50 protein-coding genes and 1 other annotated feature (2 of these 51 cut by a window edge) are annotated in these 57671 nt (G+C 30.6%); of the genes, 6 read left to right on the forward strand and 44 right to left on the reverse strand.

Annotated elements, in window-relative coordinates; genetic code table 11:
• The 4 genes from murI to BN2409_RS01750 form a co-directional block, all read right to left on the reverse strand.
• Window positions 1-690: the 5' portion of a glutamate racemase gene (gene murI, locus BN2409_RS01735; RefSeq protein WP_278320167.1), read on the reverse strand. The gene continues 75 nt to the left of window position 1, outside the view; only the first 690 of its 765 coding nucleotides appear in the window; it begins with the start codon at window positions 688-690; the stop codon falls past the left edge of the window.
• 52 nt (window positions 691-742) lie between these two features.
• A complete protein-coding gene (locus BN2409_RS01740) occupies window positions 743-1393 on the reverse strand; it encodes a response regulator transcription factor (RefSeq protein ID WP_053954944.1) in 651 nt (216 codons plus the stop codon).
• Window positions 1394-1701: 308 nt separating this feature from the next.
• Window positions 1702-2748, reverse strand: coding sequence for a hypothetical protein (locus BN2409_RS01745; RefSeq protein WP_053954945.1), 1047 nt, complete (start codon window positions 2746-2748; stop codon window positions 1702-1704).
• A 94-nt stretch (window positions 2749-2842) separates the two neighbouring features.
• Window positions 2843-4249, reverse strand: coding sequence for a sensor histidine kinase (locus BN2409_RS01750; protein ID WP_053954946.1), 1407 nt, complete (start codon window positions 4247-4249; stop codon window positions 2843-2845).
• Window positions 4250-4523: 274 nt separating this feature from the next.
• Between BN2409_RS01750 and glsA the strand changes: the two genes are divergently transcribed.
• Both glsA and BN2409_RS01760 read left to right on the forward strand, forming a co-directional pair.
• On the forward strand, window positions 4524-5441 hold the full coding sequence (glsA, locus tag BN2409_RS01755) for a glutaminase A (protein WP_053954947.1): 918 nt from the start codon (window positions 4524-4526) through the stop codon (window positions 5439-5441).
• Window positions 5442-5466: 25 nt separating this feature from the next.
• Window positions 5467-6885, forward strand: a complete 1419-nt coding sequence (locus BN2409_RS01760) for an alanine/glycine:cation symporter family protein (RefSeq protein WP_053954948.1) — start codon at window positions 5467-5469, stop codon at window positions 6883-6885.
• A gap of 184 nt (window positions 6886-7069) precedes the next feature.
• On the opposite strand, the gene BN2409_RS01765 is transcribed toward BN2409_RS01760, so the two are convergent.
• From BN2409_RS01765 to pdxR, 7 genes are all read right to left on the reverse strand, one after another.
• Complete coding sequence (locus BN2409_RS01765) at window positions 7070-8173, reverse strand: alanine racemase (RefSeq protein ID WP_053954949.1); 1104 nt, start codon at window positions 8171-8173, stop codon at window positions 7070-7072.
• Window positions 8174-8344: 171 nt separating this feature from the next.
• Window positions 8345-9793 (reverse strand): aminotransferase-like domain-containing protein, encoded by a 1449-nt coding sequence (locus BN2409_RS01770; protein ID WP_053954950.1) that lies wholly within the window; start codon window positions 9791-9793, stop codon window positions 8345-8347.
• Between the two features lie 10 nt (window positions 9794-9803).
• Entirely contained in the window at window positions 9804-10394 is a 591-nt protein-coding gene (locus BN2409_RS01775; protein WP_053954951.1) for a DNA-3-methyladenine glycosylase, read from the reverse strand.
• An 11-nt stretch (window positions 10395-10405) separates the two neighbouring features.
• Window positions 10406-10864 (reverse strand): methylated-DNA--[protein]-cysteine S-methyltransferase, encoded by a 459-nt coding sequence (locus BN2409_RS01780; RefSeq protein WP_053954952.1) that lies wholly within the window; start codon window positions 10862-10864, stop codon window positions 10406-10408.
• A gap of 78 nt (window positions 10865-10942) precedes the next feature.
• On the reverse strand, window positions 10943-11812 hold the full coding sequence (locus BN2409_RS01785; RefSeq protein WP_053954953.1) for a PhzF family phenazine biosynthesis protein: 870 nt from the start codon (window positions 11810-11812) through the stop codon (window positions 10943-10945).
• Between the two features lie 30 nt (window positions 11813-11842).
• Window positions 11843-12457, reverse strand: a complete 615-nt coding sequence (locus BN2409_RS01790; protein WP_053954954.1) for a LysE/ArgO family amino acid transporter — start codon at window positions 12455-12457, stop codon at window positions 11843-11845.
• 94 nt (window positions 12458-12551) lie between these two features.
• On the reverse strand, window positions 12552-13997 hold the full coding sequence (gene pdxR / locus BN2409_RS01795) for a MocR-like pyridoxine biosynthesis transcription factor PdxR (RefSeq protein ID WP_053954955.1): 1446 nt from the start codon (window positions 13995-13997) through the stop codon (window positions 12552-12554).
• A gap of 178 nt (window positions 13998-14175) precedes the next feature.
• Between pdxR and BN2409_RS01800 the strand changes: the two genes are divergently transcribed.
• Complete coding sequence (locus BN2409_RS01800) at window positions 14176-14817, forward strand: lactate utilization protein (RefSeq protein ID WP_053954956.1); 642 nt, start codon at window positions 14176-14178, stop codon at window positions 14815-14817.
• A 327-nt stretch (window positions 14818-15144) separates the two neighbouring features.
• On the opposite strand, the gene BN2409_RS17085 is transcribed toward BN2409_RS01800, so the two are convergent.
• From BN2409_RS17085 to BN2409_RS01820, 5 genes are all read right to left on the reverse strand, one after another.
• Entirely contained in the window at window positions 15145-15306 is a 162-nt protein-coding gene (locus BN2409_RS17085; RefSeq protein ID WP_199872894.1) for a hypothetical protein, read from the reverse strand.
• A gap of 327 nt (window positions 15307-15633) precedes the next feature.
• The gene (locus BN2409_RS01805) at window positions 15634-16977 is read right to left on the reverse strand and encodes a DUF3298 and DUF4163 domain-containing protein (RefSeq protein ID WP_053954957.1); all 1344 of its coding nucleotides are present in this window, start codon (window positions 16975-16977) and stop codon (window positions 15634-15636) included.
• Window positions 16978-17087: 110 nt separating this feature from the next.
• On the reverse strand, window positions 17088-18494 hold the full coding sequence (locus tag BN2409_RS01810) for an NAD(P)/FAD-dependent oxidoreductase (RefSeq protein WP_053954958.1): 1407 nt from the start codon (window positions 18492-18494) through the stop codon (window positions 17088-17090).
• 137 nt (window positions 18495-18631) lie between these two features.
• On the reverse strand, window positions 18632-20140 hold the full coding sequence (locus tag BN2409_RS01815) for a SulP family inorganic anion transporter (protein WP_053954959.1): 1509 nt from the start codon (window positions 20138-20140) through the stop codon (window positions 18632-18634).
• Window positions 20141-20431: 291 nt separating this feature from the next.
• A complete protein-coding gene (locus BN2409_RS01820; RefSeq protein WP_053954960.1) occupies window positions 20432-21658 on the reverse strand; it encodes an IS110 family RNA-guided transposase in 1227 nt (408 codons plus the stop codon).
• 349 nt (window positions 21659-22007) lie between these two features.
• Between BN2409_RS01820 and BN2409_RS01825 the strand changes: the two genes are divergently transcribed.
• Window positions 22008-22646, forward strand: coding sequence for a FlxA-like family protein (locus BN2409_RS01825; protein WP_053954961.1), 639 nt, complete (start codon window positions 22008-22010; stop codon window positions 22644-22646).
• A gap of 39 nt (window positions 22647-22685) precedes the next feature.
• Here the strand turns inward: BN2409_RS01825 and BN2409_RS01830 are convergent, their stop codons facing one another.
• The 9 genes from BN2409_RS01830 to BN2409_RS01865 all read right to left on the reverse strand — a co-directional run bounded on the left by BN2409_RS01830 (window position 22686) and on the right by BN2409_RS01865 (window position 32697).
• The gene (locus tag BN2409_RS01830; RefSeq protein WP_053954962.1) at window positions 22686-23462 is read right to left on the reverse strand and encodes a heme ABC transporter ATP-binding protein; all 777 of its coding nucleotides are present in this window, start codon (window positions 23460-23462) and stop codon (window positions 22686-22688) included.
• A gap of 14 nt (window positions 23463-23476) precedes the next feature.
• The gene (locus BN2409_RS01835; protein ID WP_053954963.1) at window positions 23477-24529 is read right to left on the reverse strand and encodes a FecCD family ABC transporter permease; all 1053 of its coding nucleotides are present in this window, start codon (window positions 24527-24529) and stop codon (window positions 23477-23479) included.
• 33 nt (window positions 24530-24562) lie between these two features.
• Window positions 24563-25510: an ABC transporter substrate-binding protein gene (locus tag BN2409_RS01840; RefSeq protein ID WP_053954964.1), complete on the reverse strand. Its 948-nt coding sequence runs from the start codon at window positions 25508-25510 to the stop codon at window positions 24563-24565.
• A 143-nt stretch (window positions 25511-25653) separates the two neighbouring features.
• The gene (gene hpdA, locus BN2409_RS01845) at window positions 25654-26586 is read right to left on the reverse strand and encodes a 4-hydroxyphenylacetate decarboxylase activase (protein WP_053954965.1); all 933 of its coding nucleotides are present in this window, start codon (window positions 26584-26586) and stop codon (window positions 25654-25656) included.
• An 18-nt stretch (window positions 26587-26604) separates the two neighbouring features.
• Entirely contained in the window at window positions 26605-27891 is a 1287-nt protein-coding gene (locus BN2409_RS01850) for an MFS transporter (RefSeq protein WP_053954966.1), read from the reverse strand.
• 73 nt (window positions 27892-27964) lie between these two features.
• On the reverse strand, window positions 27965-28228 hold the full coding sequence (hpdC, locus tag BN2409_RS01855; RefSeq protein ID WP_242847897.1) for a 4-hydroxyphenylacetate decarboxylase small subunit: 264 nt from the start codon (window positions 28226-28228) through the stop codon (window positions 27965-27967).
• 5 nt (window positions 28229-28233) lie between these two features.
• Window positions 28234-30957 carry a 4-hydroxyphenylacetate decarboxylase large subunit gene (gene hpdB / locus BN2409_RS01860; protein ID WP_053954968.1) on the reverse strand — a complete coding sequence of 908 codons (2724 nt, stop codon included), beginning with the start codon at window positions 30955-30957 and terminating at the stop codon, window positions 28234-28236.
• A 132-nt stretch (window positions 30958-31089) separates the two neighbouring features.
• Entirely contained in the window at window positions 31090-31188 is a 99-nt protein-coding gene (locus BN2409_RS16680; protein ID WP_110942893.1) for a MetS family NSS transporter small subunit, read from the reverse strand.
• A complete protein-coding gene (locus BN2409_RS01865; RefSeq protein WP_053954969.1) occupies window positions 31189-32697 on the reverse strand; it encodes a sodium-dependent transporter in 1509 nt (502 codons plus the stop codon). It lies immediately after the preceding gene.
• A gap of 158 nt (window positions 32698-32855) precedes the next feature.
• Window positions 32856-33123, reverse strand: a binding site (T-box leader).
• Between the two features lie 200 nt (window positions 33124-33323).
• Here BN2409_RS01865 and BN2409_RS01870 point away from each other — a divergent pair.
• Window positions 33324-34880 carry an ABC-F family ATP-binding cassette domain-containing protein gene (locus tag BN2409_RS01870; protein ID WP_053954970.1) on the forward strand — a complete coding sequence of 519 codons (1557 nt, stop codon included), beginning with the start codon at window positions 33324-33326 and terminating at the stop codon, window positions 34878-34880.
• Between the two features lie 238 nt (window positions 34881-35118).
• On the opposite strand, the gene BN2409_RS01875 is transcribed toward BN2409_RS01870, so the two are convergent.
• The 6 genes from BN2409_RS01875 to BN2409_RS01900 form a co-directional block, all read right to left on the reverse strand.
• Window positions 35119-36420 carry an APC family permease gene (locus BN2409_RS01875; RefSeq protein WP_053954971.1) on the reverse strand — a complete coding sequence of 434 codons (1302 nt, stop codon included), beginning with the start codon at window positions 36418-36420 and terminating at the stop codon, window positions 35119-35121.
• 161 nt (window positions 36421-36581) lie between these two features.
• Window positions 36582-37955, reverse strand: a complete 1374-nt coding sequence (locus tag BN2409_RS01880) for a serine protease (RefSeq protein WP_053954972.1) — start codon at window positions 37953-37955, stop codon at window positions 36582-36584.
• Window positions 37956-38119: 164 nt separating this feature from the next.
• On the reverse strand, window positions 38120-39025 hold the full coding sequence (locus BN2409_RS01885; protein ID WP_053954973.1) for a transposase: 906 nt from the start codon (window positions 39023-39025) through the stop codon (window positions 38120-38122).
• A 36-nt stretch (window positions 39026-39061) separates the two neighbouring features.
• The gene (locus BN2409_RS01890) at window positions 39062-39910 is read right to left on the reverse strand and encodes a MerR family transcriptional regulator (protein ID WP_053954974.1); all 849 of its coding nucleotides are present in this window, start codon (window positions 39908-39910) and stop codon (window positions 39062-39064) included.
• 99 nt (window positions 39911-40009) lie between these two features.
• Window positions 40010-40906 carry an arginase gene (gene rocF, locus BN2409_RS01895; RefSeq protein WP_053954975.1) on the reverse strand — a complete coding sequence of 299 codons (897 nt, stop codon included), beginning with the start codon at window positions 40904-40906 and terminating at the stop codon, window positions 40010-40012.
• A gap of 209 nt (window positions 40907-41115) precedes the next feature.
• The gene (locus tag BN2409_RS01900; protein WP_053954976.1) at window positions 41116-41877 is read right to left on the reverse strand and encodes a DUF4367 domain-containing protein; all 762 of its coding nucleotides are present in this window, start codon (window positions 41875-41877) and stop codon (window positions 41116-41118) included.
• Window positions 41878-42226: 349 nt separating this feature from the next.
• Between BN2409_RS01900 and BN2409_RS01905 the strand changes: the two genes are divergently transcribed.
• Window positions 42227-43453, forward strand: a complete 1227-nt coding sequence (locus BN2409_RS01905; protein WP_053954977.1) for an IS110 family RNA-guided transposase — start codon at window positions 42227-42229, stop codon at window positions 43451-43453.
• A 130-nt stretch (window positions 43454-43583) separates the two neighbouring features.
• On the opposite strand, the gene BN2409_RS01910 is transcribed toward BN2409_RS01905, so the two are convergent.
• The 13 genes from BN2409_RS01910 to BN2409_RS01970 all read right to left on the reverse strand — a co-directional run.
• Window positions 43584-43796: a hypothetical protein gene (locus BN2409_RS01910; RefSeq protein WP_053954978.1), complete on the reverse strand. Its 213-nt coding sequence runs from the start codon at window positions 43794-43796 to the stop codon at window positions 43584-43586.
• Entirely contained in the window at window positions 43793-44350 is a 558-nt protein-coding gene (locus BN2409_RS01915; RefSeq protein ID WP_053954979.1) for a sigma-70 family RNA polymerase sigma factor, read from the reverse strand. The genes BN2409_RS01910 and BN2409_RS01915 overlap by 4 nt, the downstream gene beginning before the upstream one ends.
• A gap of 373 nt (window positions 44351-44723) precedes the next feature.
• Window positions 44724-45086: a response regulator gene (locus BN2409_RS01920; protein WP_053954980.1), complete on the reverse strand. Its 363-nt coding sequence runs from the start codon at window positions 45084-45086 to the stop codon at window positions 44724-44726.
• Window positions 45087-45098: 12 nt separating this feature from the next.
• On the reverse strand, window positions 45099-47069 hold the full coding sequence (locus BN2409_RS01925; RefSeq protein ID WP_053954981.1) for a chemotaxis protein CheA: 1971 nt from the start codon (window positions 47067-47069) through the stop codon (window positions 45099-45101).
• A gap of 29 nt (window positions 47070-47098) precedes the next feature.
• Window positions 47099-47524 (reverse strand): chemotaxis protein CheW, encoded by a 426-nt coding sequence (locus BN2409_RS01930; RefSeq protein WP_053954982.1) that lies wholly within the window; start codon window positions 47522-47524, stop codon window positions 47099-47101.
• Window positions 47525-47542: 18 nt separating this feature from the next.
• Window positions 47543-49831: a methyl-accepting chemotaxis protein gene (locus BN2409_RS01935; protein ID WP_053954983.1), complete on the reverse strand. Its 2289-nt coding sequence runs from the start codon at window positions 49829-49831 to the stop codon at window positions 47543-47545.
• Between the two features lie 334 nt (window positions 49832-50165).
• Entirely contained in the window at window positions 50166-51923 is a 1758-nt protein-coding gene (locus BN2409_RS01940; protein ID WP_199872895.1) for a methyl-accepting chemotaxis protein, read from the reverse strand.
• A 436-nt stretch (window positions 51924-52359) separates the two neighbouring features.
• Window positions 52360-53766, reverse strand: a complete 1407-nt coding sequence (locus tag BN2409_RS01945) for a HAMP domain-containing sensor histidine kinase (RefSeq protein WP_053954985.1) — start codon at window positions 53764-53766, stop codon at window positions 52360-52362.
• Window positions 53767-53771: 5 nt separating this feature from the next.
• Window positions 53772-54476: a response regulator transcription factor gene (locus BN2409_RS01950; protein WP_053954986.1), complete on the reverse strand. Its 705-nt coding sequence runs from the start codon at window positions 54474-54476 to the stop codon at window positions 53772-53774.
• 134 nt (window positions 54477-54610) lie between these two features.
• Window positions 54611-55381 carry an ABC transporter permease gene (locus tag BN2409_RS01955; RefSeq protein ID WP_053954987.1) on the reverse strand — a complete coding sequence of 257 codons (771 nt, stop codon included), beginning with the start codon at window positions 55379-55381 and terminating at the stop codon, window positions 54611-54613.
• A 2-nt stretch (window positions 55382-55383) separates the two neighbouring features.
• Window positions 55384-56274, reverse strand: coding sequence for an ABC transporter ATP-binding protein (locus tag BN2409_RS01960; RefSeq protein ID WP_330375357.1), 891 nt, complete (start codon window positions 56272-56274; stop codon window positions 55384-55386).
• Window positions 56275-56288: 14 nt separating this feature from the next.
• Window positions 56289-57308, reverse strand: coding sequence for a hypothetical protein (locus BN2409_RS01965; protein ID WP_053954988.1), 1020 nt, complete (start codon window positions 57306-57308; stop codon window positions 56289-56291).
• A gap of 13 nt (window positions 57309-57321) precedes the next feature.
• Window positions 57322-57671, reverse strand: partial view of a TraX family protein gene (locus BN2409_RS01970; protein ID WP_053954989.1) — the end only. The gene runs 448 nt beyond the window's last position; 350 of the gene's 798 nt are visible here — the last part of the coding sequence; the start codon falls outside the window, past its right edge; the stop codon is at window positions 57322-57324.

Raw genomic sequence — 57671 nt, forward strand, 5'->3', positions numbered from 1 at the left:
TTCTTTTTCTTCATCCTTTAACCAACCTTTTTCCGAAAGAACGTTTTTTAAATGAATAGCAGTTCCTTCTCCCCCATCAATAAGCTCAATTTCATCTCCTAATATTTTTTTCATAGTGTCTTTTAAAAATATATAGTGGGTACACCCTAGTACAACAGATGATACTTCCTTTATATCTATTCCTTCAAAAGTTTCTAAAATAGCTCTTTGTGCTTCTTCTCCCTTTGTAATTCCATTTTCCACAACCGTTACAAGTTTAGGTGCAGGAAGCTTTATAATATCTGCTTCATCTTTATATTGATCCATAAGTTTTGCAAACTTTTTTTCCTTTAAAGTTACATTTGTGGCTAAAACAATAATTTTCCCTCCATGATGTCTTTCGATAGCAGGCTTTAGGGCTGGCTCAACTCCAATAATAGGAATATCATATCTTTCTCTAAACAAGTCTACAGAAGCACTTGTAGCTGTATTACAAGCAATCACAATAGACTTAACCCCTCTATTTATAAAATAATCTCCAATCTGTATACAAAGCTTTTGTAATTCTTCTTTTGTTTTAATTCCATAGGGTATGTTTTTAGAATCTCCATAGTAAATATAATCTTCATAAGGCATTAATTTTTTCATTTCTTTTAAGACACTAATTCCACCCATTCCTGAATCAAATATACCTATTGGCAACTCCCTCAATGTATATTCCTCCTCATTTTATAATAAATTATTATACCACTTTTTTCCGTTATTATGTTTCTAATCTATATCCTACTTTATATACAGTACTTATTTCTTCAAATAGATCTAATTTTTTTCTAAGCTTTTGAATATGCATATCAACAGTCCTAGTTTCTCCTATATAATCATATCCCCAAACTTTCTCTAGTATTTTTTCTCTTGATAGAGCAATCCCTCTATTTTCTACTAATAATATTAAAAGTTCATATTCCTTTAACGTAAGATCTATATCGGCTTCATCCTTTTTTACAACTCTCTCTTTTAAATAGATATTAATATTTTTAAAAGTAAGTTCTTCTTTTTTTGTACATCTTCTTAAAACTGCTTCTACTCTTGCTAAAAGCTCTATAGATTGGAAGGGCTTTACAATATAATCATCAGCTCCCATTTTTAGTCCTTTCACTCGATCTGATAAATTATCCTTTGCAGTCAAAAAAATAACTGGAATATCCAAATGATTGATATTTTCCATAATGGTATATCCATCTAATATAGGGAGCATTACATCTAATAAAATCAAGTTGAATTTTTCATCTTTTATAATTTTTAAAGCCTTCTGTCCATCATATACTTGTTTCGTTTTATATCCTACCATTTCTAGATTTAATTTTATTAAATCAGAAATAGCCTCATCATCCTCTACAATTAAAATTGTTCCCATTTTTTACACTCCTAAAAATAACTTTTAATTTATTATATAACTTTTTTTAAAAAAAGAAAAAGTATAAGGAATATCCTTATACTCAGTCTGTTGACAAAATACATTGTAGCAAGGTCATAAAATTCGGAACAATTATTGAGAATTTGTGAAAATATAGAATAAGGAAGAAAATGATTAGCATTACACTGTTTGAGCATAGCGAGTTTGTAATGCTATTTTCGACCGTTTCTATATATTTTCCAAATTTGAAAATCAGTGAAGAATTTTATGACTTTATCTATAAGCTCAGTATAAAGAATATCCTTATACTATCTAAAAACTATTACATGTACTTTTTTTTCTGTAGGATCTATATATAACTCAATTTTTTTATTTTCATAGGAAAAAGTAATATATTCTGCATATTCATTCACAGTTTTTCCTTCATACTTTGCACCTTTTATCCCTACTTTTTCTAAATATTTCATAGCAATTTCTTTTTCTTCTTCTTCATTTATTTTTTGAGTCGGTTTTTTTAGGTCTTTATTTAACCCTTCTACCAATACTAATTTTCCACTTTCAGCATCTACTTGAGCACCATATGTAATATCTTTATAATCAAGCTCACCTTCTACATCCTGCCAATATATAAACCATGTATTTTTATTTTTTCCATCTACTAAATTAATGTTTTCTACAAAATCATTTCTATTTATTTTTTTATCAAAATATTTTTCTACCCCATCTATAGCAATAGATACAGCTTCTTCTTTCTTTACTTTTACATCTTGGTTATTAAAATTTTTCCTTTTGGTATGATAAAGATCTACTACCTTTTCATGATCTAATTCAATAGATATATGGTTATTTTCTCCATAGCAAAATCCGAAGTCAGAAATTTTTCCATTTTCTTTTGCATGGGACAACTCTAAATTTTTTGTATCTTCTACTATATTATTTTCTTTTATAAAAGCTAGTGCTTTTTCTTTTTCTTCTCTTAAATTGATTTCTCTGTTTTTTTGTTCATTAACGGATTTTGTATCTACCATTTCTACAATTTGACCTGTTTTTGTATCTAACCCTACTCTATATTTTTGCTTATCCTTTTCATCTACCCAAACAACTCTCCAATAATCATTTGGCCAGACATAATCATCTTTCTCCATTAAAATAGTTTTTATAGTTAATCCATCTGTATCCATATCTCTTTTAAAGTATTTTTTGTAACTGTCCCTAGCATTCTTTATCAGTTCTTCTTGATTCATATTTTCTTCTTGTTGTACTTTTTCTGTCATTACTTTATTTTTAGGAATTTCTTGACCCACACACCCTGTCAGTAATGCTCCTACTAATAATGTAATCCATATTTTTTTCATTTTTCATACCTCTCCTTCATAGTAATGTCTACAATGAAAGAATAACAAATGAGTTTATACAAACCTTATACAAATTGTAAAGAAGTTGTAAATTTTAATCAAATATTATTTTTATAGTAGTTCCTTTATTTATATTACTTTCAATTTTTAAATTTCCTTTATGAAGCTTTACAATTTCATCACATATAGAAAGACCTAAGCCTGCTCCATTATTTTTTTTACTTCTTGATTGATCACCCATAAAAAATGGTTCAAATATTTTTTTTATATCTTCTTCTTTTATTCCACTTCCCTCATCTATTACTTCAATTACTATTTTTTCTTTTTCTTCATAAAGATTTATATAGATATAACTTCCTTCAAAAGAAGCTTTTATTCCATTATCAACTAAATTTATAATCAAATTTTTAATCAAGTCCTTCTCTACTTCTTTATATAATTCCTTTGCATCAATTATCATTTTTATATCTTTCTCTTTAAGTCTATATTTAAAAATTTCTTCTATTTCTAAGACAACTTCTTTTAAATTTTCTTTTTTCATAACAAAATTTTGTTTCTTTAACAAAATCAAATTCATCATTTTTGAAGAAAGCTTCTCGAGTCTTTTTCCTTCTTGATAAATATAATTGAGTCCCTTTATATGAACTTCTTCATTATATTGTGTAGACCTTAAAAAATCTGCATACCCTATAATAGAGGTAAGGGGTGTTTTTAATTCATGAGTTAAATTGTCTATAAATCTTTGTTTTTCTTTTGTATTTTTTTCTAATTCCTTTATTTTTTCATCTAAAGCATCTGTCATCTCATTAAATTTTTTTGCAAGCTTTCCTATTTCATCTTCTCCATAAATCTCTACTCTATTTGAATAATTTCCTCTTGTAATATCCTCTATAGCATCTATTAGTTTATAAATGGGTTTTGTAATATGTTTGCTTATAACATACATCCCCACACTTAACAAAACAAGGATTAAAAGTTCTAATTGAAACAAAAATTTGTATTGCTTATTTCTTTCTTCATAAATCTCTGTAATGTCTCTAATATAAGTTAGTTTAAAAGATTCTTTCTTGATCTTTACCCTATTGGTAACAAATAAATAAGTTCGATCCTGTAGATCTCTTATAATATATTTTCTTCTATTCTCAAGAGGATTTTTTAATTCCTTTCTTTCTATATCTATTTTAAAATCTACACTTGTAAAAAACACCTTATTCTTTTGATCTAAAAGCTCTACGTATACTTTTTTATCATGAAATTTTTCTAAGAAGCTTTTGATATGATCATATAAAAAACTTTGTCCGAACCTTTCATCTGCATACATCCTATTTTCTACAATCATATTCATTCCAGAATAAATACTTAAATGTTCACTAAGACCTCTTTGTACTTCTCTTTTTAGACTGCTTTGATGACTATTTTCTATTAAAACAAATCCACCTATATTAAATACAATAAAAAATAAAATAAAAGAATACATAAAAATTCTCTTCCAAAATTTCATTGTGATCATCCTTTACAAAAAGTCTCCTTTAATATATCATAAATTGATTATAAAAATCTTCATATACTCCTTTCATTTTATCAAATACATAATTTCTTATATATTCCAATAAACTACTTTATATAGGTAGAATCATTTGACCTTAATTTATTCTCCAAAGTTGCTAAAATAATTTGACATATGCACTTTATTTATTTTAAAATTGTATTATCTGAATATTTAATTGCACTCATTATTTTTTATCTTATTATTTTAAGAATTGAGGTGAATATAAATGAGAGAATTATTAAATCAAGTTATTGAACATAATAAAATTTGGACAAAAGAAGGAAAAGTTGCAACTTATATTCCTGAACTTGCAAAAGCAGACCAAAATGCTTTAGGAATCTGTATATTTGATTTAGAATGTAACGAATTTTTTGCAGGTGACTTCAAAACAAAATTTACCATGCAAAGTGTTTCTAAGGTAATCATTCTAGCTTGTGCACTTATGGACAAGGGAAAAGAAGCTGTCTTTTCAAAAGTAGGGTGCGAGCCCTCTGCCGATCCTTTTAATTCTATTATTAGACTAGAAACAAGAGATTCTCACAAACCGCTAAATCCTTTTATTAATGCAGGAGCAATTGTTTGTACCTCTCTAGTCTCTGGTGACAATGGAATTGAAAAATTTGATCGGGTACTTCAAATGATTAAAACCATGTCAGATAATCCAAACATTGATATTAATTACCCTGTATATCAATCTGAAAAACGTACAGGAAATACAAATCGTGCTATTGCCTATTATTTAAAAGGAGCAAATATTATTGAAAGAGATGTGGAAGATGTATTAGATGCTTATTTTAAGCTATGCTCTATAGAAGTTACTGTGAAAGATGTAGCTAAAATTGCATCAGTCATTGCCAATGGTGGTATCCTCCCTTGGTCTTCTGAACAATTTCTTCCTAAATGGGTATGTCAAATTGTACAAACGATTATGTTGACATGTGGACTTTATAATGCATCTGGCGAATTTGCAGTTAATGTAGGTACTCCTTCAAAAAGTGGTGTGGGTGGATGTATCTTATCTGTTGTTCCAAAGAAAATGGGTATTGCTGTAGTAGGCCCTTCTCTTGATGAAAATGGAAATAGTATTGGCGGTTTGAAAGTTTTAGAAGAGCTTTCAAAAAGAATTCATTTAAGTATCTTTTAAAAAAAATAAAAAGGAGAGTGTGTATATGCTAGATTTTTTAAACCAAATAATAGGTACACTAAACACATGGCTGTGGTCGTATATCCTTATTGTCCTACTCATTTCTTTAGGTCTTTATTTTACTGTTCGGTCTAATTTTGTTCAATTTCGATTTTTTGGAGAAATGTTTAAACTTTTAACTGAAGGTGCTACAGATGCATTAGGACAAAAAAAGAAAGATGGAGTCTCATCTTTTCAAGCCTTTTGTATTAGTACTGCTTCTCGTGTTGGAACGGGTAACTTAGCAGGAGTTGCTATTGCAGTGTCTTTAGGAGGTCCTGGGGCTGTATTCTGGATGTGGATTATAGCACTTATTGGAGCAGGCTCTAGTTTTGTAGAAAGTACCCTTGCTCAAATTTATAAAGTACCTGATAAACATGGTTACCGTGGTGGTCCTGCTTATTATATGGAAAAAGCTTTGAATATGAGATGGATGGGAATCATCTTTTCTATATTAATTTCTATCTCCTTTGGACTCGTATTTAATTCTGTGCAAGCAAATACCATTACTTTTGCTTTTGAACAGGCTTTTAGTATTAATAGATTATATATAGGAATCATTATCGCAGTATGTACTGCTTTAATCATATTTGGAGGAATCAAGAGAATTGCAACAGTTGTAGAGATGATTGTTCCTGTAATGGCAATCGCTTATGTATTGGTTGCTGTATTTGTTTTGATTAAAAATGTTACCCTTATTCCGTCCTTATTTTCTTTAATTATCGGTAGTGCTTTTGGAGTCAAACAAGCTGTAGCAGGAGGAGTAGGAGCAGCTCTTATGCAAGGAATTAGAAGAGGACTTTTCTCTAATGAAGCTGGAATGGGAAGTGCACCAAATGCTGCTGCAACTGCTGAAGTAAGCCATCCTGTAAAACAAGGATTGATCCAAACATTAGGAGTATTTACAGATACTCTTTTAATCTGTAGTGCAACTGCATTTATAGTAATTTTATCAGGAGCATATAAGCTTACAGATGTAGAAGGTATTCAGCTTACTCAAATGGCTTTAAGCTCAGAGGTAGGAGCTTGGGCAAATACTTTTGTAGCTGTCTGTATTTTATTATTTGCATTTAGTTCTATTGTTGGAAACTATTATTACGGAGAATCTAATATTGAATTTATAAATGGAAACAAAGCTTGGTTATTTGGATATAGAGTTTTGGTAGTTCTTATGGTTCTTTTTGGATCTGTTTCAAAAATAGCAATTGTTTGGGATATGGCCGATTTATTTATGGGACTTATGGCAATCATAAACTTAATTGCTATATCTATGCTTGGAAAAATTGCTTTTGCAGCTTTAAAAGATTATACAAAGCAGAAAAAAGAAGGAAAAGATCCCGTATTTCATGTAAGTCATATTCCTGGCCTTAAAAACGTTGAATGCTGGGGAAAAATAGAAGATTAAAAAATTCCCATGTTGCTAGCAACATGGGAATTTTTTAATCTTTAGGAAATTATATCAATGAATAGATTGTGGATAACTTTAGAAAGTTAAATTTTCATCAAATTTTAAGCAACGGAAATTCTAAATGAAATGAAAGAATTTCGTTGGCGCCATGAGCAGTTCCGATAGGAACATGCGAATTTTTTTATCTATATACTTTACTTACAGAATTAGAACCACTTAAATATAACATAGGTGGATAATACATATGAAAATCTATTACATCTCCAATTTTTATATCTTCTTTACAATCATGAATATCTACAATTAAATGATCACTACTACTTCCTACAATTTTAACTCCCTCCATTTGAGGAATCAATTTATCATCAAGAGCAAAATCTTGTTTTCCTACGGCAAGTAATGCTCTTTTTCTTATTCCATGATCTTCATAAGTAGGAGCTCTTCCAAAAGCATCAATGAAAATTTCTCCAATAGGATGAGTAGGTTTATTTTTCACTTCTACAACTTGCGCTTTTAAAACAAACGTGTCTTGGTGAAATGGACTCATATCATAGCCCCAAAATTCATCTAAATCTTTAGCAAGTAATATTCCTTCTCCTAATCTTAGATTGTTTATTTTTTTAGGCATATGTCCATCTAATAAAAGAGGAATAGAACTTGTTGCTCCTCCAGATATGATCTCTAAAGGTCTATTGATTTTTTCTTCAATTTTTTCAGCCAACATACAAAGCTTGCCTAAATTATCTTTTGTAGGCTTAATAGATCCATAACAGCCTAAATTTGTTCCTATACCTCCTAATTCTACATGTTGAAGTTTTTCCTCTATATATGTTGCCAATTCTATTAATTCTTCTTCTTCAAAAACTCCTTCTCTTAAATCTCCTAAATCAAACATCAACACGACTTTGTGATTTTTGTTTTGTTTTTTACATTCTTCTTCTATTCGATCTATAGTTTCTTTTTCTGAATTCAAACTAATATCCACATATTGTACTAATTCCTCAATTTCACTCATCATAGGAATTCTGATAAGCATCATAGGAATTTTAATTCCATATTCTTTTAAACTTATAATTTGATCCATACGGGAATCTGCTATATACTTGCATCCTGCCTCTACAAATTGATCTACTACTTTTGGAAGTCCATTAAATCCTTTTACAACTCCTGCTACTTCTATACCTTTTTCATTGCAAAGGTCTACCATGTATTTTACATTGTCATAAATCTTTTTTGTGTGTATTTCAAGCATAGGATATTTTACAGTTTCTACTATCGCTTGCATATTGCTACATCCCCCTTTATAAAATCTTGCTTTAGGAAACAAAACGTTTTCCTTCTTATTTCTTTAAATTTTGTTTTTTCTTAATATTATTATAATACATGTTTATTTATTCCCCTCCATCCATATTGGACAATTGATACCCAACCAAAAGTATAAAAAAAGCAACCATATTTAAATATGATTGCTTTTCATTCTATGAATTAATTGAGAAAGCTTTACAAGACCTGTCTTTAGCTCTTCAATAGATGCATAGGAGTAAGATATTCTCAAATAAGGATTTTGTTCTACATCATATATATATCCTGGATACAGTAAAATTCCAATTTTGCATGATTCATCAAATAGTTTATACATATTGATTGGATCTTTTAAACGAAGCCAAACATAATAACCTCCCTTAGGAATTTCCCATGTAGCCAAAGAATAAAAATGTTTTTTTAAAATTTCCAAGGCAATATCTCTTCTTATGGCTAGTTCTTTTCTCAAAAACAAAAGATGTTCCTTATAAAGTCCTGTCTCAAGCCACTTTCCTACTGTAAATTGGGCTAAAGAGCTTGATCCATAATCTGATTGCATCTTCATATCTGCCAAATGATCAATCACAGGTTCTGGTCCTACAATCCATCCAATCCTAAGTCCAGGACTTAAAGTTTTGGATACACTTCCTACATAAAGAACCAGTCCATGTGTATCTAAGCTCTTTAATGGGATAGGCGGCTTTTCATCAATCCACAATTCTCGATACACATCATCTTCAATGATTGGAATTTTTTCCTTCTGACAAACCTCCATAAGTTGTTTTCTTCTTCTTTGAGACATAACAATTCCTGTTGGATTTTGAAAATTAGGGATCGTATATAAAATGGATGATTTATGCTTTCTTATATATTTAGGAATAAGACTGGCTTTGATTCCTTCTTCATCCATAGGTATTCCAAACCTCTTCATTCCTACAGATTGTAAAATTTGAAGAGAGTAAAGATAAGAGGGTTTCTCTAAAAATACACTAGATCCTGGTTGCAAAATTCCCATGGCAATCAATTGAATCGCCTGAAGTGCTCCTGAAACAATAAGTATACAAGAAGGAGATACACAGATTCCATAGGTTTTTAAATACTTACTAATTTGTTCTCTTAAATAATACATTCCTTTTGGTTCTTCATATCCAAGATTTTTCATTCCTTTAGCTACTTCATTTAAAATAATAGACATTTTATTTGTTGGAAACAAACTTGGTGATGCCTCTCCAGTACTAAGTCGAATCATATTGTTTTCAAATTCCAGCTCATTAATTTGTTTGATGGTCTTAAAATTTGGAATATAAATTCCTTCTTCAATATATGCTTGCCAATTGGGTTGAATGATAGAAGGAAGTCCATCTCTTATAATTTTCGTTCCACCTTTTCCCCGTCCCTCTATAATACCTTCTGCTTTTAATTCATCCATAGCTGCAACAATGGTACTTCTATTGACTTCAAATAGATCTGCAAGTTCTCTTTGAGAAGGAAGAACCATTCCGATGACCCATTCCCCCTCTCGAATCTTTCCTTTTACATAATCTACAATTTGCATATATAAAGGTTGTGTATCTTTTCTATGGGGTTTCCAATCAATGTCCATAAAATCCTCCTTATTTTTTAGATACAAATGGATTTTCCTTTATATAAAATCTCCAAAGCTTGTCCTTATATTCCTCTGCATAATCTATATTGATTCTCTTTGCAGAAACTATTTCTACTTTTTCATGATTATCTTTTATATAAAGCTCATCTTTCGCTACCATATCGTATCCATTGAGTTCTTTTGTAATATTTAAAGCATCACAAAGCTTTCCTGGTCCATTTGTTAGATCCTTTAAATGTTTAGACTTTATTTTTCTATTTTCTTTTAATATTTCAAATTCATTTAAAGGCTCTACCCCTCTTATGAGCACTGCTTGAGGTTCATCTTTATTGGCAGCTACAATATTTAAACAATAATACATTCCATAAATCATATAGATATAAGCATGTCCACCCCTCCAAAACATCACTTCTGTTCTTTTTGTTCTTTTGTTGTTATATGCATGACATCCTTTATCTAGTGGTCCTATATAGCTTTCCGTCTCTACAATTTTGCATTCAATGAAATGGTTGTCAATTTTTCTTACTAATATTTTTCCTAAAAGATCTTTTGCCAAAATCAATGCATCTTTTCTATAAAAGCTTTCATCTAACTTCAAAGTACTACCTCCTAAAATCTTTTTTCATGTTCAATCAACCATTTTTTTCTCCAAAGGCCCCCTCCATATCCAGTAAGCTTTCCATCCTTTCCAATCACTCTATGACAAGGAATCATAATGCTTATATTATTTTTATGATTTGCTCCTCCTACAGCTCTTACGGCTTTTTCATTTCCTATATTTTTTGCCAATTCTTGATAAGATATAGTCTTTCCATAGGGTATTTCTAATAATTCATTCCATACTCTTTTTTGAAAATCCGTACCTTCTAAATAAAAATTGATATGAAAATCTTTTCTTACCCCATTAAAATATTCATCTAATTGCATATATGCATTCTCTACTATTTCAATACCCTCTTTGGACTCTTTCTTCTCCTCTACAAAATGAACAGATAGGATATATTCTTCTGTTCCTATAATCTCTATGATTCCAATAGGAGAATCATAATATTTTATATATCTTTTCAAATCACATTCACCCTTTTTGCTTTATTGTATCATAAGGATTTCATGTGAAACAATAAAAGAGCAACCTAAAGTCGCTCTTTATATTTCATATATTTTCTTTTGAATTTTTTCTGCACTTCCCCCTACTTTTACCTCTGTAATCTCTTGATTCTCCGTCATAAGACTTCCCCTTATTTCTGATGGTTGATTCATAGAGTAGCCTTGTTCAAATATCATATCTTGTGCCTTTTCTTCATTTACCTTTTTATATTTGAAAAGATAAGCACTCAAAGCTCCATTGGAAGTACCTGTAGCAGATTCTTCTAAAATATCATATAAAGGTGCAAAGTTTCTACAATGGGCAGTGCTATCTAATTTTGTTTCTAATGTAAATACATGATATCCTACCACATTATATTTTTTACTTACTTCTGTTATTTTATCAAAATCAGGTTTCATATGAGTGAGAGTATTTAAATTCTTTACTGGAATTAAAATATCCTTAAGTCCTGTAGATACAATTTGTATAGGAAGATCCTCTACAATATCCTCTTCTTTTATATTTAAAGAATCTACAATTTCTTTTTTATCAATAATCTCTAAAAACTGTGGAAGAGCTTGATTCATCAAAATATTATTATTTTCTTTTATTTCAATATCTAGTACCCCTGCCTTTGTCTCTTGTTTATATTTTCCTAAACTTACAATACCTTCTTTTAATAATACAAAGAAAGTTGCAATGGTAGCATGACCACATAAATCTACTTCTTCACTAGGAGTGAAAAATCTTACCTTAAAATCTGCTTGATCAGATTTTTGAACAAAAGCAGTTTCAGAAAATCCAACCTTCTTAGCAATCTTTTGCATCATCTCTTCTGATAGATCATCTGCATCTATTACTACTCCGGCAGGATTTCCTCCATTCTCTGTCTTTCCAAAAGCATTTAATGTATATACCTCTACTTTCATTTTTTTCCTCCTTTATATAGAATATAAAAACTATATAACCATTTGAATAAAAGTATACAAAAGTTTTCCTCCATAGTAAATGATTACTGCTCCACAAATTATATTGATCCAATGAAGAACTTTAGCATTGATAGCATTTCTAAACATAGATACTATGGTAGTAATTCCCATAAACCATGAAAAGGATGCCAAACATACTCCAATAATAAACATACTTGATGCATCAGTAGGTAAAGATGCTCTAAATCCTCCAAATAATAAAGATCCATCTATTAATGCTTGGGGATTCATCCAAGTCACTGTAAAACAAGCAATTACTACTTGCATCAGTGTTTTATTTACATTTACTTCTTCTAGTTCTTCAGGCTTACTTTTGATTAATCCAATTCCTATATAAATAACTACTAAACTTCCAATCAAAAGAATGGCACCTCTTAAAATTTGAGATTTTTCCATTATAAGCCCCATACCAAAGAAACAAGTAAGCGCTAAAGAGATATCAAAAAAGATAGTAATCAAAGCTACTTGATAAGCCTTTATTCTTTCTTGACTAATGGCACTATTAATCACATAAAGATTTTGCATTCCTATAGGTGCCACATAAGCAAGACCCAGCATAAATCCTTGTAATACATAACGTAGCATATTTTTCTCCCCCTTTATTATTGTCTACCCTTATTGTAAACAAAATAAAGGGAAATGTCTCCAACCAACTACACTTAAATTGTAACCAACCAAGTTACATTTTATCAATCAAATAAGCTAACTTCTCAATTCCCTTTTCTAAATCCTCTAAAGATGCATAGCTATATGAAATACGTATACTTTGATTGATAGAAAAATCATATACATAACCTGGATTAATCAATAGATTTTCTTTTGCAGCCAAGTCAAATAGCTTACTCATAGAAATTTTTTTCTTAAGCCTTAACCATATGTAAAATCCTCCTTTAGGAGTATTCCAATCAGCAATATGAGAAAAATTCTTTTTTAAAGCACAAATGGCTACGTCTCTTCTTTTTTTTAAGTTTTGTCTTATTTCATAAACATGTTCTTGGTAAAGTCCACTACTAATCCATTCTGCTAATGCCCATTGGGATAAAGAACTGGATCCATAGTCTGTTTGCATCTTTATATCTCCCAACCTTTCCACTACAGGCTCAGGCCCTACTAACCAACCAATTCTAAGCCCTGGTGCCAAAGATTTTGAGATACTTCCTAAATATAAAACACTTCCATCCTTATCCATTGATTTTAAAGGTATAGGAGGCATTTCATCTAACCAAAGCTCTCTATAGACATCATCTTCAATAATAGGAAGCCTCTCTTTTTTACATAACTCAAGTAGCTTCTCTCTTCTATGCATAGGCATTACAATTCCTGTAGGATTGTGAAAAGTAGGAATGGTATACAATAAAGTAGTCGTTTTATGATTCCTATTTTTTTGAATCTCATTTGGTTCAATTCCATATTGATCCATAGATAATCCTGTAAGCTTCATTCCTGCCGATTGAAAAACATGTAAAGATTTAATATAAGATGGTTTTTCTACAAATATAGTAGATCCTTCATGTAATATTCCAATAGATATAAGCTGTAAGGCTTGTAATGCACCAGAGGTAATTAAAATACAAGAAGGGCTGACATGAATATTATATTTTTTTAAATGTTCACTAATAACTTTTCTCAGTTCAAAAAGACCCTTTGGTCCTAAATATCCTAAAGAAGGAATAGTATCTGGAATATTTGTTAATACTTTTTTCATCTTATCTTTTGGAAATAGCTCTGGTGCTAATTCTCCTGTTCCAAGTCTGATCATATCCGGATCAAATTCTAATTTATTAATCATCTGAATAGTTTGTTGATTTGGTCTATGGGTTCCTCCTTCAATATAATTCTTCCAATTTGGAGGAGATATGGATGCTAATAAAGACCAGGTATTATTTACAATTTCAGTTCCTCTTCCACTTTTTCCTTCAATAAGGCCCTCTGCCTTTAATTCATCTAATGCTTCTACAATGGTACTTCTATTGACTTGAAAAATTTCTGCAAGTTTTCTTTGAGTAGGTAATTTGCTTCCCATAGGCCAATCTCCACTTCTTATTTTTTCTTTAATATAATAGGTAATCTGCTTATATAGAGGGTCAGAAGAAAATTTATCTGGTTTCCAATCAATAGTTAACAATCCCATCTCTCCTTACTTTATGTACTGAGTTTTCATTTATTTTTATATATCTATTATAAAATAAAGTATTTATTTTTACCATGAAATGAATACTTTTATGAAATTGATTTAGCATATGGTTCATGATACTATGAATGTATCTGAGAAATCAAAGTTCACTTTATAAGGGGGTACTCATGTGGATCAAAGTGTAAAATGGGTTATAGAGAAAAAAATAGAAAGAACAATTGAATCTTTAAAAAAGAACAATATGGAAGGATATTTCGTAAGAAATGAAAAAGAACTTTTAGATAAAATATCAAGCTTACTTAAAGAAGGAGAAACTGTATCTGTAGGAGGTTCTATCACCCTTTTTGAAACGGGAGTCATTGATCTTTTGCGTAATGGAAAATATAATTTCCTAGATCGATATGAAAAAGGTTTAACAGAAAAAGATATTAAAGAAATCTATAGAAAAAGCTTTTTTGCAAATACTTATTTTACAGGAAGCAATGCCATTACAGAAAGTGGAGAACTTTATAATGTAGATGGTACAGGAAATAGAGTGGCTGCTATGCTTTATGGTCCTGATCAAGTAATTGTTGTAGTTGGAGTCAATAAGATTGTAAAAGATTTAAATGAAGCTATAGAAAGAAATAGACAAATTGCAGCTCCTGCCAATACAAAAAGACTCAATAAAAAAACTCCTTGTGCTTCTACTGGTGTCTGTATGGAGTGTAATAGTCCCGAAAGAATCTGCAATGAATATACTTTGATCAAAAGACAAAAAGTACAGGGACGAATTAAAGTATTCATTGTAGATCAAGAATTAGGTTTTTAGCCCTGGCGGTATATGTATAGAGTTTGTAGACAAAGTCATAAAAACCGTCACTAAATTTTCAAGTTTGGAAAAATAAAGAAACGATCGAAAATAGCATTACAAACTCGCTATGCTCAAACAGTGTAATGCTAAGCATTTCATCACTTATTCTATATTTCCACAAATTCTCAATAAATGTTCCTTATTTCTAAGCAACGGAAATCTTGAATGCAATGAAAAGATTTCGTTGGCGCCATGAGCTATCGAAGACAACTCTACTATATTAGTAGAGTTGTGTTTTTATATGTTTTAAGTAGCCCCTTTTTTTACTATAGTTCAAAATCTTCACTAGTTCATTTTAATTTTCCCTAATACATATCTAAAATAACTTATGATTTTTCCACCAATAACATTGGCTATATCCATATATCGTCTCATAATATACATAATAATGAGTAACTTTACAAACAAAGCTAAACCAAGGAATATAGAATTTATCACAAAATCCATTATATTACCCTCCCAATACTATATATTTCCTAACAAAACAATTAAACCTTATAGTACTATAGAATCATTTTAAAATCATACTATTTCTTAAAAATTAATTTAAAATATAATTAAAAAATCTCCTAATGTAATCCATAAAATTTTTTATGCAACTGATTTGAACTTGTATTGCGTTAGGGCTATTTTGAAATCAACATATTTTACCATATAATGTAATATTTTTCAATTTTAAAAGTACTCCTTCTTCCATTTCATTCAGGATTTCTGTTGCTTAAAATTTAATGAAAAAATTGCAGCTGTATCAACAGCTGCAATTTTTATTTTACCTTATAGTAGTTCTCCAAAATCATGATTCATATATGGTGCTAATTCATCTTTTGAGACACCAAATTCTATAAACGAAGTAGCGCTATCATCTAGTGGCATGTAATAGAAGAAAACTTGATCTGCTTTAAAATAAATTCTTATTCCTTCAGCTTCTAATCCTTCTAATCCGCATGCTTTTGCTTGATCATTTAATATTTTTATAACTGCCTTTTTAGATGGTTCATCTTTTTTAATAATATTTTCAAAAACAATTTCATTTCCAGATTTTTTCATATCTAAGTTTACACTATGTTGAATATTTATATCTTTTCCCATAGTTTTTCCTGTTCCTGTAAAAAGAACACTCAGTACATCATGATTCATCTTTTTAATTTCATAGTTGATGTTTACATCTGTATATGAATCTATTTTATACATTTCTACTATTTTTTGTAGACTTTGATTCATATCGTCTTGAGTAAGTTCCCCTTTATAATTTTTAATTTGAGGGTAAACAATTTTTAGATGATGTACTTTATCTTCTACTACTTTCTTTTCTATATCATAATTTAAAACTGGAATTATATTTTTATCCTTTAATATATTTTCCAAAGATTTTAAAGGAATTTTAAATTCTGGTTCTCCACTAGCTCCTGGAGCAATTGCATATTTTGCAAAGCATACCACTATATTTCCATCTTCTATATAAAAAGATTGTGTATCTGAAATAGACTTAAATCCTTCTTCTCCATCAAAATAAATTCCCTCTTCTGTACTTTGTTGTTCTTTGATTTGTTTTTTAATTTCTTCATTGATTACTTTTTTATAGTCTGCATTTTCTTTAAACAAGTCATTGATTTGCATTGCGTTATATTCTTTTAAATCTACATTGTAACAATCCGTTCTAGGAGTTCCATGAGCTCCTCCAGTATACATATAAGTTTGAACAACTAGAGAAAATACTCTGTCTTTTTCTTTTACACTATAATCTACAAATAATTCATAAGGATGTACTTCAAAACCTTCTTCTTTCGCTATTTTTTCATTTTCTTTTGCTTGCTTTTCTAATTCTTCTTGATCTTTCATAGCATGGCTTAAAATAATATCATTCAATTGATCTTCATAATGTGTATCTTTCATTCCTTCAATCACAGGAATTCTCATTTGAACATTTACAAGCTTGTTGTCAACTTTTATTACCTTTGCTTTTACTTTGATATCTTGAGTTTGTTGTTCTTGTATAGATTGTAGCACTTCTGGCTTTTTGGTTATATTTTTTTCTATAGAATCAGACATAGCAAAAGAAAAACTTCCTATAGCTAAGCATCCTACAATTCCTAGTGGTATTACTTTTTTCATATTCATAATCATTCCTCCTACATGTCATCTTGTATATTCATCATAGCAAAGAAGGTGAGGAAATTAGTTACATAAGAGTTACAAATTTCATTACAAAATGGTTACATATTCAATTTTTAGCTTTCTTTGTGAATCATTTGTCCCATAAGCACTCCCATAACAGATGCCATCATAAGTCCCCTTGTCCATCCGCTAGAATCTCCTAAAGCATATAGCCCTTCTATATTTGTATGGAAGTTTTCATCTAAATCAATTCGATTGCTATAAAACTTAATTTCTGGTCCATATAATAATGTTTCCCTACTTGCAAAACCTGGTACAACTGTATTCATAGCCTGAATAAAATGAAGTATATTTACCATAGGTCTATAGGGAATAGCTGAAGTAATATCTCCTGCTACTGCATCTAATAAGGTAGGTACTACATTAGATTGGTCTAGTTCATGTTGCCATGTCCTTTTTCCATCTAGTATATCTCCATATCTTTGGACTAATATTTTTCCATTTCCCAACATATTGACAAGCTCTGCTACTTTTTTTCCATATTCTATAGGTTGGTTAAAAGGTTCAGAAAAATTATGAGAGCTTAAAATAGCTAGATTTGTATTTTCTGATTTTCTTTCTTTATAAGAATGTCCATTGACAATGGCTAAATCATGATCATAATTTTCTTGACTTACAAAGCCTCCGGGGTTTTGACAGAAGGTTCTCACCTTATTCTTAAATGGAGCTGGATATCCTATCAATTTAGATTCATATAATACATTATTTACTTTTTCCATAATTTCATTTCTTACTTCTACTCGGACTCCAATGTCTACCGTTCCTGCACTATGGTCAATATGATGCTTTAAGCACATATCCTTTAACCAATCTGCTCCCTTTCTTCCTGTAGCAATAACCATTTGATCTCCATAGATTACTTCTTTATTTTTCTTTGTTTTAGAATCAGCTACTTTTACTGCTTTGATCTTTCCATTTTCTATAACTAAATCTTCTACCATTGTTTCAAAATAAATATCTATTTCATGATCTAATAAATAATTTTGTATTTTAAAATAAATTTCTTGAGCTTTCTCTGTTCCTAAATGTCTGATCGGACAATCTACTAATTTTAAACCTGCTTCTATTGATTTTCTTCTAATATCTTTAATGGCTTCATTATTCTCTAATCCTTCTATTTTGGGTTCTGCTCCAAATTCAAGATAAATCTGATCTGTATATTCTATATACTCTTGTGCTTTATGCCTTCCAATAAGCTTTGGCAAATCTCCTCCTACTTCGTGACTTAAAGATAATTTGCCATCTGAAAAAGCTCCAGCTCCTGAAAATCCTGTTGTAATATGACAATATGGTTTACAAAAAACACATTCTTTTGTCTTTTCTTTTGGACAATATCTTTGATCTATTCTTTTTCCTTTTTCAATCATTAAAATACTTTTACTCGTTTTTTTTCTGACTAATTCTAGTGCAGTAAATATTCCTGATGGACCTGCTCCTACTATGATTACATCATACTTCAAATGGATCATCTCCTTTATACAGGTAAACATTTATTTTATTCATTTTTAAATGATTCTCATGACAATAAAATCTTATCCTATTTTAAAAATTTTTTCAATCTTCTTTATATTAAAAAACAGCCTCTCATGAGACTGTTTTAAGCTGTTTCTGCTAAATTCTTTGCATACTCTAATGCCTTTCCTACCCTATTCATAGATAAATCTTTTTCATCTTCTGAAATAATCTCTAATGCATAAAGCATATCTAGCATATTTTCTTTTACTCCTGCTAAGATTACCTTCTTTCCTTCTCTCTCTAGTCCTTGCTTAATATTTTTAAGAGATACAGCTCCAGATATATCCATTACAGGCATATTCATAAGATTGAGTACAATAATATCTACATCTTCTACTTCCATTTCTAATTTACTCATCATAGCATGAGCTACTCCAAAAAATAATGGTCCTTCTATGGTATAGGATGCAATATTTTTATCATAATCTTTATCATCTACTTCATACTTTTTGAGATATCCATCACCCATGCTCATTACAAAATAAAACATAGAAAGTAATGTTCCTAAAGCTACAGCCACTGTTAAATCTGCAAAAATAGTCAAAAGAGTAGTAGCCACAATCACAGTTCCTGCTCTTTTAGAAGCAAAAGTAATTTTACGAGTCGCATTGTATTGAATCATTTGAATAGCTGTACCCATTAAAATTCCTCCTAATACAGCAAGGGGAATTTTTGAAGCCAAAGGACTAAACTTTAAAGTGATTACCAATAATATAATTCCATGAAGTACACCTGATAATCTTGTCCTTCCACCTGCATTTACATTTACTACAGATCTTACAATAGCTCCTGTTCCAATTAATGATCCAAAGAGAGCCGCCACAGTATTTCCTATTCCTTGACCAATCAACTCTTGATTCGAATGATGCTTTGTTTTTGTCATCTCATCTACTACTAAAGATGATAATAAAGACTCTATACACCCTAATAAGGCAAGTACAAAACCTGCTTGAATCACATCTTTTAATTCACTAGATTTAAATACAGGAATACTAAACTTAGGAAGTCCACTAGGAATACCTCCTACCAAAGCTCCTGACGGTATAAAATAAATTCCTGCTATAGTCCCTAGAATCAAAGCTATTAAAGAAGCTGGAACCTTTTTTGTAATAAAAGGGAAAACTAACATAACACCAATTGTCACCAAAGCCAAAATTGGACTTTCATGAAAGTATCCAAGCATCTTTAGAAAAATTAAACATCCAATCCCATTGGTAAAACCTACAATAACAGGTCGAGGAATCAAATGAATATATTTTCCTAGCTTTAATACTCCTATTAAAATTTGAAAAACTCCTGCTAAAACCATTGCAGCAAATAATGCTTCACTTCCATATTTTTCATATAATTCAATCAATACAACAGTCATTGCTCCTGTTGGTCCGTTTACCTGAGATGGAGTTCCTCCAAATAAAGTAGATAAAATTCCTGTAATAATAGCAGAATAAAGACCTGCTTTTGCACCTGCTCCAGATGCTACTCCAAAGGCTAATGCTAATGGCAATGCTACAACAGATGTTGTAAATCCTCCCATTATGTCTCCCTTGAGATTTTTCATGTCATAACTTAAAAATGCTTTTTTTCTTTTCAACTACAATCCTTCTTTCTTTAAATTTTTCAAACAGTCAAACATGTACATTGTATACATTTCTTATATAAATTGCAAACCTTATTTTTATAAAATTCTTAAAGTATATATTCTAATATTTTCCATAAAGTTTGCCGATATATGATAAGAAAGACTTGTGGTAATAAGTCAAGATAGAAAAAGATAGGTTTTGATTAAACTTACAATAATATTTTCTAAAAAAGTCAGCACTTAATAAACCTAAGGTAAATTAGGATTAAAACGAAAGGATTGCGCATCGAATATTATTCGATATTATACACTCCTTTCTGGTGTATAAAGTTGGTGATTGCGTAGCAGCACATCCACCATGCGCACAAATTTTCTTGCAGTAAGGACGAGAGCTCTTTTATGTTGATGCTTAGGAACTTCATGATATTTCTTGAGATAGTATTCTCTATAAACGGGTTCATTTCGCATAAGTGAATTGGCAGCTTCAATCAAGTAATAGCGAAGGTAATGATTTCCCGTTTTAGTCATTGTAGTTCTTTCAGATTCAAAATTACCAGATTGTTTTCGCTTCCAGTAAAGACCTGCATATTTGGCAATTTTGGATTCATTTTCGAAGCGTTGAATTTGACCAATTTCGGCTATTATGCCAGCAGCATAAACAGGTCCAATGCCTGGAATGCTAAGCAATGATTTGGATTCAGGTAAAATTTCAAATAATTGCTGAATTGCTTTATCAAGTTCTTTGATCTGTTTTTTTATGGTTTTAATCATCATAGCATATGAAGCCAAAATAACATCGACTGAATTCTGCATGACTTTTCCTAGTCGATAAGAGTCTCTAATGGCTTTTGAAAGTGATTTCGCAAGCTTTTCAGGATTGCTAAATCGACCACGGCCTTTTTCTTGTAAAATAGCAGCTAAATCCTCTAAAGACATATTGGCGATGTCTTCAAGAGTCATAGAGTCGGTTACTAAGTCCATCATGGTTGCACCAAAGACAGATGTATCAATTTCTTTAGTGAGGGTATTACACTTGTAATAAATATTTTCTAAAAAATGTTGCTTCATTTCAGTCAATTGACCAATGAGCTGGTAACGTGATCTAGTTAATCTTTGTAAAGCCATATATTGTTCTTCTTTAATCAAGGAAGTATTGAAACGATCAAAGCGAAGAAAGTCAGCAATACGATAAGCATCTATTTTATCGGTTTTATCTTCTTCAAATAGGCCTTTAAACCGATGTATAGCCTTAGGATTCATAACAACAACTTCGACTCCTAAAGACTTAAGCTCAGAGTCTTCTGATAGGAAAGTTGAAGGATGAAAGCTGTAAATAGAAGTTGCTTCCATACCGATTATAATACGATCATACCGAATTAGATCAGCGAAATGGCTAATATGTTCTTTGATTTTACTAGCACCAACAACATTATTGGGTAGAGAAACTTCTAGTAAAATTTGATCTTCACTGGTGAGAAAACAAGTATCAAGTTTTTCAGAACTAACATCAATACCAACAAATAATTTCATGGAGAGGACCTCCTTTCTATGAATTTGGAACGGCTTGGATACTGAAACCTATCCCTAGTTACCAACCGGATGGCAACAACCTCGCGTATGAGTATTCAATACTTGTCAATCATAAGCTGCCCGAAGCTACTAACATTCGGTATGATAGGCAAGAGATACAGCTTGTGAGTTTGCAGTACACCTGTTGGCTGGGAGACAGTCTTTAAATGCAGTCTTGCTGCAGGAGAGAACAGCCTTAATCCAGATAGATCCTTATTCCATACTTCTATTATCTAGGAATAGGACTCAATATCCAAGGCGATAGATGAAAATTTTTAACTTTAAATATATTATACGAGGAGAGAGTATAATGAATATATCACCTACACAAAATCATTCTATTGGTCATAGTTCTTTACAATCTAATTCTAACTCTGACCACGAAATAAAATTATTACAAGACCAAAAAATAAGAGCACAAGAAAAAATTGACAAAATTAAACAAGGAGATGCTCCCCAAAAGGTAAAGCAAGAATTAATCAAACCTTTACAAGAACAAATACAACAAATAGATATGCAAATTCATGAAAAACAAATGGAGAAAATAAATAAAACGAAAGAAATAGAAGAAAAACAAGAAAAAAATCCTCCTCAACAAGAAGGCGTTGTCTATTCTCCTATGAATAATCTTTTAGAAGCCTCTGCTATTTATTCTCAATCAAAGGTTTTAAATGGGGTAAAAAAAGATTTAAAAGGGCAATCCAATATATTAAAAATTGAAGCAAAACTCGATGGAGGTAGAATGGGAGGAGGTGGAAGTGATAAACTTAAAAAAGCTTCTGCTCTAGATCAAAAAATTCATCAAATTGAAAATAAAATAGACAAAAAAATAAAAAAGACTCAAGAGTCTATTGAAAAATCATATGAAGAAGAAGATAGTATTTCAGCTAAAAAGAAAGAAGAGGAAGAAAAATCTATTCATCATGAAAAATTAAATATTCTTGTTTAAATGATAGAATTTATATCATATGAAAATATTTTTCATCCATTATAAAGGAATCACATATGGGGTGTTGGTATATGGACTTTTTTCTACAACCATATCCATCCCATATGCATTTTTTAAATTTTCAACGGTAATCACTTCATCTGGACTTCCTGATCCTATAATCTTTCCATTCTTTAAAAGGAGAATATGAGTGCTAAATCTTGCTGCTAAATTAATATCATGTAAAACAGCTACCACCGTCCTACCCTCCTTTTGGTTTGAATTTTTAATAAGCTGTAAAATTTCTATTTGATGTCTTATATCTAAAGAAGAAGTAGGTTCATCTAATAAAATAATTTTAGGTTCTTGAGCCAATGCCCTGGCAATAATCACTCTTTGCCTTTCTCCTCCACTTAATTCGTTAATAAATCGATCTTTAAGATGATCTGTATGTGTGGATTTCATAGCATCTCTTACGATTTTATAATCATTTGTGCTCTCACTTTGCAATCTGTTCATATGAGGACTTCTTCCCATCAAAACAATATCTTCTGCAGTAAATCTAAATTCTATATTTGTTTCTTGAGGAACTACAGCAATTATTTTTGCAATTTCTTTATAGGACATTTTATGAATATCTTTTTCTCCTATTTTTACATTTCCACTTTGGGGCTTTAATACAGATGAAATATTTTTTAATAAAGTTGATTTACCAGATCCATTGGGTCCTATAATACTCATGAACGCCCTAGATGGAATATAAAAAGAAATATCCTCTAAGATTTTTGTATCTTTGTATCCAAATGATAATTTAGAAATGTTCACATCCATAGACATATTTATTCTCCTTACTAAGACAAACTGCTTTTTTTCTGCCTTAAAAGATATATAAAAAATGGTCCTCCAAATATGGCAGTAATAATCCCTACAGGGATTTCTATAGGAGCTATGATAGTTCTTGCAACTGTATCTGCAAATAACATAAATAATCCTCCTCCTAATCCTGCTACAGGAATTAATATTCTATGATCTGGTCCTACTAATATTCTTACAATGTGAGGAATAATCAATCCTACAAATCCAATAATTCCACTTACAGATACTGCTATGGCTACAATAATTGAATTGATCAGCAAAAGTATTCTTTTTGTTTTTTCCACTTCTACTCCTAAATTTTTAGCAGATTCTTCTCCTAGTAACATGACATTTAAGTCCTTTGAAAAATAATACAAAAAACTCCATCCTATGAAAACCGGAAGTATAATGACTTTTACCTGTTCCCAACCTTTTGTAGAAAAGCTTCCTAATGTCCAAAATATTATTTTTTCTAAATCATTACTATATAGAACCATTAAAAAAGACATAATGGCTGTCAAGAATTGTCCTACTGCTATTCCTGATAATAAAAGGGTAGTCACAGGTATTTTTGACTTTATTCTTGCTAAGTTATATACCATATAAGTAGTCCCTAATGCACCAAATAAAGCAAATAAAGATATGGTATTGATCCCCAAAATTTTTATATCTATTTTGAGTACAATGGCAAGTGTAGCTCCCAACGCCGCCCCTGATGATATGCCTATTACAAAAGGATCTGCCATTGGATTTTTAAACATTCCTTGAAAGGTTGCTCCTGAAATAGCTAAACTAATTCCTACTAAAACAGATAATAAAATCCTAGGCAGGCGGATGCTTTTTATAATGATTTCATGACTTTTAGGGATATCTTTCATTTTTATCATATTTTTCATGCCTGGTAGTTGATGAGTAACAATTTTTAAAGCATCTATTACTTTTATATCTGCAACTCCTATAGTAGTTGCCACCACACATAATAAAAACAAAATAATCCCCATGGATATCCATATGATTCTCCATTTCATTCTCTTTTCAATATGAATCATTATAAACTTCCCCCTGCTCTAAAGACATTTTTACTAAAATAATTCTGGATGAATGGCTTTTGCCATTTCCTCTATAGCATTTTTCACTCTTTGACTAGGTCTAGACAATAAATTTCCATCTAAAATTTTTATTCTATTATTTTGAATGGCATTAATATTTTCAAAGCCTGGTCTTTGTTTGATATCACTAGCCTTTGATACTTGCATATTAGAATTATTGGTAATATAAATTTCTGGATTTTTTTGTACTAAACTTTCTATACTATATTGAGCATAGGGTTCTTTCACATCCTTTGCTACATTTTCTCCTCCTCCGATGGTAATTAATTCATCAATAAAAGATCCATCTCCTGCTGTCCATAGAGCTTGAGAATATTCTATTTCATAAAAAACTTTAGGTTTTGGCGCATTTTTTACTTTCTCTTCAATCTCTTTTTTCTTATTGTCTATATCAGCAACCATTTTATCTGATAATTTTTCTTTATTTGTAATATTTCCTATTCCTGCTATAGCATCTTTTATTTCACTAATAGATTTAGGAGCATAAGTAACCACAGCAATTCCAGCTTCGTCTAATTTCTTTTTCATTTCCTCCTTCATAGGCCAATAATTAAATACCATATCTGGTTGTAATTCTATAATTTTTTCCACATTTAAATTAAATGCATCTCCTACCTTAGGCTTTTGGGTTGCTTCTTTAGGATAATCACAATAATTTGTAACTCCTACTATTTTATCTTTCAGACCTAGTCCGTATAATATCTCTGTATGGCTAGGAGAAAGAGAAACTATTTTTTGAGGTTCTTTTTCAATAACTAAATTCTTTCCTTCTCCATCTTTAATTTCTAAAGGATATTTTGTAGGTGCTTTTACATTTTCTTCTATATTTTCAGGCTTTTTGTTTTGGGTACATCCCATAAACATAGAAAATATCAATAAAAACACCAGTCCAAATAGCATTCCTTTTTTGTACACTTTCATATAGATCCCTCCATTTTTATTTTCTATAGCTTTATTATGTGTGAAAAATTTATATCCTACTCATCATTCTATTTTTAGAATTTAAAAAGCTGAGCTATAAGCTCAGCTCAGACTGTTGACAAAGTATATTGTAACAAAGTCAACTAAAACATTGTATGATCTCCAATATAACAAGCAATATTTTCAGATAAAAATAAATCCTGTATTTCTTCTAATTTCTCTTCTGATGTAGCTTCTTCATTTTTATATTTATACTCTTTTCCTAATTGCCTCCACTTAGATTCTCCCATTCTATGAAAAGGCAAAATATTGATTTCTACCAAATCGCACTTTTTCATAAAGCTTATTGTATCCATAATATTTTCATAAGTATCATTAAAATCTCTGATGACAGGCATTCTAAGAACCAATCTTCCTCTCCAATTGGATCTAGCTAATCTCCCTATATTTTTTAATATGTCATCATTATAAACACCTGTCTTTTTTTTATGTTCATATCTATTCATATGCTTTACATCAATAAATGCAAAATCTATATATTCCATTACAGATAAAAATGAATCTTCATCTACAAAAGCCGTCGTTTCTATGGCTGTATGAATATAATTTTTTTTACATTCCTTTAATGCTTCTAGTAAAAATTCCTTTTGAATAAATGGCTCTCCACCACTAAAGGTTACCCCTCCTTCTTTACTCCAAGAATGGCTATCCCTTTGAAGAATCCTCATTAATTCTTCTACTGTATATTCTTTTCCACAAACCTTTATCGCTTGGTAAAAGCATACTCTACTACAGTCAAAGCTTTTGCATTCTTTACAGATATTAAAATTTAATTTACATTCTCCCTCTTCATGAAATGAAAAGGCTCCCTTTTTACAAATATCTATACATCTTCTACATCCATCCTTATATTTACAACTACTTTCAGAAAACATAATATGAGGATGAATCTCCCAACTTTCTGGATTGGCACACCATTCACATCTTAAGGGACAACCATTCATAAAGACAGCAGTTCTTGATCCTGGTCCGTCGTGAACAGAAAAGCTTTGTATATCAAAAATATTTCCTTTCATAGTAGCTTCTCCTTTATTTTATATAGATTTTTTATCTAAAGATATGGGCAGTAATATGGCTACAATAGCAGAAACGATAAAAGAACCTAATGCAAACAACATAGAATTTGTATACGTTCCATATGCATCATATAAATGCGCTCCCATAAAACTTCCCACTGCTGGCCCTATACTCATAACAATTAAAGTTGCAAGTCCCCATATTTTCCCAAATGTTTGATTTCCATAGATAGAGGCAGCATATCCTGCCACTCCACCAGGTTCGATTGCCCAATAAACAGCAAATATAATACAAGCAATTATACTGGTAAACATACTTCCCTTTGATAACATTAATAAAATACATGCCAATATTCCTGTACTGGGTGCAAATATAATCATAAATTTTCTAGCTTTCATTTCATCATTTAATTTACTTACCAATTTATCTGCTAATACACCCATAAAAGGCATTGTAAAAATACCAGCCACCCCTATAGCTACATAATAATTTGTAGCTGTTCCCAAAGACAAATTGCAATCAGATGTCCAATACTTCACAATTTGGGTCCAAACTAAAAATTCAGCAACCATGCTAGTCAAAAAAGCAAAAATAGCTCCCCATATTGGAAATTTAGAAAAAGCTTGCTGTAAAGACCAATCTATATTTTCTTGATTTTTTCCTTTAGAATTTTTGATAGTATCCATTCCAAAAGGCTCTAGTCCATAATTTTGAGGGTTTTGCTTTGCAACCATACTTGCTATAATCAGTGCAATAAGTACTACCAACGATAATATTCTCATAGCCATTCTCCAGTCCATAGTAGCTAGAACTTGTTTCGCTCCAAGACTTAAAACTACTTGGGCTACTGGAGCTCCCATAAAAGCAATTCCCCACATGGTAGCATAAGATTTTCCAACATACCATTTTCTTACAGATACTGTAGAAGATACCCATAGCATTCCTGTTCCAATTCCAGCAAAGATCACATAAGGCAATAAATAAGCCAAGTATGTTTGTGCAAAGCTTGTTACAAAAAATCCCAATGCTCCAGTAATAGCCCCTAAAGCATATGCAGGTTTTGTTCCCCATTTGTCTATGATCATTCCACTAAAAAACGCTGTTATAGCATATACAGTCATCATCAAAGAATAACCTAAAGTAAGCTTGGATGCACTCCATCCTAAATCCTTTGCCATAGGTCCTTGGAGTACTGAAAAAGTAGCTCTATATCCAAATAAACAAAATACGGCTAGCCAAGATGCTAAAACTACCATATGACCTAATCTTTTGGCTTGTTTTTCATCTACTTTGTCATGGATCATTTCCTTACCCCCTTAACTTTATTTTATGAATCTTTAAAGGGCGCAATTTGATCTATGCGCCCTCTATACATATCTATTTCTTAAAAATATGCTTCGTACATGTCATTGCATGTAAATCTCCAAATGTCCAATCCTCTTTATCAAGACCTTTGCAAATTCCTATTTCATCTTCATCTGGATCTTTAAAGTGATGACAGTTTCTGCATTTTGGTGCTTCTTTAAAAGCATTACATACATTTCCATCTATATTAATCATAGTATTGGCAAGTCTACAAATGCCTTTTGCTGCATCTATAGGTGAAAAATTTATACAATCATTATGTCTAAATTTATTCACTTTCATCACACTCCTTCATATTCTGTTCTTGCTATGACTTCATCTTGAATAGGCTTACCAATTTCACACCAGTATTGAGTAAACCCTGCTACCCGTACCATAAGATCTCTATACTCATCAGGATTTTTTTGTGCATCCTTTAAAACCTTAGAATCTACAATATTATATTGAATATGGAATCCTCCCTTTCTCATATAAGCACGAGTTAAATCTAATAAATTCTTTGTGCCTTGTTCTCCCTTTAAAGCACTTGGATGAAGTTTCATATTCATTTGTGAATTTTGAGATCTGGAGTGATCCCAAACTGTAGCAGATTCAAACAAAGCATAAGGTCCATTTTTATCTGTCCCTGGATAAGCAGACATAGATCCATCTGCATAAGTAGTTCCTCCTAATCTGCCATCTGGTGTGGCTAATGTTGCAGCCCCTTGAGCACCATGGGTAGAAACAGAGATTTGACAGGCATACATTGGTTTTCCATACAAAGATTCTGCTCCTTTTGCCATCTTACAAAACCAATCTTCATATCCTGCTAAAATAGAATCAGCATATGGATCATCATTTCCATACTTAGGTGATAACAAGCATTCTCCATAAATCTCATCATAAGCATCTAATATATCTGATTTTTCTTGATCCATTAAAGAATAGCTTCCAACCTCTTCCGCATTTTTAAATCCAAAATTATGAAGAATAGCTTCTCTCATTTCATCAATAGTAAATTTTTTATCATCGTAAACAATTTTTTTAAGAGCTGCTAAAGAGTTGACCATTGTAACGGTTCCGCAACTTTCTACATTAAAGGTTGCATTATAACGATAACCCATATTTCCTATATGAAGTCCTTTTTCTAAGCAATCTGGTTTTAATAGGGAATTAACTAAGGACATATTCTGTTTACGCCAAACATCATGTTGAATATTATTTGTTTTTGCTAAAATATCAACCGCTTTTTCATAATATTCTTTGAAGGTTTCAATTAATTCTTCATAACTTTCAAGCTTTTTATTATGAGGCTTAAAAACTTGTAATCCTGTTCTATAATCTTTCCCATTTGTAAGTACAAGCTCTAATACCTTTGGATTTGCAACAAAATGTACTCCTACACTCGTAGGCTGTCCTGCTCCTCCAGGAATTTCATATTCTTTTCCATTTAAGGCAAGTTTTTTAAAACATCCAGGTGAAGTTTCCAAGCATCCTCCTATAGCAAATGATCTTGCTTCTTCTATTGTCATTCCCTCTTTCGCATATTGATTTACAATAAAATCTATTCCTCCCCTATTATTCATCCAAGCTGGATAGCCAGCTCCTGTTTTGTCACATTCTGCACATTTTAATAAAAATTTTTCTGGTAATTTTTCATCATATAAAACAGATAAAGTAGGTTGAGGAGTTGCACAGGTCATACCTGCTTCTACAATTAACATTTCTAGTTCATTTGTTGCTGACTGACCTTTTGAAGTCAATCCACCAAGACTTAAATTGTTAAAAGTATTTCCTGATAAAACACCACCTACTACACCAGTAGAAGCAAAACAATCTATAGCTGTAATTTTGATTCTATATAATTCTAATAGTTCTAAAACTTCTTCTTTTGTAATGCGTAAAGCTTCTAGATCTTGTTCATACCAAGGATATAGAATTTGTCCCAATCTACCAATAGAAAGTCCTGATATAGCATCTTCGTTCAACGCTGAAATATGTATTGTATAAGATAATTGGAGAGCTTCTCTAAAGGTTCTTGGTTGATGATGAGCAATCCATTCTAATGAGTTTGAAATCTCTTCATATTCATCTCTTTCCTTTTGAGTTTTAGCAATCTCTTGTAGAGATTTTGCATGTTTTGCATAATTTAAAATCCAATTTTGAATTCCTTCTAATACATAAACTACTCCTTCGTAAAAATAAAGCCTGTCCATGCCAGTTAATCCATCACCATCTGCTTTTCCTGCTACTTGTTTTTTGCAATCTTTCGCCATTTCTATCAAACGATCCAATCCATATTGTAGTGGATAATAGTAATTGACAACCTCTCTTCCTTGTGGAAGGGTAAACCCTGAGTCAAACATACAAATTAAACTTCTCATAATATTTTCTTTTACTTCATAATCAGGAACCATTTGTTCATATTTATGACTTACGTCTTCTACAGATTTTCCTACCCATTCATTAGCTACTTTTAGAAGTGCAGGAATTTCCTCTTTTCTCATACCAAATTTTCCTGCAATGGAAACAACACTTCCAAAGCTTTTGGTAACATTTCCTCCCCCACTTCCAAATTTACTAAGCTCTCCTGAACTTGCACTTCCTGTTTTTAAAGCTTCTTGATAAAGCTCACTTTCTTTTGCTACAAAAAAGCTTTCAGAAAGCCATGGCATTGGAAATGATCCTCTATAATTATAAGTCTTTTGCATCACTAGCTTTTCACCAGGAACAATATTAGGAGTTAAATGAGAAAATGCTTCTCTTAAAGCTTTTGCTCTTCTTACAATAGTAATTTCTCCTTCTAAAGCCTTCCACGTTCTGTTATACCAATATGGAAATTCCATATTCGCTGTGGATAAAGTATTGTAAAAAATTTCTCTTAATTTTCTAGCTCTCGGGGTAGGTTCTTTTTTCACCTCTCTATCTATCATTTCCTCTGGCGCTTTTCCGCCAGCTTGATAGTTAATAGATAAGCCTTTTGCTTCTAGGATGTCTGCAAGCTTGACCTTTTTCTTTTCATCCATTTTGGGTCCCTCTTTTCAATCTAAATTTCATTACAATAGAATATATGAAATAGTTGAAAAGATATGTGTAAAAAACAAAGGCTATGTAAAAATATTTTATATTTTCACATAGCCTTTATTTTTATATCAAAATCAATCTTTATGTTTTAATCCAATGGTTAAAGTTGTTGCCAATCCACCCCATAATACTACTGCTCCAATTGTAAAAAATAATATTGCTGTAGAAGTCATCTATGCCACCTCCTTAAAGGTATTTACTTGTAAGTCATTATTTTTCCAAGGTCTTTTACTTGCAATAATAGCCGTAACAATAATGATTGCTACTACTCCCCATCCAAAAGTTAGAAGTGCTTTCATTGGATATCCTCCATAAGGAGTCTTTATTTCTGTGATAATATTTTGTACCAACATATAAGTTAATATAGTAGGTGTCACAAATTTCACCATAACATCCCACCATTTACCAACTCTATAAATGGATATTACATTGGTATGTTCCCTTATGGTATGAGCTCCTAAGAACCATCCTAAAACAATAGCTTCTCCTAAGCCTACTACTACTACACAATAAGAATTAATGAAGGCATCTACAATATCAAGAAAATAAAGTCCTGCTCCTGTAGCATACATCACACTAATAAAATATCCTCCAAGGGCTGCAAAAGTAACAACTTTTTTTCTAGATGCTCCTGTTTTATCCATAACTGCTGCTGCAAATGCTTCTATTAAAGATACACAAGAAGTAAGACCTGCAAATACTAAACATGCAAAGAATAATATTCCAAACATTTTTCCCAAAGAGCCCATCATAGAAAATACTTTTGGAAATACTACAAATGCCAATCCAATACTTTGGCTTGCTACTTCATCTACAGCTACTCCTTGACTGGTAGCCATAAATCCTAAAATTGCAAATACACCTATAGCAGATAATAGCTCAAATCCACAATTTGCAAAAGCCGTTATAAATGCACTATTGTTGATATCTGTTTTATTTGGTAGATAACTAGAATAGGTAATTAAAATACCCATTGCTAAGCTTAGTGAATAAAATACTTGCCCATAGGCATTAATCCATACCTTTGGATCTAATACTTTAGACCAATCTGGTGTAAATAATTTGTTAAGTCCAACAGATGCTCCAGGAAGTGTCACTCCTCTTACTACAATAATAACCATGATTACAAAAAGAGTAGGCAATAATACTTTATTTGCTTTTTCTATTCCTCCAGAAACTCCTCTATAACAAATAGCCCAATTGATTAGCCATAATGCAGTAATGCAAATAAATATTGGCCATCTCATTCCTCCTAAATCAAATGGACCACTTGAAACTTTTAAAAATTCATTAAAGAAAAAGCTATTTGTATCTGATCCCCATCCTTGAGAAAAAGAAAAATACAAATAATTCATAGCCCAACTTAAAATCATCGTATAATAAGTCAATATTACAAATGAAGTAATACTCGGCCACCATCCAAGCCATTCCCACTTCTTACTAGACTTTGCAAAAGCAAGGGGTGCTGACCCTCTATATTTATGTCCAAATCCGTATTCTAGTATGATAAGAGGAATTCCTGCAGTAAATATTGCAATAAAATAAGGTATTAAGAAAGCCCCTCCTCCATTAGAATATACTAGATACGGATACCTCCATATATTTCCAAGACCAACTGCTGAACCTATAGCAGCAAGAATAAATCCCATTTTTGAACCCCATTGTTCTCTATTTTGAGACATGCACTACACTCCTTTCAAAATTATCACTTTTATTTTTTCATTTTTATGGTACTTTTTTATCTTGTGGTAATTTTGAGATCTGTCTGGCCAGACTTACTCTATTTTTTCCTTTTACGGGAATAAAAAAATCTCCCGTCTCTAAAACATAAATTTTATGTTCTAGAGACGAGAGACTTACTCGTGGTACCACTCTAATTTACAATTTGCTCACGCAAATTGACTCTTCAGGTCGAAGGATATTCCTTGAACCCTAGCCATATAACGGTGGCACTTCTACATATTGTAGAACCCGGCCTTGTTTACTCCTTACGTTTCAACTTAGCAGCTCTGGAGTGATCATTATATACTGCTTTAACACCGAATCTCAGCACCTTCGGCTCTCTGTAGTTAAAGATTAAGTATCTTTCTCTCCGTCATAACTTTTTGAATATTTAGTTTGTTTTGTTTATTGAATATTATTATACTATGGATTCATTTATTGTGCAATAGAAATATTAAATTTTTTTAAAAATTTTAATATTTTACTTTGAAACCCCTCTCCCATCATATATAATCTATTATGTATATTTAGATCAAAATAATATTTCATAAATTTACTATAAATATATGATATGAGAGGAGTATATATGAGTATATTAACAGTTAAGAATTTAAGTCATGGCTTTGGAGATCGAGCCATTTTTAATAATGTATCCTTTAGACTTTTAAATGGAGAGCATATTGGACTCATTGGAGCCAATGGAGAAGGAAAATCTACTTTTATGAATATTGTCACTGGAAAATTAGAGCCTGACGAAGGACAAATCGAATGGGCAAAAAGAGTTCGAGTAGGTTATCTTGATCAACATACAGTCCTTGAAAAAGGTCTTAGCATCCGTGATGCATTAAAAAATGCGTTTTCGTATTTATTTGACCTTGAAAAAGAAATGAATGAAATATGTGATAAAATGGGAGATGCTTCCCCTGAAGAATTAGAAAAGCTTCTTATAGATTTAGGTACCCTTCAAGATCTTTTGACTAATAATGATTTTTATATGATTGATTCAAAGGTAGAAGAAATAGCTAAAGGTCTTGGTCTCGATGATGTAGGACTAGAAAAAGATGTTCATGATTTAAGTGGTGGACAAAGAACAAAAGTACTTCTTGCCAAACTTCTTTTAGAAAAACCTGATATTCTTCTTTTGGACGAGCCTACAAACTATTTGGATGAAAAGCATATTGAATGGCTAAAGAGATATCTTCAAGAGTATGAAAATGCTTTTATATTGATTTCTCATGATATTCCTTTTTTAAATAGTGTAATCAATTTAATTTATCATATGGAAAATCAAGAGCTTAATCGTTATGTAGGAGACTATGATAATTTTATGCAAGTTTATGAAGCGAAAAAACAACAACTAGAAGCAGCTTATAAAAAGCAACAACAAGAAATCGCTGAACTAAAAGATTTTGTAGCAAGAAATAAAGCAAGAGTCTCTACTAGAAATATGGCCATGTCTAGACAAAAAAAGCTTGATAAAATGGATGTCATAGAATTAGCAAGAGAAAAACCAAAGCCAGAATTTCATTTTAAAGAATCCAGAACTTCTGGAAAACTTATATTCGAAACCAAAGATTTAATCATAGGATATGATGAACCTCTTTCCAAACCATTAAACCTTCGTATGGAACGAAAACAAAAAATTGCACTAGTAGGAGCGAATGGTCTTGGAAAAACTACTTTATTAAAAAGTATACTAGGACAAATCAATCCTATCTCTGGATCTGTTGAGCTTGGTGATTATCTTCACATAGGATATTTTGAACAAGAAATCAAAGAAGCAAACTATAAGACATGTATTGAAGAAGTATGGCAAGACTTTCCTTCCTTTACTCAATATGAAGTTCGTGCAGCTTTGGCAAAATGTGGATTAACTACAAAGCATATAGAAAGCAAGGTATTAGTATTAAGCGGAGGAGAACAAGCCAAGGTGCGTCTTTGTAAATTAATCAACAAAGAAACAAATTTATTAGTTCTAGATGAACCTACCAACCACTTAGATGTAGATGCCAAGGAAGAATTAAAAAAAGCACTAAAAGAATATAATGGCAGTATTCTTTTGATTTGTCATGAACCTGAATTTTATCAAGATATTGTAACAGAAGTTTGGAATTGCGAAAATTGGACAACTAAACTTAAATAAGACAAAGTCATAAAAAACGTCACCAATTTTCAAATTTGGAAAATATATAGAAACGATCGAAAATAACATTACAAACTCGCTATGCTCAAACAGTGTAATGCTAACCATTTTCTCACTTATTCTATATTTTCATAAATTCTCAATAATTGTTCCTAATTTTTATGACTTTACTAAAATATAGTTTGTCTTCACCCTAAAACAAAGGATATATACATCCTTTGTTTTAGGGTTTAATCATTTATCTATCTTTTTTAAGATAATAAAATATAGGGATTCCAGCTAAAGTGATAATAATCCCAATAAACGAATTCATAGGAGAACTTACAATTGTACTATAAAGAATATAGATCCCACCTAATATTCCTATAAGGGGAACTATTGGATATAGAGGTACTTCATAATTTCTCTCTTCTTTTGAAACTCTTTTTCTTAAAATAAATATGCCTCCTACGCCCATTACAAAGAATATCCATAATACAAAGATTAATAAATCCGTTAGAGTATTAAAAGTCCCTGAAAAAATATATGCTATAGATAGTAAAAACTGAATCATTAATGCATTTGCAGGTGTACCAAAGGATGGATGAAGTCTTTTTAAAAAATTTGAAAAAGGTAAATGATTCCTTTCTCCCATAGCCAAAGGTACTCTAGATCCTGTCATGACATATCCATTCATAGCACCAAATACAGAAACCATAATTCCTATTGTAATAAAAGCTCCCCCACCACTTCCTAAAAGTACACTTGCTACAGCTGATGCAGGTCTTTGTGACATAATAATTTCTAAAGCTGGCATCACATTTAAAATAGCCAAATTTACTAATACATATACTACAATCACAGTTCCTACTCCTAATACAATGGCTCTTGGCAATTCTTTGGATGGATTCTTCAATTCTCCAGCCACATTCGTTACTCCAATCCATCCATCATATGCCCAAAGTGTCCCTAATATGGCAGCTCCAAATCCAGCTCCTTCTATAGAAGTTTGCATAAAATGAATATCATGGGCTTCTCCTTTTATGAGTCCCACTACAATAATAACCAAAATAGGTAATAATTTTCCTACAGTAGATACTGTTTGAATGACTCCTCCATATCTCGTAGAAATAATATTCATCAGTAATAGAAATCCCAATGCACAAGTAGCTAGTATTTTTTGTCCTAAATCACCTAGCGGAATAAAATAAGATGAAAAAGTGGCAAATGCAATAGCAAGAGCTGCTATTGCTGCTGGATAGGCAATGACTGTTTGTACCCACCCTAATAAAAAGCCCCAGATCTCTCCATATAATTCCTCCAAATAAATATAAAGTCCTCCTGTTTTAGGAATAGCTGATGCAATTTCAGCGATTGTCAAAGCTGATGCTAAAGTAATAATTCCTCCTGCTATCCAAGCAAGTATCCCAAGTCCTGGAGATCCAGCATTTTTAAATACAATCCCAGGTTTTAAAAAGATTCCAGATCCAATAATCATCCCTATTACCAAAGAAATTGCTTCTGTAAAAGTAAGAGCTTTTTTCAAATTTTGCTGTGTCATAAATATTCTATCCTTCCTCTTTTGTTTGTCATTATAAAATATATTTTTTTATTATATCATTTTTATTTTTGTTGTATCTAGTATGTTTTCATTACTTTATAAATATTATTTCCACTTCCATTGTTTATAAACGAAAAAAGAGAGCATTCCTCTCTCTTCCTTTATCTACCAATAAATTGTTTTATATAAGAAGTAGGTACAGCTAAATTTAAATTTTGGCCTTCAAAGGCTGCTGTTGTAATTCCTGCCAAATTTCCATACATATCAATTAATGCTCCTCCTGAGCTTCCTGGAGAGATTGGAGCAGTAATTTGAACCATTTTTACATGATCTAACTCTCTAAATCCTGATACAATTCCATCTGAAATGGTATTAAATAATCCTAATGGACTTCCTATGGTTATGATTTTTTGCCCTCTTACCAATTCCTGGTCATTGAGTGGAATAGGGTTTGTTTTTTTATCTACTTTTATAAGGGCTAAATCATAATCTATATGATATTTTACAATATTGTATACTTCATATTCACGAGGATCATTTTCAAAAATTACTCCAAAAGACAATCCCTTATTTACTACATGAAAATTTGTAATAATCCATCCCTCATGATTGATTGCAACACCTGACCCTCTGCTAACAATTTCCTTATTTGGATCATAAACATGAATCATTACAATAGATTCTGCCAGTCTAGCAAGTTCTTCATAACTTTTTTCAACATTTCCTTGTACACTAATTGTATTTTGCTTACGTTCTATATGAACTGGATCTTTCCTATTGCTCTTAGAAGTGATTTTGGATTTTATATTATTTTCTTCAAAGGGTACATTACAATTGTTCATATTCTTATATATAAACAATTTAGAATACTCATCTGCTTTAGGTACAATATGCTTTACATCTTCCTTGGGATTAATATAAAGTACATCACACCCTAATTTCCACAAAAATATCAAAAAATAAAATTCATGTTTTTTAATATCTCCATAAAATATCACTTTAGGAATAGACTTCATGTTTATTCCATTTATGAATAATTTCTTTATATATTCATTCATCCATAATAATAATTTTACCCCAAAATTTTTTCTCATAGTAAGATTACTATGGGGATTATGCTTATCATATAGTTTAAGAACTTCTTGAAAAGCTATTTTCTTCGTCCACTCCAAAGATTCATTCTCTATTGTATAACCCATATGAAAAGAAAATAAATCTGAAGAATTGAAGTATGTATTTTCTAATCTCATATAATCTTCCATAATTTTTTTCATTTTTTCTATTTCATTATTATCTATAATTTTCTTTAACCCATGGATGATTTTAATATAACTTACTGCATTAGATTGAAGCTCCATATCCAATTCTTTTAAATTTTTTATATAAATATCTTCTGTATTCTCCATTCCTATATATCTACTAAAAACTGCTTCTTTATTACTACTTCTTTTATCTTTCAATATACATTTCATATCTTCCAAAGGATTTTTCGTTTCCATCATTGTAAATTTTAATGGTTTTACTGTTACGATCATTATTTTCACCCCCAAAAATTTTATCACGAATTTAGGGACGGTTACAATCGTTTGTTATTTATTTTTTTACATTTCAAAAAAATAACTCCTAGCTTTATTCAAACTAGAAGTTATCTATAAATTTTCCCACAACAAAATACCCCTTTAGTGATACTTATTTACTTTTATGCGCTCTTCATCAATCCTTGTACAAAATTTTTTATTTCATCATTTCTTGTATACATATCTACTCCTATTAAAGATAAATTCGATACTCTTCCTGCAGTAATATTGCCTAGAATTTTACAAATCTCTTTTGCTGTCATATTACAAAAGCACATCATCATAAATGCACTTAATGCCCTCAATGAAGTACTTTTGCTACTATGCTTTAAATATATATATTCCCAGTCTATTTGTAGAAATTGAGCTACATCACTAATAATTTTATTAGGTGTATAATCTCTTATGATTATTTCTCTCTCACTTCTATACTCATAATCTTTTATTTCAAACTCTATATCTAATAGATCTTCTTCATGATTACATCGATCTACTAAATCCAAATATTGTTTCATATTCTTTTTATGATGCAATTGTAATATATTTTCTAAAAAACTTTTATCTAATATTTCATAGTCATTAGTACGTTTTACATATTCTCTTAAACTGGAAAATGGATACTCTTTAACATTACCTTTAAATAAAGGTAGATCCTTAGGATTATTGTGAATATAAGCAGATAACATAATTAAGTACTTTTCACTATCTATAATTTTGCTTTTAAATCGATCTTGAAAAACATGCCCATGTCTTTTATATTTAAAATTATAATATTGAGCATAACAAAAGTTTATACAATGCATAATTTTAGATATATCAGCACCATTTACATCTATCATAAGATGTCCATGATTGTCTAGTAGACAATAGGCATATATTTTAAACTGATATTTATTTTCATATTTTTTTATAAGAGAAAGATATTTTATTTTATCACTATTTTCTTTAAATAAATCAATTTCACTAATACTTCGAATCATTACATGATATATAGAATCTATACTTTTTATTCTAGCTACTCTTGGCATAAAAACCTACTCCCTCTCTTTATGATTAAAAGTAGTTTATGTATTTTCATCATTATTTATGTATTTTTGTAACCGTCCCTTAATTGGGATTTGTATTTCTGAAATGTATTCTTCTTCCGAGTCTGAAAAGTCATAGTCTACAATATTTTTTTCAATAGAATCCCCTATGATTTCATATCCGTTTTGTTCGATCCATTGGATAAGAACTTTATAGTACTCTTCTATTTTTGTGTAAGGTCCTAAAAATACAATACATGCATAATCGTTTTCTGGAATATATTCTAATTGTTCATAAAAAAAATCTTCTCCAGATAAAACTTCCACGAAATATCTAAATTTACTCACCTTTCCTTTTAATATATCTGTCTTAAATACAGAAGTATATACCTGTCCTTCAATGAGCCAAGAACTATTTTTCATATATCTTCCATTTATTTTCAGTGCTTGTTTTATCTGATCATGATTTTCCCCATTATATGTATCCAAAAAAATTCCTTTCCTTTCAGCTATTCTCTCTATTCTTATTTGATTAATATCCTCTCCAATACTATTAAAAAGTTCTATTTTGTTATGAATTTTCTTTTTTAAATTAATAAACTGATTTATTTTTTCATCAATTTCTTCTTCCTTGTCTTTTAATAATTTTAATAAATTGTCTATATTTTTATGATTCATATATTTTTTAATATCTTCTAAAGAAATATCTAATTGTTTCAAAAAAAGTATTCGACTCAACTTAAAAAAATTTCTAATGCTATAATATCTATATCCATTTTTTTGATCATAGTCTGGTTTTAAAAGACCAATTTTATCATAATACCGTAATGTATCTGTACTAATATTAAAAAGGCTTGATAATTCTCCAATTAAAAACTTATCTTTCATAATTATCACCTTCCTTCTATAATAATTTTATTGTACCATGATTTTAAAATTGACAAACAACAAAAGGCCATCTCATAGATGTCCTTTTGTTATTTATATTTATATATATTTAAATATCCAATCTATCAAATCTATTGTTAAATCAGCAGTTATATCATTTCTATCTAATAAAGTATTAAGTTCCACAATATCCATAGATTTTATAAGCTTCGTTTGAGCAAGCATTTTTAAAATAGTCTTTGTATTTTCAATATTGATCCCATTAGATACAGGAGTTCCTGTTCCTGGAACAAGTGGAGAGTCTATAAAATCTATGTCAAAGCTTACATGAATGGTATCAATATTTTTTTTCTGAATTTGTTTTATAATTTCATCGGTTACACTTTCTATCCCTCTTTTATGAATAATTTCAGATGAATAAACATTTAAGTTTCTTTCCTGTATGATGATCCTTTCTCCATCATCCAAATCCCTCGCTCCTACAATAAAAACATTGTCAGAAGGTATTTTGGGGCCTTTAAAATATAGATTTACTAAGTCTGGATGTCCTATTCCCATGGCATGAGAAAGGGGCATTCCATGTACATTACCGCTTTGGGTAGTCTCAATAGTGTTAATATCTCCATGGGCATCTATCCATATGACTGCAAAATTTTTATTTGCTCGACTTACACCTGAAATACTACCTAATCCTATAGAATGATCTCCCCCAATGACAAGTGGGAAACTGCCTCCCTTAATAGAACAATATACCATATGTGCAAGATTAGTATTTACACAAATAATAGAATCAAAATATTTCATTTTGGGATGAGAATAAAATTTATTATACTCTTTTGTATGAGGTATAATCATATTTCCCATATCATAAACTGTATGATTATGCTTACGAATCACTTGAATGATATTTTTTTCTCTTAATTTCTGAGGTGCATATTCAGGTCCTTTTTTATCAGAACCATAAAAAATGGGAACACCGATCAAGTTCACATCCATTAGAGATTCCTCCTTTTATTCTAATATTGTTATAATTCTCTCTATCTATACTAATCATTTGTATATTTTTTTAGTGTATTTAATTTTATTATAAAGGTTGGAGCAACTCTAATGTCAATATATTTTTTAATTTTTCTTTATTTTCTTATTATTCCAATTATTAAATTTAAAAATATAATAGCTCTCTTTTTTCAAAGAGAGCTGTCTTATTATTTCATAGATTCTGCAATTTTTATCAATTCATCTTTTGTAATTTCTCCTCTTCCTGATAGTCTATAAAGAACATTGTTCATTTCCCAATCTATATATCGATCATCAGATATTACCGCATCTACTCCATTCATTTTTACTTTTTCAATTTTTCCATCTGTTCCTGTTTCATATGCTGTCTCTTCATCAGCAAATCTTTGTTGCATAGAAATATATTTTCCTGTTTTTTTATTAGTGAAATACAAATCAATATATTTTTTACTTACATTACCTTTTTCATCTTTATAAAATTCACCTTTATCTAATTCATATCCTTTTGGTAGATAGGTAGGAAGAAGAACGTTAAAACAAGTATATTTATTAAACTCATTAGGATCTTTAATCACTAGATTGTATGATTCATCTTCTTGATTCATTTTCTCTTGTTGGGATGCAGTTATAATCTCCCCATTACCAATACCAACAATTTCTTCTCCATCAGCTGTATAGTATTTTTGATTTTTTTCTTTATTTAGCTCCTTGATCTCTTTTCCATCCTTATCAAAAATCTTTCCTTTTAGATCATCTGGCATAGGAAGTGTATCTGTTTGGGAGGACTCTGTTTGCGTAACTGTAATATGTCCTAAAGATACCTTTTGAACAATTTTTTCTACTAAATCTTGTGCAAATGATGATTGCATAATAGAAACTCCCATAATACATACCACTGCAAAAGATGCAACCAAAGTAGCAGGACGTCTAAATTTATTTGATTTTTTCATAATGATCTCTCCTCGTATAATATATTTAAATTTAAAAATTTTCATCTATCGACTTGGATATTGAGTCCTATTCCTAGATAATAGAAGTATGGAATAAGGATCTATCTGGATTAAGGCTGTTCTCTCCTGCAGCAAGACTGCATTTAAAGACTGTCTCCCAGCCAACAGGTGTACTGCAAACTCACAAGCTGTATCTCTTGCCTATCATACCGAATGTTAGTAGCTTCGGGCAGCTTATGATTGACAAGTATTGAATACTCATACGCGAGGTTGTTGCCATCCGGTTGGTAACTAGGGATAGGTTTCAGTATCCAAGCCGTTCCAAATTCATAGAAAGGAGGTCCTATCCATGAAATTATTTGTTGGTATTGATGTTAGTTCTGAAAAACTTGATACTTGTTTTCTCACCAGTGAAGATCAAATTTTACTAGAAGTTTCTCTACCCAATAATGTTGTTGGTGCTAGTAAAATCAAAGAACATATTAGCCATTTCACTGATCTAATTCGGTATGATCGTATTATAATCGGTATGGAAGCAACTTCTATTTACAGCTTTCATCCTTCAACTTTCCTATCAGAAGACTCTGAGCTTAAGTCTTTAGGAGTCGAAGTTGTTGTTATGAATCCTAAGGCTATACATCGGTTTAAAGGCCTATTTGAAGAAGATAAAACCGATAAAATAGATGCTTATCGTATTGCTGACTTTCTTCGCTTTGATCGTTTCAATACTTCCTTGATTAAAGAAGAACAATATATGGCTTTACAAAGATTAACTAGATCACGTTACCAGCTCATTGGTCAATTGACTGAAATGAAGCAACATTTTTTAGAAAATATTTATTACAAGTGTAATACCCTCACTAAAGAAATTGATACATCTGTCTTTGGTACAACCATGATGGACTTAGTAACCGACTCTATGACTCTTGAAGACATCGCCAATATGTCTTTAGAGGATTTGGCTGCTATTTTACAAGAAAAAGGCCGTGGTCGATTTAGCAATCCTGAAAAGCTTGCGAAATCACTTTCAAAAGCCATTAGAGACTCTTATCGACTAGGAAAAGTCATGCAGAATTCAGTCGATGTTATTTTGGCTTCATATGCTATGATGATTAAAACCATAAAAAAACAGATCAAAGAACTTGATAAAGCAATTCAGCAATTATTTGAAATTTTACCTGAATCCAAATCATTGCTTAGCATTCCAGGCATTGGACCTGTTTATGCTGCTGGCATAATAGCCGAAATTGGTCAAATTCAACGCTTCGAAAATGAATCCAAAATTGCCAAATATGCAGGTCTTTACTGGAAGCGAAAACAATCTGGTAATTTTGAATCTGAAAGAACTACAATGACTAAAACGGGAAATCATTACCTTCGCTATTACTTGATTGAAGCTGCCAATTCACTTATGCGTAATGAACCTGTTTATAGAGAATACTATCTCAAGAAATATCATGAAGTTCCTAAGCATCAACATAAAAGAGCTCTCGTCCTTACTGCAAGAAAATTTGTGCGCATGGTGGATGTGCTGCTACGCAATCACCAACTTTATGCACCAGAAAGGAGTGTATAATATCGAATAATCTTCGATGCGCAATCTTTTCGTTTTAATCCTAATTTACCTTAGGTTTATTAAGTGCTGACTTTTTTAGAAAATATTATTGTAAGTTTAATCAAAACCTATCTTTTTCTATCTTGACTTATTACCACAAGTCTTTATTTTTATTCATATTTTCTATAGTCTTATGAAATACAGCCTCTTTATTACTATTTTTACTAAAATCTTTATCTAATATCTTTCCTAATTCTAATAGGTCATTATATTCTTGTGATTGGAATGAATGGATCGTTTCTATCCCATTTAAATAATTATCTATATCTTGCGAGAATCTATCTTCAATACTTTTTTTATTCATACGGATTCCTCCCTCTTTATTTCTTTTTTTAGTTTTTTCATTGTACGATAAAGAATAATTCCCACATTATTTTCAGTAATATCCAATATATTTGCAATTTCTTTGTTTTTTAAATTCCCACCAAATTTTAATGCTACAATATTTCTCTCCCTTGGGCTTAATAGATTCAAAATCTTAAACAGCTCATCATTTGTCTCTTCTATTAATACCATCCTTTCTGGAGTCTTCTCCCCAGATATTAATTCTTTGATCCCATCTAGAGAAAAGAGTTTTCGTTTTTTTATGCTTCTAAAGTAGTCATTGATCACATTTTTAGCTATGGCAAACAACCATACCTCAAATGGAGATTCACTTTGAGAATATGTATTTATTTTAAGCATTACTTTTTCAAATACCTGACTTGTTAAATCTTCTGTTGTATGAGGGCAATGTACTCGATAATATATATAGTTATATACTCTTTTATAATAAGCTTCAAAAATATCAGCTAATTCTTTTTCTTTGTAAACATTCTTTTGGTCCTCTAAGCAGTGCACTACAGATACCTGCTGCATCTTTTATCAACCTCCTTTTCTGGCCTATTTCACTTAGCTAAGTAATTTCATATGTTAATACGTAAATTTTTTCATTTCATTACATCTATTTTAAATATTTTTTTATCTTATGAATAGATTTCAATTCAATTATGCTCTATACCTATTGAATATAGCCACTTGCTTTATTTAAAAATTTCTATTTTACTTTTTTATTATTATTTATTTTACTAGATATGCATTTCCTTCTTATTCATAAACTCTTTTATATTTTTTCAGTTCTAAATACAAAAAACTTCTAGCTTTACTTAAACTAGAAGTTCTTATATTTGGAAGACATATATCTTTGTAACTGTCCCCAGTATTTATATATCTTTGTAACTGTCCCCAGTATTTATTGATGCAATTGAACCTTAATAATTTCTTCTACCAATCTTTCTTTTTTATAAGGCTTTACAATATAGCTTTTCGCTCCTGCTTGTATAGCCTGCATCACAGACGTCTCTTGTCCTATTGCAGAACATACTATAATCTTTGCATCTGGATCAATCTTTTTAATTTCTTTTATAGCAGTTACCCCATCCATATTGGGCATAGTCACATCCATTAGTACTACACTAGGTTTTAATTGTTGGTATTTTTTTATAGCCTCTAATCCATCCTTTGCTTCTCCTACTACTTCTAAATGATTTTGCTTTAATATTTTTGCTATATCTGCTCTTACAAACAACGCATCATCTACAATTAAGATTCCCATATTACTCCTCCTCTATTGATTAAAATTTTTGCTTACAGAGGATATATCCATAATGTATGCAAGCGTACCATCTCCTAATATGCTTACACCAGAAATATCCTGAAGATTTCCTAATAATTGATTTTCTCCTACGAAATCACTGATAGACTTAATGACAATTTGTTGTTCTTTTACAATCCTATTGACTACAAACCCAAACTTTCTTTCTGCTACAGCTACGATAATAATGGATACTTTATGGGTAGGAATTTGATTTTCTATTTGAAAATATTTTTCGAGACATATAAGAGGAATGGCTTCTTCTCTCCAGTGAAAAATTTCTATTCCACCTACTTTGTGAATTCTTTCATCTGTATGAACATTTTTTACTCTCAAAATTTCTATAATGTTATAAACTGGAAGAGCAAAAGTATATTCTTGCTCTTTTATAATCAATGCTTGACTGATGGCTAATGTTAATGGAAGTTTAATAATAAAGCTAGTACCTTGTCCTTTATTTGTTTGAATATCAATCATTCCATGCAACTTTCTAATGTTTGACTTTACTACGTCTAATCCTACTCCTCTTCCAGATATGTCACTTACCTTCGCTGCCGTAGAAAAACCTGGCTCAAATATGTAATATAGTATCTCTTTATCAGATAAATTATTTAATTTATCTTCTGTAGCAAGTCCTTTCTCTAATACTTTTCTTTTTATTTTATTTACATCCAATCCACAACCATCATCAGATAAAGTAATGATTACGTATCTTTCTTCACTTTTAGCACTTAATTTTAGGTTTCCTGTTGCTTTTTTTCTTTGGTTGAATCTTTCTTCCTTTTCTTCAATTCCATGGTCAATCGCATTTCTTAAAAGATGGGTAATAGGATCTACTAGTTCTTCTATAATGCCTCTATCAATTTCTGTCTCACTACCCTCAATAATAAAATCAACCTCTTTATTGCATTTTAAGGATAAATCTCTTACCATCCTTGGAAAACGTTTGAAAATATTTTCTAAAGGAAGCATTCTAGTACCCATGACTGTCTCTTGTAGCTGCGTTCCAACTAAATTGATGTGAGATAAAGTATTGAGTAATTTATGGATATGTATATCATTTTTATAAGCTTTTTTTAAATGAAATGAAATTTGATTTAAATTTTCCTTATCTGTAATAAACTCTCCTACTAAATTTAATATTTTGTCTATCTTACTAATATCTACTCTTATAGTAGATTTTTCTTGACTTATATGATTTTCTGAAATTTTTTCAACTTGTTTTTCTTTGTTACATGCACTTTTTTGTACTTTTGTTATAAACACATTTTTCAATTGAGAAACAAATTGAATTTGCTCATAGATTTTTTCATCTTCTTCCTCTGTATCAAACATCATAACAAAAGTATCTCCAAAATCTTCATCAGCTACTTGAATAAAATCAGGAGGAATGGTTCTATGGATTGTTCCTATCTGAGACAATGAGTCATGAATTTGAAAAGCTTTGATACATTTCATCTCTACATCTTCATCAAATACAATCTCTATTTCATGAGTTCTTGGTAGTTCTTTGTCTGCATGATGTTCTTCTTTGCACTCTTTATCCATTTTATTTTGTTTTAAGATGTGATTGATTTGCTCTAAAATATCTTCTATATGAGTATTACAGCTCGTTCCTTCACAAATACTTGTATACATTTCTTTGAATAAATCTACTGCATAAAATGATACATTCATGATAGAAAGATCTATATGTATTTCTTTTTCTCTTATTTTAGAAAGCAAACTTTCAAGGGCATGAGCTAATGAAGACATTTTTTCAAATCCCATAATTGCAGATGACCCTTTGATAGAATGAACCATTCTAAAAATACAATGAATGGATTCTTCATTTTCCGGTCCATTTTCAAGATTCAATAATTCTTCTTCTATTTTTTCTATTTGTTCTTTCGTTTCTTCTAAAAATAAACAAAGATCCTCCATATCAAATCGATCTGTACTCATGCTCATTCTCCTTTATATCATCCATCCTCTTATACATGAAATATTTTTTCAATATCTATATAAAAAAGCATTCTTTTTTCTTTTTTTATTACCCCGGCAATATAATCATAATGAATATTCATTTCATCTAAAGAAGAGTTTATGCAAGATGGATCAAATTCTTCTACACAAGATACTCCATCTACTAACAATCCTACATTCTGCCCATTACTATTTATCACAATAATTCTGGATTTTTTAGTGATTTCATAACCATTTAGTCCTAATTTTCTCCTTATATTTACAACAGGCACTAATACGCCTCTTAAATTGATCATTCCCTCTATGTAGTATGGGGCCTTAGGAATTTTATGAATAGCTATGTCTTTTAATCTATTGATTTCCTTTACTTTTGATATGTCTATTGCATATTCTTCATCTTCTAAAACAAAAATTACAAATTGATTTTGATTCATTTCAAAATCCTCCCATATCTATATTTGGGATATTTTAAATTTTGATGTAATATTTGATAAGGTTACTGCCTGATCTTCAAGATTTTGAGCTGTTGCAGCCATTTCTTCGCTACTTGCAGATACCTCATTTGTCATATGGCTGATGCTTTCTGCTGTAGCTAAAAGTTCTTCACTTGCAGCTGATTGTTCTTCGGCTGCACTTGCTACTCCTTGAGATAGCTCACTTACTTTTTCTATAGATAAGATCACCTCATCAATTGCCGTTACTTGCTCTTCTACAGCAGCTGATACCTGAACAGAAAGATCATTCACCTTTTGTATAGCTTCCATAATAGATTGACTTGCTTGACTTTGCTCCTCTGTTGATAGTGCAATTTCATTAATTAGACCTGTGGTATTGTTAATAGATTCAAATATTTGATCTAATGAATTTCCAGTATTTTTTACTAAAGTGACACCATTTTCTACCTGCTTTGCACCATTATTTGTTTTATGAATAGCATCTTGAACTTCTTCTTGAATCTTTTTTACTAATTTTGTAATATCTTTTGTAGCTTCTCCGCTTTTTTCCGCTAAACTTCCTATGGCTCCTGCTACTACTGCAAATCCTTTTCCATGTTCTCCTGCTCTTGCTGCTTCAATAGATGCATTTAATGATAAAAGATTCGTTTGTTCTGCAATATCATCAATAACCTCTACAATATCTCCAATCTCAATAGCAGCTTTTCCCAACCCTGTGATGACATGTGTAATATTTTCCATTACTTTATTAATATTATCCATTTCCTTTATCGTATGATCTATAGCTTCTTTTCCTTGTGTCCCTACTTCTACTGTTTTTTCTGCTACTTTATTTGCATTTTGAGAATTACTTGCAATGAGTGCAATAGATGCATTCATTTGTCCCAATGCTCCTGTTACTTCTACAATTTCTTCTGCTGTCTCTTCTATATTTTTTGCTACATCACTTGCGGCTTTTCCTAATTCTTCTATAGAACTGTTGACCACATGAATATTGCCAGACATATCACTTACATTAGATGCCACATCTCCTATAGATCGACTCATCTCATTCATAGCTGTTGTTAATTCTTCTATAGAAGTAGCTTGATCCTGTGTTGAAGAAGCGATTTCCTCTGCCGCACTACTTGTCTCTTGTGAAGCATTTGTCAACTGACTGGTTACATCTAAAATTTTGATCATAGAATGTTTTTGTCCGTCTATCATTTGATTGAAGCTCTTTGCCAATACTCCAATTTCATCTTTAGATTTAACATGTGCATAAACTGTAAGATCTCCATTGGCTGCTTGCTCCATTAATTGCATTAAATGCTTGATTCCATCACTCATCTGCTTAGAAATGAAAAAAGCAAATACAGCACCTATTAAAATAGCCATGATAATGATCTTTAACGTACTATTTCTTATACCTATTACAGGTTTCATATACTCAGACACAGGTATGTTAATTGCCAAAGACCACTTTCCTACTGGTTCATATATATTTAATTTTTCTACTCCTTCATATTCATAAGTACCAAATCCAGATTCGCCACTGACCATCTTTTGTGCAATCTCTTTTAAGGAGCTACTTTCTGAATTTAAAAGGTTTTCCTGAAGAATCTTTTCTTTTTGTGGATGATATAAAACAACTCCTTCTTTGTCTATCAAATAAGCATATCCAGTTTCTCCTGCTTGTACTTCTTTGATTACATTTATTATATTAGAAAATGGAATTGTCATCCCTATAGCTCCAACAATATTTCCTCTACTACTTTTTAATGGCATACTATAGCTAATAATTTCCTCATTCGAATTTTTAGATACAATCACTTCACTCCAAAAACAATTTCCTTTCATTGCTTCTTTAAAATATTCTCTATCTGACAAATCTAATCCAATTTCTGCATTTTTACTAATATCTAATATAACTTTTCCATTGTTATCTATAATGCAAATACCATCTGATATATCTTCTATAGTTTTTCCAAAATCTTTCACTAAAATCTCTGCTTCTCTAGCTGTATTCTCACTTATCATTCCTTGTTCTAATTCATCTGCATATTGAACAATAGAAGGAATTCCTCTTAAAATACTTCCAATCTTTTCAACTTGCTCTGTCTGAAAATTTATTTTTTCCTTCGTTCCACGAAGCCTAGCATCCAAGGTACTTTTTGTTCCTTCATTGATTGCATACTTTGAATTATTATACGAATAATATCCTAGGGTTGAAAGAGGTAAAACAATAAGTATAAGTGCAAATATCATTAGTTTAGACATAATATTAAGCTGTTTTTTCCATTTCACTTTTACCCTCTCCTCATAATTTTTATATTTTTATTACTGTGCAACCAATTCTGTTCCTTCTAATAGTGTTAGCTACATACATTCTATTGTATTTTTTTATCATCTCCTATTTAGTAAAATAAACCTCCATTCTTTTAATTTTCTATAAATGCATCTTTAAAGGTTATTATACAATATTATACAATATTGAGACATTTCAGTCAATATTCTGCCTTTTTCTCCATTTCTCTAAATAAAACCCCTTAAATCTTATTTTTATTAAGGGGTTTCTAAACTTATAAAGTATTTATGCTCCATTTATTTTTTATTGTTTATACTATCTAGTTATATATAACTAATCTACTTTAAATTTATCTGTCCTCTCTTTTAATTTCAATGCAACATTCTTTAACTCTTCTGCACTTGCTCCAATTTCTTCAAATGCACTTGCTTGGTTTTCTATTACTGCATTAATCTGCTGTACAGCACTTGCATTATCTTGTGTAGAAGCTGATATTTCATCCATTGCTTTTGTCATCTCTTCAGCAGATTGTGATTGTTGATTGGCTGAAGAAGAAATTGTCTTCATTTTTCCATTAATATCTTTTATAGAATTTAATATATTTTGAAAATGTGTTTGTATGATATTTGATTTTTCAACGCTAACTCCTACTAATGCTTGTCCTTGTGAAATAGCTTGACTGGCATGATCTGCCTTGATTTGAATTTCATCTATTAATACAGTTATACTAGAAGCTGATTCTGTACTTTCTTCTGCTAATTTTCTAACCTCATCTGCTACTACTGCAAATCCTCTTCCATGTTCTCCTGCTCTTGCTGCTTCTATTGCTGCATTTAATGCAAGAAGATTTGTCTGCTGTGAAATGTTTGTTATCATTGAAACAATTTCTCCTATTTGATCTGATGAATCCTTCAGCTCACCTATTACTTTGTATACCTCTTTTGTTGCTTCATTAACTTTATGATTGGCATCTACTACCTCTTTAACATTGTTTGCTCCTTGATTTGCAAATTCTAAAGTATCATTACTCTTATCAAATGCATCCTTTGCCTGCCGTGAAACAACTTCTATACTGCTTGCTAACTCTTCAATACTAGCGGTTGTCTCCTCTACTACACTTGCATTATTCTGTGCCCCATCGGATACATTCGATATGCCTCCTGCTATTTGTTCTATTCCTTGATTTACTTGATCTATACTTAAAGCAATTTGACTAGATGATTCTGCTAGATGATCTGCATTATATTTTGCTTGTCCTACTAAATCTTGAATTTTATCTACAAATAGATTAAACCACTCCGTAAGCTCACCTATCTCATCTTTAGAATGAATATTTAATCTCTTGGTTAGATCTCCTTCTCCTTGTGCAATATTCTTGAGCATATCTATGGTTTTATGTATAGGTTTTTTAATTGTATTAGATATTACCATGCCAAGGAAAATCGCTAAAAACATACCTATGATGATCACTATGATTACAATTTTATTAGCTTTTTCATATTCCATTTTACCCTGGATATTTGCTTCATTTGCTACGTTTATATTGACATTGATAATTTTACTTAGCGTACTTTCTGCTTTTAGAAATAACTCTCTACTTTTCATGTAAGCTTCATACACTTGTTCATCATTTTTTTGTATCCTTACATCATTAAGAGGTACTCCTGATGCAATGAGTTCATCTTTTTGCCTAGATAAATCTATAATCAGCTTATCCTGTGTCTTCCACTTATTCCACTGTGGTACAAATTCTTCCCAAAGATCTTTTTCTTCTTTTGTCTGTGGAAGAGGCTCATAAGTTTTTCGAGCTTTTTCAGCCCTTTGAAAAGCTTTCTCAATATAAGTATATTGTGCTTGTCTTATCTCCTTGTCCATCATGTCTTTATTGATTAATCCTCTCTCTCCTACAACTACAGCTGTTTGAGCTTCATTCATAATTAATAAAGCTTCTACACTAGGAAGTCTCACATCTGCAATCTCATATTGATCTTGCATGATATTTTTCATTGAATAATACCCTGTCAATCCTATAACTCCTGTAAGCAAAGAAACAATTATAAATCCCATTAAAATTTTGGTTCTAATTTTCATTTGGCCCCTCCAATTCATTTTTTTCCCTCCATTGAAATATTTTATTTTCTATTCGACATTTTTCTTCTTTTTTCCTCTTTTTTCTTTTTCCGAAATATTTTTTAGAAAACCAACATTTAATTTATCTAAATAAAAACTTATCATTATTAAAATCATTTACATTTACACAAAAAAAATGATTCTATACAAGAATCATTGAGCTTGTAGACAAAGTCATAAAAAACGTCACTCATTTTCAAATTTGGAAAATATAAAGAAACGCTCGAAAATAGCATTACAAACTCGCTATGCTCAAACAGTGTAATGCTAATCATTTTCTTACTTATTCTATATTTTCACAAATTCTCAATAAATGTTCCTTATTTTTATGACTTTGCTAAACAATACTTTGCCAACAGTCTGAATGGTTCTATACAAGAATCATTTTTTTGATATACTACATTATAATTTGAAAAGTAGTTCCATACCCTATTTTACTTTGTACAGATAAATTGCCTCCATGAATCGTTATAATATCTTTTGCTATGGCCATTCCTAGTCCTGAACCTTCATGATCTTTGCTTGTATTTGTTCCTCTATAGTATCTAGTAAATATATGTTTGATATCTTCCTCTTTTATTCCTTTTCCATCATCTTCAATAAAGATCATCAGTTTATCTTTTCCTTTTTTTATTCTTACTGTAATATTTACCTTTCGATCATTATGGACAATAGCATTAGATATGATATTATGAATCACTCTTTTAAATAGAACAGGATCTATCCTTTTTTGTATTTCTTCTAAATCACTTATAAAATCTATATTTGTATCCCTGTTTTCAGATGTATTTAAAAAATCAATTACAATTTCTCTCAGAAAAGATACTAAATTGCAATCCTCAAGCCTAGGAGATATTTTTTTATTTTTTAATCTAGTACTTAAATTTAAATCATCTACCAATTCTTTAATATAGATGGCTTTTTTCTCTATAATCTGTGCATATTCTTTCACTTCTTCATTAGTAAAATCATATCCACTATCAAGAAGCTCTGCATACCCTCGAATAGATGACAGAGGTGTTTTAATATCATGAGAAATATTGGATAGCCATTCTTCTCTCATAAGATCCAATTCTTTTCTTTCCTGCTCGCTTTCTTCTAACAAATCACCCAAATGATTCATATTCGAATAAACTTCTTTATATAAACCCCTTTCTTCATAGTTTATTCTATAGTTCCCACTACCTAAATACTCAATACCTTGGATAATTTTTTTGACAGGCTCTGTAAGTTTACTGCTAAAATATAGTCCGAATAATAGTGCCAATAGAATATCTATTCCGATGATTAACATCAATCCATTTTTAAAAATAAAACCTGCATAATCTTTGTTATATATAAAAACTTGTTTATCTATCATTTCATAAGGAAACCCAATTAAATAACTATATCTATATCCATCTATAGACTTTTCTCCTACTAAAACAGTCGATGGTTTTGCATATTTATAATAGTGAATCAAATCCATAGGGTTATATTTTATAGGTACTGTTTTTTCCTTTTGATACTGATACACTTCTTTTCCATTTTCATCCAGTATCTGTATCCATGCATGATTTTTCATGAGAGATTTTTTTGCATCTTCTGTAATATCAATTTTTTCTTGATCTTTATAAATATTTCGTTGAAAGTTCCTAACATACCCTTCTGGCCTAAAATACACTCCATCCTTCATGGAATGAGATAGATCATCTGTATTTTTATGAGCGATTAAAAAAAATATGGCTGTAATATTCATAATTAAAACCAATACAACGATTAACACAATACTGATAACAAAGCTAAAGGTAAGCTTCCATTTCATAATGATCAATCCTTTATCAAAAGTTTGTATCCTAAACCTTTTACAGTTACCAAATACTCAGGTTTGGATGGATCTCTTTCAATCTTTTCTCTAATTTTTCTGATATGTACCATAATGGTATTGTCATATCCTATATAATCCTCTCCCCAAACTTCATTACATAATTTTTCTTTACTCATAATTTGATTTGGATAATTTGCTAGATATTGAAGAAGTTTAAATTCTTTAGGCTTTAACTCTATTTTGTCTTCTCCTTTAGAAAGTTCTGCTCTTTTAGGGTCCATTCTAAAAGGACCAAATTGTAAAATAGGATCATCTTTTTCCATTTGATAAGTACTTCTTCTTAGATGGGCTTTGACTCTATAAGCCAATTCTTTAGGACTAAATGGTTTTGTAATATAATCATCCCCTCCAATGGCAAAGCCTAATATCTTATCTAATTCTTCCGATTTAGCAGATATAAACAATATAGGCACTCTGGAAGTGTTTCGAATTTTTTTACATAATTCATACCCTTCTATGTCTGGAAGCATAATATCTAAAATCACAAGATCTGGTTGAATATTTTTAAAAAGCTCTAATCCTCCTTTTCCTGTTTTTTCTGTATACACATGTTTAAATCCCTCTTTTTTTAAAACTGTATGAATTAATTGTAAAAGCTCTTGTTCATCATCTATGACTAAAATCTTTTTATTTAATGTACCGTCCATAAGACACCTCTTCTCTAATTTTTAAATGTGAAAATGCCCTTTTGATCATAGATTAAAGGACATTCTGAAAAGCTTATTTTATTTATTCCTAATTTTTAAATTTTACCATACTTATTTTTGTTTATATATATTATTTAGTTTTTCCTTAGGAATGAATTATATGTCATTTTAGGAAAAATCATCATAATACCTATAAAAATTACAACAGAAATTACAATCATAGACATAGGTGTTTTATATCTTATGAGCTGACAACTCATCATTCCCCACAGGGGTGTAGCTCCTAAATATTTTCCTAACCCACTGTTTCTTACAAATCCCTCTAGTATATAAGGTAGACCCATAATGAGTCCTCCAAATACAAAAGGTATGGCAGATGAATTACTCATAGATGATAAAAACAATCCTATTTGTGCAAAGAAAAAAGAACCTAAAATAATAGTAAAAGTCATAATGAAAACCATTTGAATCATAGTTATATCTGATCCACTATTTTCAAAATACCAAAGACTTTTTAAAGATAAATTCAATCCTAAAAAATTAAATTTTGTAAAAGCAGATAAACACAATGTAAAAAATATTGAAAGATTTAAAATAGAAGCTCCTATACCCGATGCTATTGATTTGGCTGCTATTATTTGTTTCCTTCCGTTTTTTGTTGTTTTTATAAGTCCAGACATATTAGAATTATATTCTAATGTATATGCTCCTGAAAAAATCATAAACATAAGTATTCCCATAAATGGTACCAATCCATATGCTTTACTAAATAAATCTGCATATGTCTCCTCCATAGAAAATGCTCTTATAGAAATAAAACTTAAAAATAATATACTGATCCATACAATTAAAATTCTTTTTTTAAAAAGTATTTTTTTAAGCTCTAGTTTTATAAGTGATCCCATCACTACACCTCCCTTGTATTTTCTAGATCAAAATAAAACATATAAACATCTTCAAATCTTGGTTCTATCCCCTCTACATATGCATATCTAGGCATTTTATCACTTACTACTCTTAGTTCTACATAATCCGAACTACGTTGTATATTTACTACTTTATAAAGACTTTGTATTTCCATCACTTCATTTTCATTAGAAGTTTTTATACAATAAACTTTCCCTTCCATTCCTGAAAGAATTTCTCTATGGTTTCCTTTCATAAGCATAGCTCCATCTTTAATCATAATGGTTTCTTTTGCAATAGATTCTATATCTGAAATAATATGAGTAGACAATATAATGATCTTATCTTTAGAAATTTGAGAAAGAAGATTTCTAAATCTTGCTCTTTCTTGAGGATCTAATCCTGCTGTTGGTTCATCTAAAACTAATATTTTAGGATCATTTAATAAAGCTTGTGCAATCCCTACTCTTCTTTTCATCCCTCCTGAAAATTTATCTACTGCTTTATTTCTCACTTCATATAATCCTACAAGCTCTAACAACTCTTTTATTTTGTTTTTAGATTCTTGTTTACCCATTCCCTTTAAAGCTGCTACATATTGTAAAAACTGTTGAGCTGAAAAATTTTTATACACACCAAATTCTTGAGGCAGATATCCCAAAATATCTCTATACTCTTCATTTAAATTTTTTATATTTTTTCCATTGTATATAATTTCTCCTTCTGATGGATGGATTAAAGTTGTAATTTGTTTCATAAAAGTAGTCTTACCTGCTCCATTCGGTCCTAAAAGTCCATACAAACCATTTTCAAGGGTTACTGTAATATGATCATTTGCATTTTTATTTCCGTAAGTTTTTGTTAAATTTTTTATTTCAAGTGTATTCATCATCATTTTCCCTCCTATTATTTTGTTAAAACTTTTTTAAATGTAAATATACAGCTGCCTATTCCAATCCCTAGCATAGATACTAAAAATATATTACACATATAAACAATCTCTACATTGATTCCTAAAATGTGAACATGTCCCAGATACATTCCTACAAATTGTTCCATATGAAACATAATATCTATATAATTGCTTGTGCTCATAATCATCACCAATGAATAGGGTAAAAATTTCATTACAGTAACTACTTTTCCAGCTCCTATAAATAGTACACTTCCACTGATGGCTGCCAAAGAAGTAGTAGTTGCAAAGGAAAAAAAACTTGCAAATACTGAAATTGTAGTAAAAATTAAAATCATTACACCCATCTTTAAAATCAAATACTCATAGATGGTATAGGGTTCTTTGAGTAACCCTGCAAAATCAATAATTCTAAATGCTTGCAATTGTCCATGAACAGGTGGTCCATATTGAAAAATAGTAATTATAAAAGTAACGCTTATATAAGCTATATATAAAATAATTGGTAAAAATATAGACATTTCTAATTTTGAATATAAAACCTTAAACTTATTTTTTGATGAAAGAATAATGTCATTCATCCCTGAAACCCTTTCATCCGTATAGATGTTTGAAAATATTAAAACCAAAATAATCATCATCACACTATTTATGAAAGGATGCGTGATTCTATGATTAAATACCTTAAAAAAACTTACATCTTGATACTTTGTATTTTCTATAGCTTTTAACTTCTTCTTTGATATGATTTTTAGATTTTGAGAAAAATCATCATCTCCATTGTAGCTAGCCATTTCCTTTATCTGATTCATCTTTTGATCTAACTTCTCTTGTGCAATGATCTCTTTCGATCTAGTATCTTTTATAAGTTCATACTTTTCATTTCTATATATATTTTCTGTTTCTAAGACAGGCTTTAAAAAAACCGATACTCCACAAAGAAATACAAATAATCCTAAAGAGATCCATCCTATTTTAGATTTAAAAAGCTTTTTTATTTCCCAAAAGATCATGACCCAACCTCCTCTACCTTTTCATCATATACACGGATATCAAATAGAACACATAAATATGAGCTGGATAAAATGTGTAAAATAAATATTTCATTCCTTTTCCCTTTTGACTGTTATACAAGTAGAAAAGAGGAGCTGAAAAAACCATCATCCATTGATAATTATTAAAAAATAATCCTTTTATACTCATATCCCCTGTAAACATAAGAAGTATAGATAAAATAGAATAAACAATCACAAGTTTTTTTCTATCTTCTCTTAATAGATACATGACAATACCCAATAGAACAAATACAGGTCCACCTTCTACTATCATAGGTGTTGGGATCATAAATATAAGATGCATCATTCCTGGTACAGTGA

This window comes from Inediibacterium massiliense (genome assembly GCF_001282725.1).
In the GTDB taxonomy this organism is placed as follows: Bacteria; Bacillota; Clostridia; order Peptostreptococcales; family Thermotaleaceae; genus Anaerophilus; species Anaerophilus massiliensis.

Excerpts from the sequence above, each read along its gene's own strand:
- BN2409_RS01750 (WP_053954946.1), bottom strand. The coding sequence starts at position 4,249 with ATGAAATTTTGGAAGAGAATTTTTATGTATTCTTTTATTTTATTTTTT.
- BN2409_RS01905 (WP_053954977.1), top strand. The coding sequence starts at position 42,227 with ATGAAATTATTTGTTGGTATTGATGTTAGTTCTGAAAAACTTGATACT.
- hpdB (WP_053954968.1), bottom strand. The coding sequence starts at position 30,957 with ATGGATGAAAAGAAAAAGGTCAAGCTTGCAGACATCCTAGAAGCAAAA.
- BN2409_RS01830 (WP_053954962.1), bottom strand. The coding sequence starts at position 23,462 with ATGTCTATGGATGTGAACATTTCTAAATTATCATTTGGATACAAAGAT.
- BN2409_RS01890 (WP_053954974.1), bottom strand. The coding sequence starts at position 39,910 with ATGAAAGATAAGTTTTTAATTGGAGAATTATCAAGCCTTTTTAATATT.
- BN2409_RS01785 (WP_053954953.1), bottom strand. The coding sequence starts at position 11,812 with ATGAAAGTAGAGGTATATACATTAAATGCTTTTGGAAAGACAGAGAAT.
- BN2409_RS01850 (WP_053954966.1), bottom strand. The coding sequence starts at position 27,891 with ATGATCCATGACAAAGTAGATGAAAAACAAGCCAAAAGATTAGGTCAT.
- BN2409_RS01875 (WP_053954971.1), bottom strand. The coding sequence starts at position 36,420 with ATGACACAGCAAAATTTGAAAAAAGCTCTTACTTTTACAGAAGCAATT.
- BN2409_RS01885 (WP_053954973.1), bottom strand. The coding sequence starts at position 39,025 with ATGCCAAGAGTAGCTAGAATAAAAAGTATAGATTCTATATATCATGTA.
- BN2409_RS01945 (WP_053954985.1), bottom strand. The coding sequence starts at position 53,766 with ATGAAATGGAAGCTTACCTTTAGCTTTGTTATCAGTATTGTGTTAATC.
- BN2409_RS01760 (WP_053954948.1), top strand. The coding sequence starts at position 5,467 with ATGCTAGATTTTTTAAACCAAATAATAGGTACACTAAACACATGGCTG.
- BN2409_RS01900 (WP_053954976.1), bottom strand. The coding sequence starts at position 41,877 with ATGAAAAAATCAAATAAATTTAGACGTCCTGCTACTTTGGTTGCATCT.
- glsA (WP_053954947.1), top strand. The coding sequence starts at position 4,524 with ATGAGAGAATTATTAAATCAAGTTATTGAACATAATAAAATTTGGACA.
- BN2409_RS01790 (WP_053954954.1), bottom strand. The coding sequence starts at position 12,457 with ATGCTACGTTATGTATTACAAGGATTTATGCTGGGTCTTGCTTATGTG.
- BN2409_RS01880 (WP_053954972.1), bottom strand. The coding sequence starts at position 37,955 with ATGATCGTAACAGTAAAACCATTAAAATTTACAATGATGGAAACGAAA.
- BN2409_RS01960 (WP_330375357.1), bottom strand. The coding sequence starts at position 56,274 with ATGATGAATACACTTGAAATAAAAAATTTAACAAAAACTTACGGAAAT.
- BN2409_RS01965 (WP_053954988.1), bottom strand. The coding sequence starts at position 57,308 with ATGATCTTTTGGGAAATAAAAAAGCTTTTTAAATCTAAAATAGGATGG.
- BN2409_RS01745 (WP_053954945.1), bottom strand. The coding sequence starts at position 2,748 with ATGAAAAAAATATGGATTACATTATTAGTAGGAGCATTACTGACAGGG.
- BN2409_RS01765 (WP_053954949.1), bottom strand. The coding sequence starts at position 8,173 with ATGCAAGCGATAGTAGAAACTGTAAAATATCCTATGCTTGAAATACAC.
- BN2409_RS01955 (WP_053954987.1), bottom strand. The coding sequence starts at position 55,381 with ATGGGATCACTTATAAAACTAGAGCTTAAAAAAATACTTTTTAAAAAA.
- hpdA (WP_053954965.1), bottom strand. The coding sequence starts at position 26,586 with ATGAAAGGAAATATTTTTGATATACAAAGCTTTTCTGTTCACGACGGA.
- BN2409_RS01840 (WP_053954964.1), bottom strand. The coding sequence starts at position 25,510 with ATGAAAGTGTACAAAAAAGGAATGCTATTTGGACTGGTGTTTTTATTG.
- BN2409_RS01950 (WP_053954986.1), bottom strand. The coding sequence starts at position 54,476 with ATGGACGGTACATTAAATAAAAAGATTTTAGTCATAGATGATGAACAA.
- BN2409_RS01870 (WP_053954970.1), top strand. The coding sequence starts at position 33,324 with ATGAGTATATTAACAGTTAAGAATTTAAGTCATGGCTTTGGAGATCGA.
- BN2409_RS01915 (WP_053954979.1), bottom strand. The coding sequence starts at position 44,350 with ATGCAGCAGGTATCTGTAGTGCACTGCTTAGAGGACCAAAAGAATGTT.
- BN2409_RS01835 (WP_053954963.1), bottom strand. The coding sequence starts at position 24,529 with ATGATTCATATTGAAAAGAGAATGAAATGGAGAATCATATGGATATCC.
- BN2409_RS01740 (WP_053954944.1), bottom strand. The coding sequence starts at position 1,393 with ATGGGAACAATTTTAATTGTAGAGGATGATGAGGCTATTTCTGATTTA.
- BN2409_RS17085 (WP_199872894.1), bottom strand. The coding sequence starts at position 15,306 with ATGGATTTTGTGATAAATTCTATATTCCTTGGTTTAGCTTTGTTTGTA.
- BN2409_RS01925 (WP_053954981.1), bottom strand. The coding sequence starts at position 47,069 with ATGAGTACAGATCGATTTGATATGGAGGATCTTTGTTTATTTTTAGAA.
- BN2409_RS01805 (WP_053954957.1), bottom strand. The coding sequence starts at position 16,977 with ATGAATATGAAAAAAGTAATACCACTAGGAATTGTAGGATGCTTAGCT.
- BN2409_RS01820 (WP_053954960.1), bottom strand. The coding sequence starts at position 21,658 with ATGAAATTATTTGTTGGTATTGATGTTAGTTCTGAAAAACTTGATACT.
- BN2409_RS01930 (WP_053954982.1), bottom strand. The coding sequence starts at position 47,524 with ATGAATCAAAATCAATTTGTAATTTTTGTTTTAGAAGATGAAGAATAT.
- BN2409_RS01910 (WP_053954978.1), bottom strand. The coding sequence starts at position 43,796 with ATGAATAAAAAAAGTATTGAAGATAGATTCTCGCAAGATATAGATAAT.
- BN2409_RS01825 (WP_053954961.1), top strand. The coding sequence starts at position 22,008 with ATGAATATATCACCTACACAAAATCATTCTATTGGTCATAGTTCTTTA.
- BN2409_RS01865 (WP_053954969.1), bottom strand. The coding sequence starts at position 32,697 with ATGTCTCAAAATAGAGAACAATGGGGTTCAAAAATGGGATTTATTCTT.
- BN2409_RS01920 (WP_053954980.1), bottom strand. The coding sequence starts at position 45,086 with ATGGGAATCTTAATTGTAGATGATGCGTTGTTTGTAAGAGCAGATATA.
- BN2409_RS16680 (WP_110942893.1), bottom strand. The coding sequence starts at position 31,188 with ATGACTTCTACAGCAATATTATTTTTTACAATTGGAGCAGTAGTATTA.
- BN2409_RS01770 (WP_053954950.1), bottom strand. The coding sequence starts at position 9,793 with ATGGACATTGATTGGAAACCCCATAGAAAAGATACACAACCTTTATAT.
- BN2409_RS01940 (WP_199872895.1), bottom strand. The coding sequence starts at position 51,923 with ATGAAAATTAGAACCAAAATTTTAATGGGATTTATAATTGTTTCTTTG.
- rocF (WP_053954975.1), bottom strand. The coding sequence starts at position 40,906 with ATGGATGTGAACTTGATCGGTGTTCCCATTTTTTATGGTTCTGATAAA.